Source organism: Nitrospira sp. Vd2 (assembly GCF_979581665.1).
The window spans coordinates 114,118-171,652 of record NZ_CEFZSK010000022.1; the positions used below are offsets into that span (position 1 = coordinate 114,118).

Annotated in this window: 52 protein-coding genes and 3 pseudogenes (2 of these 55 running past the window's edge); 33 read left to right on the forward strand and 22 right to left on the reverse strand. The window is 60.2% G+C overall.

Going from position 1 to position 57,535, the window contains the following annotated elements; translation table 11 throughout:
* The 6 genes from AC1U7K_RS10080 to AC1U7K_RS10105 form a co-directional block, all read left to right on the forward strand.
* Positions 1-334, forward strand: the 3' portion of a protein-coding gene (locus AC1U7K_RS10080; protein ID WP_480251093.1) for a DNA-3-methyladenine glycosylase I. 185 nt of this gene lie to the left of the window's left edge; 334 of the gene's 519 nt are visible here — the last part of the coding sequence; its start codon lies beyond the left edge, outside the window; its stop codon occupies positions 332-334.
* Positions 335-686: 352 nt separating this feature from the next.
* Positions 687-1,010 carry a hypothetical protein gene (locus AC1U7K_RS10085; RefSeq protein ID WP_480251094.1) on the forward strand — a complete coding sequence of 108 codons (324 nt, stop codon included), beginning with the start codon at positions 687-689 and terminating at the stop codon, positions 1,008-1,010.
* Between the two features lie 101 nt (positions 1,011-1,111).
* Positions 1,112-1,525 (forward strand): MamS/MamX family magnetosome protein, encoded by a 414-nt coding sequence (locus AC1U7K_RS10090; RefSeq protein WP_480251096.1) that lies wholly within the window; start codon positions 1,112-1,114, stop codon positions 1,523-1,525.
* Positions 1,526-1,564: 39 nt separating this feature from the next.
* Positions 1,565-1,810 carry a hypothetical protein gene (locus AC1U7K_RS10095; RefSeq protein ID WP_480251097.1) on the forward strand — a complete coding sequence of 82 codons (246 nt, stop codon included), beginning with the start codon at positions 1,565-1,567 and terminating at the stop codon, positions 1,808-1,810.
* A gap of 107 nt (positions 1,811-1,917) precedes the next feature.
* On the forward strand, positions 1,918-3,561 hold the full coding sequence (gene pgm / locus AC1U7K_RS10100; protein WP_480251099.1) for a phosphoglucomutase (alpha-D-glucose-1,6-bisphosphate-dependent): 1,644 nt from the start codon (positions 1,918-1,920) through the stop codon (positions 3,559-3,561).
* 8 nt (positions 3,562-3,569) lie between these two features.
* A complete protein-coding gene (locus AC1U7K_RS10105) occupies positions 3,570-3,857 on the forward strand; it encodes a cupin domain-containing protein (RefSeq protein ID WP_480251100.1) in 288 nt (95 codons plus the stop codon).
* A 44-nt stretch (positions 3,858-3,901) separates the two neighbouring features.
* Here AC1U7K_RS10105 and AC1U7K_RS10110 read toward each other — a convergent pair whose 3' ends face one another.
* Positions 3,902-4,282 (reverse strand): hypothetical protein, encoded by a 381-nt coding sequence (locus tag AC1U7K_RS10110; RefSeq protein ID WP_480251102.1) that lies wholly within the window; start codon positions 4,280-4,282, stop codon positions 3,902-3,904.
* A 197-nt stretch (positions 4,283-4,479) separates the two neighbouring features.
* Complete coding sequence (locus tag AC1U7K_RS10115; RefSeq protein ID WP_480251103.1) at positions 4,480-5,475, reverse strand: S1C family serine protease; 996 nt, start codon at positions 5,473-5,475, stop codon at positions 4,480-4,482.
* A gap of 147 nt (positions 5,476-5,622) precedes the next feature.
* Here AC1U7K_RS10115 and AC1U7K_RS10120 point away from each other — a divergent pair, with 147 nt between their 5' ends.
* Positions 5,623-6,165: an LPP20 family lipoprotein gene (locus tag AC1U7K_RS10120; RefSeq protein WP_480251105.1), complete on the forward strand. Its 543-nt coding sequence runs from the start codon at positions 5,623-5,625 to the stop codon at positions 6,163-6,165.
* Between the two features lie 120 nt (positions 6,166-6,285).
* On the opposite strand, the gene AC1U7K_RS10125 is transcribed toward AC1U7K_RS10120, so the two are convergent.
* From AC1U7K_RS10125 to AC1U7K_RS10140, 4 genes are all read right to left on the reverse strand, one after another.
* Positions 6,286-6,558 (reverse strand): hypothetical protein, encoded by a 273-nt coding sequence (locus AC1U7K_RS10125; protein WP_480251106.1) that lies wholly within the window; start codon positions 6,556-6,558, stop codon positions 6,286-6,288.
* A 290-nt stretch (positions 6,559-6,848) separates the two neighbouring features.
* Positions 6,849-7,388 (reverse strand): hypothetical protein, encoded by a 540-nt coding sequence (locus AC1U7K_RS10130; protein ID WP_480251107.1) that lies wholly within the window; start codon positions 7,386-7,388, stop codon positions 6,849-6,851.
* Between the two features lie 38 nt (positions 7,389-7,426).
* A complete protein-coding gene (locus tag AC1U7K_RS10135) occupies positions 7,427-7,768 on the reverse strand; it encodes a hypothetical protein (protein WP_480251109.1) in 342 nt (113 codons plus the stop codon).
* 207 nt (positions 7,769-7,975) lie between these two features.
* Complete coding sequence (locus tag AC1U7K_RS10140) at positions 7,976-10,270, reverse strand: PBP1A family penicillin-binding protein (RefSeq protein WP_480251110.1); 2,295 nt, start codon at positions 10,268-10,270, stop codon at positions 7,976-7,978.
* Positions 10,271-10,397: 127 nt separating this feature from the next.
* Between AC1U7K_RS10140 and AC1U7K_RS10145 the strand changes: the two genes are divergently transcribed.
* From AC1U7K_RS10145 to AC1U7K_RS10155, 3 genes are all read left to right on the forward strand, one after another.
* Positions 10,398-10,823, forward strand: coding sequence for an ACT domain-containing protein (locus AC1U7K_RS10145; RefSeq protein WP_480251111.1), 426 nt, complete (start codon positions 10,398-10,400; stop codon positions 10,821-10,823).
* 88 nt (positions 10,824-10,911) lie between these two features.
* Entirely contained in the window at positions 10,912-11,568 is a 657-nt protein-coding gene (locus AC1U7K_RS10150) for a septal ring lytic transglycosylase RlpA family protein (protein WP_480251112.1), read from the forward strand.
* 215 nt (positions 11,569-11,783) lie between these two features.
* On the forward strand, positions 11,784-13,046 hold the full coding sequence (locus tag AC1U7K_RS10155; protein ID WP_480251113.1) for a hemolysin family protein: 1,263 nt from the start codon (positions 11,784-11,786) through the stop codon (positions 13,044-13,046).
* On the opposite strand, the gene AC1U7K_RS10160 is transcribed toward AC1U7K_RS10155, so the two are convergent.
* The 4 genes from AC1U7K_RS10160 to AC1U7K_RS10175 form a co-directional block, all read right to left on the reverse strand.
* Entirely contained in the window at positions 13,020-14,630 is a 1,611-nt protein-coding gene (locus tag AC1U7K_RS10160; RefSeq protein ID WP_480251114.1) for a sensor domain-containing diguanylate cyclase, read from the reverse strand. The two genes, AC1U7K_RS10155 and AC1U7K_RS10160, sit on opposite strands and share 27 nt — an antisense overlap.
* Before the next feature lie 65 nt (positions 14,631-14,695).
* Positions 14,696-16,753 (reverse strand): NAD-dependent DNA ligase LigA, encoded by a 2,058-nt coding sequence (ligA, locus tag AC1U7K_RS10165; protein ID WP_480251115.1) that lies wholly within the window; start codon positions 16,751-16,753, stop codon positions 14,696-14,698.
* Between the two features lie 48 nt (positions 16,754-16,801).
* Entirely contained in the window at positions 16,802-18,715 is a 1,914-nt protein-coding gene (locus AC1U7K_RS10170; RefSeq protein ID WP_480251116.1) for a hypothetical protein, read from the reverse strand.
* A 10-nt stretch (positions 18,716-18,725) separates the two neighbouring features.
* A complete protein-coding gene (locus tag AC1U7K_RS10175; protein ID WP_480251118.1) occupies positions 18,726-19,703 on the reverse strand; it encodes an AAA family ATPase in 978 nt (325 codons plus the stop codon).
* A 126-nt stretch (positions 19,704-19,829) separates the two neighbouring features.
* On the opposite strand from AC1U7K_RS10175, the gene AC1U7K_RS10180 reads away from it, so the two are divergent.
* The 3 genes from AC1U7K_RS10180 (at position 19,830) to pabA (ending at position 22,645) form a co-directional block, all read left to right on the forward strand.
* Complete coding sequence (locus AC1U7K_RS10180) at positions 19,830-20,453, forward strand: LysM peptidoglycan-binding domain-containing protein (RefSeq protein ID WP_480251119.1); 624 nt, start codon at positions 19,830-19,832, stop codon at positions 20,451-20,453.
* A complete protein-coding gene (gene trpE, locus AC1U7K_RS10185; protein ID WP_480251120.1) occupies positions 20,453-21,961 on the forward strand; it encodes an anthranilate synthase component I in 1,509 nt (502 codons plus the stop codon). The genes AC1U7K_RS10180 and trpE overlap by 1 nt, the downstream gene beginning before the upstream one ends.
* 120 nt (positions 21,962-22,081) lie before the next feature.
* A complete protein-coding gene (gene pabA / locus AC1U7K_RS10190; protein ID WP_480251121.1) occupies positions 22,082-22,645 on the forward strand; it encodes an aminodeoxychorismate/anthranilate synthase component II in 564 nt (187 codons plus the stop codon).
* A gap of 110 nt (positions 22,646-22,755) precedes the next feature.
* On the opposite strand, the gene AC1U7K_RS10195 is transcribed toward pabA, so the two are convergent.
* Positions 22,756-25,071, reverse strand: a complete 2,316-nt coding sequence (locus tag AC1U7K_RS10195) for an ATPase, T2SS/T4P/T4SS family (protein WP_480251122.1) — start codon at positions 25,069-25,071, stop codon at positions 22,756-22,758.
* Positions 25,072-25,192: 121 nt separating this feature from the next.
* On the opposite strand from AC1U7K_RS10195, the gene AC1U7K_RS10200 reads away from it, so the two are divergent.
* Positions 25,193-25,726, forward strand: a complete 534-nt coding sequence (locus tag AC1U7K_RS10200) for a DUF423 domain-containing protein (RefSeq protein ID WP_480251124.1) — start codon at positions 25,193-25,195, stop codon at positions 25,724-25,726.
* A gap of 1 nt (position 25,727) precedes the next feature.
* Here the strand turns inward: AC1U7K_RS10200 and AC1U7K_RS10205 are convergent, their stop codons facing one another.
* Positions 25,728-26,846 carry a hypothetical protein gene (locus tag AC1U7K_RS10205; RefSeq protein WP_480251126.1) on the reverse strand — a complete coding sequence of 373 codons (1,119 nt, stop codon included), beginning with the start codon at positions 26,844-26,846 and terminating at the stop codon, positions 25,728-25,730.
* 63 nt (positions 26,847-26,909) lie between these two features.
* Complete coding sequence (locus AC1U7K_RS10210) at positions 26,910-27,704, reverse strand: dienelactone hydrolase family protein (protein WP_480251127.1); 795 nt, start codon at positions 27,702-27,704, stop codon at positions 26,910-26,912.
* 133 nt (positions 27,705-27,837) lie between these two features.
* On the opposite strand from AC1U7K_RS10210, the gene AC1U7K_RS10215 reads away from it, so the two are divergent.
* Positions 27,838-28,791: a Gfo/Idh/MocA family protein gene (locus tag AC1U7K_RS10215; protein WP_480251128.1), complete on the forward strand. Its 954-nt coding sequence runs from the start codon at positions 27,838-27,840 to the stop codon at positions 28,789-28,791.
* 23 nt (positions 28,792-28,814) lie between these two features.
* Here AC1U7K_RS10215 and AC1U7K_RS10220 read toward each other — a convergent pair whose 3' ends face one another.
* Both AC1U7K_RS10220 and AC1U7K_RS10225 read right to left on the reverse strand, forming a co-directional pair.
* Positions 28,815-29,054, reverse strand: coding sequence for an Lrp/AsnC family transcriptional regulator (locus AC1U7K_RS10220; RefSeq protein ID WP_480251129.1), 240 nt, complete (start codon positions 29,052-29,054; stop codon positions 28,815-28,817).
* Positions 29,055-29,094: 40 nt separating this feature from the next.
* Positions 29,095-30,606: a Kelch repeat-containing protein gene (locus AC1U7K_RS10225; RefSeq protein WP_480251131.1), complete on the reverse strand. Its 1,512-nt coding sequence runs from the start codon at positions 30,604-30,606 to the stop codon at positions 29,095-29,097.
* A gap of 168 nt (positions 30,607-30,774) precedes the next feature.
* Here AC1U7K_RS10225 and AC1U7K_RS10230 point away from each other — a divergent pair, with 168 nt between their 5' ends.
* The 3 genes from AC1U7K_RS10230 to AC1U7K_RS10240 are packed head-to-tail and all read left to right on the forward strand — an operon-like array spanning position 30,775 to position 32,977.
* Entirely contained in the window at positions 30,775-32,301 is a 1,527-nt protein-coding gene (locus AC1U7K_RS10230; RefSeq protein ID WP_480251132.1) for a YifB family Mg chelatase-like AAA ATPase, read from the forward strand.
* A gap of 1 nt (position 32,302) precedes the next feature.
* A complete protein-coding gene (locus AC1U7K_RS10235; protein ID WP_480251133.1) occupies positions 32,303-32,515 on the forward strand; it encodes a hypothetical protein in 213 nt (70 codons plus the stop codon).
* A 36-nt stretch (positions 32,516-32,551) separates the two neighbouring features.
* Complete coding sequence (locus AC1U7K_RS10240; RefSeq protein ID WP_480251135.1) at positions 32,552-32,977, forward strand: hypothetical protein; 426 nt, start codon at positions 32,552-32,554, stop codon at positions 32,975-32,977.
* A 45-nt stretch (positions 32,978-33,022) separates the two neighbouring features.
* Here the strand turns inward: AC1U7K_RS10240 and AC1U7K_RS10245 are convergent, their stop codons facing one another.
* The 3 genes from AC1U7K_RS10245 to AC1U7K_RS10255 form a co-directional block, all read right to left on the reverse strand.
* The gene (locus AC1U7K_RS10245) at positions 33,023-33,418 is read right to left on the reverse strand and encodes an Hsp20/alpha crystallin family protein (RefSeq protein ID WP_480251136.1); all 396 of its coding nucleotides are present in this window, start codon (positions 33,416-33,418) and stop codon (positions 33,023-33,025) included.
* A gap of 80 nt (positions 33,419-33,498) precedes the next feature.
* Positions 33,499-36,099 carry an ATP-dependent chaperone ClpB gene (gene clpB / locus AC1U7K_RS10250; protein ID WP_480251138.1) on the reverse strand — a complete coding sequence of 867 codons (2,601 nt, stop codon included), beginning with the start codon at positions 36,097-36,099 and terminating at the stop codon, positions 33,499-33,501.
* A 90-nt stretch (positions 36,100-36,189) separates the two neighbouring features.
* Positions 36,190-36,378: a hypothetical protein gene (locus AC1U7K_RS10255; protein WP_480251140.1), complete on the reverse strand. Its 189-nt coding sequence runs from the start codon at positions 36,376-36,378 to the stop codon at positions 36,190-36,192.
* A gap of 115 nt (positions 36,379-36,493) precedes the next feature.
* Here AC1U7K_RS10255 and AC1U7K_RS10260 point away from each other — a divergent pair, with 115 nt between their 5' ends.
* Together AC1U7K_RS10260 and AC1U7K_RS10265 are read left to right on the forward strand one after the other, a co-directional pair.
* Complete coding sequence (locus AC1U7K_RS10260; RefSeq protein WP_480251142.1) at positions 36,494-37,285, forward strand: SDR family NAD(P)-dependent oxidoreductase; 792 nt, start codon at positions 36,494-36,496, stop codon at positions 37,283-37,285.
* A gap of 34 nt (positions 37,286-37,319) precedes the next feature.
* Positions 37,320-38,132, forward strand: coding sequence for a hypothetical protein (locus tag AC1U7K_RS10265; protein WP_480251144.1), 813 nt, complete (start codon positions 37,320-37,322; stop codon positions 38,130-38,132).
* A gap of 33 nt (positions 38,133-38,165) precedes the next feature.
* Here AC1U7K_RS10265 and AC1U7K_RS10270 read toward each other — a convergent pair whose 3' ends face one another.
* The 4 genes from AC1U7K_RS10270 to AC1U7K_RS10285 all read right to left on the reverse strand — a co-directional run bounded on the left by AC1U7K_RS10270 (position 38,166) and on the right by AC1U7K_RS10285 (position 39,832).
* A complete protein-coding gene (locus AC1U7K_RS10270; RefSeq protein WP_480251146.1) occupies positions 38,166-38,372 on the reverse strand; it encodes a hypothetical protein in 207 nt (68 codons plus the stop codon).
* 57 nt (positions 38,373-38,429) lie between these two features.
* Entirely contained in the window at positions 38,430-39,104 is a 675-nt protein-coding gene (locus AC1U7K_RS10275; RefSeq protein ID WP_480251148.1) for an FHA domain-containing protein, read from the reverse strand.
* 154 nt (positions 39,105-39,258) lie between these two features.
* The gene (locus AC1U7K_RS10280; RefSeq protein WP_480251150.1) at positions 39,259-39,678 is read right to left on the reverse strand and encodes an RNA recognition motif domain-containing protein; all 420 of its coding nucleotides are present in this window, start codon (positions 39,676-39,678) and stop codon (positions 39,259-39,261) included.
* 7 nt (positions 39,679-39,685) lie between these two features.
* Complete coding sequence (locus AC1U7K_RS10285; RefSeq protein WP_480251151.1) at positions 39,686-39,832, reverse strand: hypothetical protein; 147 nt, start codon at positions 39,830-39,832, stop codon at positions 39,686-39,688.
* Between the two features lie 218 nt (positions 39,833-40,050).
* Between AC1U7K_RS10285 and AC1U7K_RS10290 the strand changes: the two genes are divergently transcribed.
* From AC1U7K_RS10290 to AC1U7K_RS10350, 13 genes and pseudogenes are all read left to right on the forward strand, one after another.
* A complete protein-coding gene (locus tag AC1U7K_RS10290; RefSeq protein ID WP_480251152.1) occupies positions 40,051-40,542 on the forward strand; it encodes a hypothetical protein in 492 nt (163 codons plus the stop codon).
* Positions 40,543-40,842: 300 nt separating this feature from the next.
* Positions 40,843-41,226, forward strand: coding sequence for a hypothetical protein (locus AC1U7K_RS10295; protein ID WP_480251154.1), 384 nt, complete (start codon positions 40,843-40,845; stop codon positions 41,224-41,226).
* 65 nt (positions 41,227-41,291) lie between these two features.
* A pseudogene (locus tag AC1U7K_RS10300) lies at positions 41,292-43,278 on the forward strand (ATP-binding cassette domain-containing protein).
* 2 nt (positions 43,279-43,280) lie between these two features.
* Positions 43,281-44,459: an HlyD family type I secretion periplasmic adaptor subunit gene (locus AC1U7K_RS10305; protein ID WP_480251156.1), complete on the forward strand. Its 1,179-nt coding sequence runs from the start codon at positions 43,281-43,283 to the stop codon at positions 44,457-44,459.
* Positions 44,369-44,719, forward strand: coding sequence for a beta-barrel domain-containing protein (locus AC1U7K_RS10310; protein WP_480251157.1), 351 nt, complete (start codon positions 44,369-44,371; stop codon positions 44,717-44,719). The genes AC1U7K_RS10305 and AC1U7K_RS10310 overlap by 91 nt, the downstream gene beginning before the upstream one ends.
* A gap of 270 nt (positions 44,720-44,989) precedes the next feature.
* Entirely contained in the window at positions 44,990-46,345 is a 1,356-nt protein-coding gene (locus AC1U7K_RS10315) for a TolC family protein (protein ID WP_480251158.1), read from the forward strand.
* 51 nt (positions 46,346-46,396) lie between these two features.
* Positions 46,397-46,561 carry a hypothetical protein gene (locus AC1U7K_RS10320; protein ID WP_480251159.1) on the forward strand — a complete coding sequence of 55 codons (165 nt, stop codon included), beginning with the start codon at positions 46,397-46,399 and terminating at the stop codon, positions 46,559-46,561.
* A gap of 153 nt (positions 46,562-46,714) precedes the next feature.
* Entirely contained in the window at positions 46,715-47,506 is a 792-nt protein-coding gene (locus AC1U7K_RS10325; RefSeq protein WP_480251160.1) for a hypothetical protein, read from the forward strand.
* A 185-nt stretch (positions 47,507-47,691) separates the two neighbouring features.
* Positions 47,692-48,939, forward strand: coding sequence for a hypothetical protein (locus tag AC1U7K_RS10330; RefSeq protein WP_480251162.1), 1,248 nt, complete (start codon positions 47,692-47,694; stop codon positions 48,937-48,939).
* Between the two features lie 94 nt (positions 48,940-49,033).
* A pseudogene (locus AC1U7K_RS10335) lies at positions 49,034-53,794 on the forward strand (calcium-binding protein); the annotation flags it as partial.
* Positions 53,795-53,988: 194 nt separating this feature from the next.
* Positions 53,989-54,213: pseudogene (locus AC1U7K_RS10340) on the forward strand (hypothetical protein); the annotation flags it as partial.
* Between the two features lie 54 nt (positions 54,214-54,267).
* Positions 54,268-56,853, forward strand: coding sequence for a beta strand repeat-containing protein (locus tag AC1U7K_RS10345; protein ID WP_480251295.1), 2,586 nt, complete (start codon positions 54,268-54,270; stop codon positions 56,851-56,853).
* Positions 56,828-57,535, forward strand: the 5' portion of a protein-coding gene (locus AC1U7K_RS10350; protein ID WP_480251163.1) for a calcium-binding protein. Its footprint extends 51 nt past the window's final position; only the first 708 of its 759 coding nucleotides appear in the window; it begins with the start codon at positions 56,828-56,830; the stop codon falls past the right edge of the window. The genes AC1U7K_RS10345 and AC1U7K_RS10350 overlap by 26 nt, the downstream gene beginning before the upstream one ends.

Sequence of the window (57,535 nt, forward strand, 5' to 3'; positions counted from 1 at the left end):
AAATCGCATGAAAATCGAGGCGGCCCTCCGGAATGCGAAGGCGTTCCTCTCCGTGCAGGAGGAATGGGGAAGTTTCGATGCGTATGTGTGGCGATTCGTCGGCGGCCGGCCCTTGGTAAACCGTCGGCGCAGCCTCCGAACGATTCCCACCCGGACCGCCGAGTCGGATGCGCTCAGCAAGGACTTGAAGCGCCGTGGCTTTACCTTCGTGGGCACGACCATTTGCTATGCGTTCATGCAGGCGGTCGGAATGGTGAACGATCACGTGATCGACTGCTTTCGATATCGAGAGTTGACCGAAGAGGTCACTGATCGTCGCGCGCGCCACGTCTAGCGGTTGTACCATTCCCCCCCTTCACTTCCGTACATTCTCTACATCCTTCTCGCCATACATCCTTCTCGGCAGCGAGCACGTCTAAATCTGACGCCATATCGGCATGGGCACGCGGTATCGCGCGTCCCGTATCAAGCACGTCCATGTTGTGCTCATCGTCGACACGATGTCCCGTGCTGTAGACGCGCGAGCGTCGCGACTATCGAGTCAGCGTGGCGAATGCACGTTCTAAAGCGGGCTTCGACGGGTCTCCAATGGGAAGAGGATTTGCACCCGTTGTCAAACGAACAAGGCGAGTGCCAGGTTCGCAGCAAGCACGGGAAGATTGGTGACAGCAAGCAACAAAGGAGTCATGAACGTGTCAGTACAACATGACGACAAACAGCGAACGGGTATCACTCATTTCCCGCTTGAGTCGGAACAAGACAACCAGGAGAGAGTGCCGCCGCGTGGTCATGCGAAGGACGGGACGCAGCCGGAATTGACTCCAGGAACGGGTCCCGTCAAAGGACAGCGACTCTCGCGACAACACGATGCCGCCGAAGAGCCTCCGGAGCCCCCCGAACCCGGTGAAGCCGACGCAAGCCTGACCCCGAAGAGCGCGAAAGGCGGAAAGACCAGCGGGTCTCGCGCGGGAATGCTCGCGAGCCGTAAGATGCCGAAGGGAACAAGGTAGAGCCAAGGTCTCCACCGTTCACGACACAGGGAGAGCGATGATGGTCAACAACGGCGCAATTCTCTCCGTACTCTTCATCATGGCGCTCGTGCTGAGTAATCATGTCCGTGCGGAGGTCTTGGCGGCCCGGGGCGTCCGATGCGCGGCCGTACGAATCGGTCACGGAGTCCAAGCGGCTTTTCGACCCCGACGCCCTTCGCACCGTCAGAGGGGTGGTGACGGACATCGATACCGTGAAGATGGAGCATGGGACGTCATTCATGGAGTTGACGCTCAAGGCGAACAATGATCTCGTACGTGTCCACGTGGCGCCGCAGTGGTTCATGCAGGAGCAAATTCAGCGCGTGGAATTGGACGTGGGGCGCGAAGTGGAGGTCAAAGGCTCCCCTCAGATTATCGAAGGCAAGCCGGTCTTGATTGCGGCGGAGATCACGAACGACCGCCGCGATCAGCGGTTGCGACTCCGTCATCAAGATGGGACGCCGGTATGGGCCGGAAGTGAGCAGGCGAGGTGAGCGATCAGAAGCGCCGATGTGGTGGCAGCAGGAGAGATCATGAGCAATGAACGCGATCCATCACGCGTGCAGTTGGACCTGACCGTCGAGCAAGCCGAGCTGTTGAAGGACTGCCTGTTTGTGCAGGCCGAACAGAACGTCGGGCAACGGAGCAAGATTTTGGCACTTCATGAGCAAGTCATGGGGGCGTTGAGTGAGATCAGAGCGAATCAGCCCGCTAGTCTCGGTGAGAGCCGCCGGCGTTCGGACAACCGGCTCCGAACTATGCGAAGCCGTCGCCCATAGGACTCAGTTCTACATTACCCTCCAAAACCCGATCGTCCGGCCAGTCCTACTGACGGACGAGGCGAAAGCGTGCTACGCTGCAGCCGCAGGTTTTCAAAAAACCGTCCATGGCCGTCCACCCATCAGCAGGTCAGCGCCCCAGCCCCGAGCTGCTCATCGACCCGGGAACGCTCGAGCGCGCGTATTATGAGCGCGCGCCGAATGTCGACGATCCGAACCAGCTCGTGAGCTTCGGCACGAGCGGTCATCGCGGTACGCCGCTCGATGGCACATTTACCGAGCGTCACGTGTTGGCGATGACCCAGGCGATGTGCGACTACCGACGCGCGAAGGGCATCGACGGACCGCTGTATCTCGGCAAGGACACCCACGCAGTGTCGAGACCGGCCGAGCGCACGGCGCTGGAAGTACTGGCGGCGAACGACGTCCAAACGTATGTCGCGCGAAGCGACGGCTTTACGCCGACCCCCGTCATCTCGCACGCGATCTTGGTCCACAACCGGGGACGCACCCATCACTGCGCGGACGGCATCGTCGTGACGCCGTCGCACAATCCGCCGGCCGACGGAGGATTCAAGTACAACCCGCCGCACGGCGGCCCGGCCGATACCGACGTGACCGGATGGATTCAGGATCGGGCGAATGACTTGTTGCGGGAGCGCAACAAGAGCGTCAAGCGCGTGAGCTACGAAGCCGCGACGAAGGCCGCCACGACGCACGTGTACGACTTCATCGAGGCGTATGTCGATGATCTGGGATCGGTCCTTGACATGGAGGCGATCGCAGCTGCGCGGCTCACGATCGGCATCGATCCGTTGGGCGGCTCGGCGGTGGCCTACTGGTCACGCGTGAACGAGCGATACGGGACAGAGATGACTGTGGTCAACGAGGCCGTCGATCCAACATTCGGCTTCATGCCGCTCGACCATGACGGCAAGATTCGAATGGACTGCTCGAGTCCGTACGCGATGACCGGGCTCGTGAAACTGAAAGATCGCTTCGATGTCGCCTTCGGCAATGACCCTGATGCCGACCGCCACGGGATCGTGACGAGGTCGGCCGGCCTCATGAATCCCAACCATTACCTCGCTGTTGCGATTTCTTACTTGCTGATGAGCCGGCCCCACTGGCCGACGGCCGCCGTCGTCGGGAAGACGCTCGTCAGCAGCGGCTTGATCGATCGCGCCGTGCTGGACCGCGGCCGTCAGCTGTCGGAAGTTCCCGTCGGATTCAAATGGTTCGCGCCAGGTCTCTTCAACGGCACGTACTGCTTCGGGTGCGAGGAGAGTGCGGGCGCGAGTTTTCTTCGTCGTGACGGTACGGTATGGACCACTGACAAGGACGGATTGCTCCTGGGACTGCTCGCCGCCGAGATCACGGCAAAGACCGGCAAGGATCCCGGCGTCCACTATCGCGAACTCACGGGAAAGCTGGGAACGCCATATTACGTCCGCATCGATGCCCCTGCCTCTCCGGAGGAGAAGAAGCGACTGAGCCGTCTGTCCGCCGATGCGGTGAAGGCCGACAAGCTCGCAGGGGAGGCGATCGTGGCGAAACTGACGAACGCGCCGGGTAACGGCGCCGCGATTGGCGGCCTCAAAGTCGTGACGGCACACGGCTGGTTCGCCGCGCGGCCGTCGGGGACCGAGCACATCTATAAGCTCTACGCCGAAAGCTTCAAGAGCCAGACGCACGTGGATGCGATCGTCGAGGAAGCGCAGCAGATCGTGCGCGCGGCGTTGAAGGGCTGATCAGCACGATGGCGTCACCGGATATTGAAAGGACACAGATCAGCGCCGCTTGGCACGCGCGCGGTTTCTCCTGCGACCTCTGGATCGATCCGCCCGGGCAAGAATGGATCGACTATGTCCATTCCGTGGATGAGTTGGTGATGCTCATGGACGGGGAGATCGAGCTTACGATGCAGGGACGGCGATTCCGACCGGCCGTCGGCGATGAGGTGTTCATTCCGGCCCGCGTGGCCCACACGGTGCGAAACGTCGGTGGGACGACCGCCCGATGGTTCTACGGCTACAAGCGAGACTGAGGCGTTACCGTCGGCCGCGGTAACGCCCCGGTCCCTCTTCAGCCTCACGATGCCGGACCTCCGCACGTCAATTTGAAGGAGTCGATGGCGTTTGCCATGTCGAGGGACCCAAGGTCCTTGACGCGTTGCTTCGGCACGAACGCCACCTCGTTGCCTTTGAAGTCTTTCCGGTCGTACGCCTTCATGTAGGCGTTCGGCCCCATGATAAGGCTCTCGATGTCGTTCCCCCAATCTGCGCCGTTGAAATTATCCAGCGTGGCGAATTGAGCCGGACCTTGGATCCGCACGTGCGGGTCGTCCATGTCGAAATCATCGTCCTCGTACAGTTCGACCCAGCAATCTTTATCGATCACCTGCGTCTCCAACGCGGCGAAACCGGGAAACGGCATCAATGCGAAGGCGGCAGCGAGTATCCATATGCGCATATTCCACTCCTTTCCTTTGAGTCACGGTGATCCCCGGCGATACTGAAAGATTCTGTCGATATTATGCCGCGGCTGGCCGGGTGGAATGGTCAGCGTCTGTGGCGGTGTGTCGTCCACAGTCGTCTGAAGGCACGGCGGCGAGAAGCGTACGTATGTCGTGTAAAGCTACTCGTCGCCGTGGCGGTGTGAGGGGAGCGCTAACGAGAGCGCTTCAACTTCTCGCGCATTTCGCCGATCATGTCTTCCATTTCCTTCATCTGCCGCTGCTTCATGTCCTTGAGTAAGCGGTCCATGTCATACGGGTGCGGCTCGGTGTTGCCTTGAGGACCGACAACCGTCGCCGGCTTCGGTGGAGGACTGGCCGGTGCTGCGGGAGAGGCCGCGACGGCAGGCGGCTTGGTCGATGTCACAGGAGGATCGACCGACGCGACTGGCATCCGCCCAAGTTGAAGACCCTGGTCCTGCAACCAGCGCTGTGCGACCATGGAGTCGATCGCAAAGCTGATGCTCGTGATGGGCGTGCCATCGGGAGCGAGCCGGGCGACGGCCGTATTGATGCCGATCATCTGTCCCTGGCTGTCGAGGAGCGGACCGCCGGAGTTCCCGCGATTGAGGCCCGTATCGGTTTGAAAGACGTGTTTGCCGGGCGTATGTTCGAAATTCTCGAACTCAGCGCTGATCACGCCGGACGTCAATGTCCAGAGCCCACCCTGCTCCGGATGGCCGATCGCCAGGACCCGGTCGCCGATTCTCACCGCTCGTGGATCACCAAACGGAACAACCGGCAGGGGAGCGGCTCCCTCCACTCGCAGTACGGCGAGATCAAGCGTAGCACTGACGGCGACAACGTGAGCTGCAAACCGACGTGCGAGATCGCTCTTGTGATCTCCGGTGACGCGCTCGGGACGAAGGAAGACGGATATGTGCGGATAGGGACGCTTGGTTGCCTTATCCATGACGACATGCGCGTTGGTGAGGATGAGGCCATCACTTCGGACAATCGAGCCCGTTCCACCCATTCCCGTTCCCTGCTCCGGACTCGCTATAATGAACACGACGGCCGGGGCGGTCCGTTCGTAGATCTGCTGCGGTGTCAGCTCCGTCGTCTGTACCGCAAGCACGGATGTGGCGAGGCCGACTGATGCGGCGCAGAGCAGGGAGGAGAGAAGGCGACGTACAGGGCCGATAGCCATAAGGACGACCTCCTGTCTTCAGGCAAGAAGTGTAATAGCGGTTCTTGGGTTCGTCCAGGTGTCAACGCATGGGAGCGGCAGGCGTTGACATAAGTAAGGCGGAATGCCCATGATCCGGGTCTCGACGGGCGAATGAGGAGGATGACGATGAAACGAACGATGCTGTTCACGATGGCCGGGCTGGTCGGTCTCATGCTGATGGCGGGCTGTTCGAGTGGGCCACCAAAGTGGGTGAAGAAGGGCGGCTATCCAGATAAGGACAAGGCGTTCTACGGGGTAGGCTCGGTGCAAGGAGTTCGAAACGAACCGCTCGCGTGGGAGGCGGCTGAAAACCGTGCGCGAGCCGATGTGGCACGAGGCTTTGAAACGTATACCGCGTACTTGATGCGAGACTATGAGGCCAGCACCACCGCCGGCGATTTCAAGCGCTCCACCGAAGAGCAGAATATCGAGCGCGCCATCAAGACGTTTGCGGCCGTCACGTTGAACGGCGTGCGTCAGGTGGATCGGTACTACGATGAGAAGAAGGGTACGTACTATGTATTGGCCAAGCTGGACCTGGAGCAGGTGAAGGATCAGTTGGACCAGGCCAAAGAGTTGAACAGCCAGGTGCGGGATTTCGTGCGCAAGAATGCGGATCGGCTATTCGAGCGATTGGAAAAGGAAGAAGCGAAACGCGCGCCGCAATGACATCGGTGCGGCCAGGCCCGTTCTCGTTCACTCCTCAATCGGCACGGCGCGGCGGGACAACGCCGCCGCACCGCCCTTCACCTGACAACGTCTTACTACTGAAGCGGAATGACGGGGTCGTTATGACACCCTTTTCTTGTCTTGCTGCTTGATCCTGAGCAGATATTCTCCTCGTCCACTCGACCACAACGTAATCGCGCCACATCGACTGAGACGGTCTACGGCGAGGAAGAGCTGTGCCCAGTTGGCCGACGGCAAGGCCATTCCGAGTTGATCGAGGGTTTGCATGCCATTCTTTTCGAGCACACCGAGAACCCATTCTTCCACTGTCGGACACATCTTGTCGGAACCAACCGACGGATTCGTCGTTCGAACCTCTGTCATCGACTCCATCGCGCGTCTCCTTCTCATTCGGGCGGTGAAACATGCCGAACATTGACCTCTGTGATCGCTGCGACGGTGAGGGCTGCCACAAAAACAAACGGCGCCCTCAACCCATCCGGCTGAAGACGCCATTGTCCGTTGCCTGCGACTCATATCTGGGCCTCGAAGACATCTTCGTCTTCGAGAAGTCGCCGAAACACTATCCTATCTCGATGCCGATGTCTATCGTACAAACGATGACAGAGATCTATCGAGCGAGGAAGGCAAGGGAGCGAGGTGTGTGGTCGTTTTCGCCGCTGTCAGAATCGAACGCCGAACGTGAGGCCGGGCATCGTATGAGCGCCTGCTCCGTTTCCCGTGTCGATGTCTGTAAAGTTCAGGAGGAATGTCGCCGTCAATGCGACGCGAGGCGTGATGGCGTAATCCAGCCCCGCCCCCAGTGGAATCAACCACGAGGTATCGGAATTGAAGCGATCGGAGTGAAGAAATCCGATCCCGGCCTGAAAGACGGCTTTCAATCGATTACCGGTATCGGGAATATCGATCCAATACTTGCCTTGGCCTGACAAGCCGAATTGCGACAAGTCGCCGACCACCGCAATTTGTGCCAATGGCCCGACGGAGAAATATCGGTTGAGAAAATAATCGGCATTGAAGTTGAGCGCGAACGCGGTCCCGCTCGGCGTGCTGCTCAAGAAACCGAGTGCGCCCCCGCCTGACCATTGGCCCGGGACCGGTGTGGTAATCGACTGCGACCATGCCGGTGTGACAGAGGTCCCGGCGACAGCGACGACCAAAAGCAGCAGCACTCGCATCAACGGCACTTTCAACGACCGCATATCATTCCTCCCTGCCCGGCGTTCGACCAGCGTGACCTTCAGATCGTCATCCTCGTCCGATGGCCAGGGATGGCGATGACCCGTACGGCACGGTGGCCGTGATCAGTGAACAGCTCGACGTCAATTCGCTCTCCCTCGTGGAGCCGGTTCAAAATGGCCGATTCCTCAACGGGGAGCGACACCGTCCGTCCGCCATCCGTCCGCACTGTCAGCCGGTGCGCCTTGCCGTCGATTCGGTACACCGTGCCCGTAATCGTATTCTGCCTCGCGAGGAGCGGCAGCGTTGCCTCGCCCTGCGGCAATGGTTCGGGGTCCGGGCTCAAGGACCCGAGCATCCCGAGTACGATCAATGCGACAAAGGCCGGCCAAGAAGACTTCACCGCGTCACCCGTGCGCGATCACCCAAGCAAGGACGAGACCTAGCGGGGGCGCAGCAGATCGTTCAACAATCCTGGGATAGTGTCTTCAACCGCTCGTTGTCACGTGAGTCTCGCGCCCGAGGCCGATGGTGGTGGCAGTGACCCGGTCCCCCGACCGGAACAGGTTGTCCTACATCGAGACAACCCGTCCGATCAGGTACCTACATTCTAGAGGCCGAACATATCCTTCAACCGTTGGATCATGCCAGGACTATGACGTTCACAGAACTCCATCGGTTCCGTTCCTTCGATGAACCACTCTTCGGCGGATTGGGGGCACGCCGACGTGGCCAGCTGACCCGTCTGCGGATCGATCGTACGCGAGACCATCCCGGCCGGAATCGGAAAGGCCTCGGGTGGCAGTGGTGCGGCCTTCCGGAAAAACTCGGCCCAGATTGGTACGGCCGCTTGAGCCCCGGTCAGTGTGAGCGTCGTTCCTTCATCGAACCCGACCCATACGCCGACCACGATGTCCGGCGTGTAGCCGATAAACCATGCATCGCGGTGATCGTCGGTTGTTCCGGTCTTTCCGGCGACGGCACCCGTAATCCCGAGCGCTCGGGCCGCCGCCGCCGTGCCGCGCTGTAGCACGCCTTGCAGAATGGAAGTGATGAGATACGTGGCCTGTGGAGACGCAATCGTCACCGGCGTAGGCGTGTGTGGCGCGATCGCCGGCCGACTGCTGCGGTCGCTCCCCTGCTCCACGAGCGCATGAAGGCCGGTCGGGGCCACATATTCGCCGCCCCGAGCCAGCGCAGCGAAGGCAGCCGTGATCTCGAGGAGCGAGACCTCGGAGGTGCCCAGCGCCAATGAGAGATGCTCGTCGAGCGGTCCTTGAATCCCCACGCTGCGCAAGAGGCGCGTAATCTCGGCCACGCCGACGGTCTGGGCCACTCGCACGGCCGGTACGTTGAAGGATTGCTCGATGGCAGTGCGGACTGAGACCTGACCGTGAAATTGGCGATCGTAGTTCTGTGGTGACCACGACCCGTTGTCCTGAGGAAAGGTCAGCGGTCTGTCGTCCAGGAGCGTCGCGGCGGTGAGTGCTCCGTCTCGTTCCTGCAGACTTCGCTCGAATGCCGCGAGATAGACGAACGGTTTGAACAGCGATCCCGCCTGTCGGCGTGCCTGAACCGCATGATTGAACTGAGAGGCTCGATAGTCGCGGCCACCGACCATCGCCAGAATGCCGCCGGTTCTCGGATCGATTGCGACGAGGGCGGCTTGGAGATGGTCCTCATCGGTTCGCAAGGCCTTGTAGCGGCGCTGAAGGCGAGCGAGACCGCCGGTGACGGCTTGCTCCGCGACTCGCTGCATTTCGAGATCGAGTGTCGTGAAGAGTCGCAAGCCTCCGGTGCTTTCCGTCTCCTCATCGACGGCGGACAGAATGTAGTCCATGAAATAGGGCGCGTCCGCCAGACCGTGCTGAAGTGACGCGGTCCGGATCGGGGAAGCGACTGCCGCCTGATACTGCTTGTCCGTGAGCTTGCCTTCTTGCTTCATCCGGAGCAGCACGAGATCACGGCGCTGCTTGGCGCCCTTGGGATTCCGAACCGGGGCATAGGTATTCGGGCCTTTGATCATGCCGGCGAGAAGTGCCGCCTCGGAGGCTGCAAGTTGCGCGAGCGACTTGCCGAAATAGTAATGCGCAGCCTCGCCGACGCCGTAGATGGCCACAGAACCGGACTGTCCCAGATAAATCTCGTTCAAGTAGCTCTCGAGAATCTGCGGCTTGGAGTACTTCATCTCGAGGATCAGCGCGGCCAGCGCTTCCTTGAGTTTGCGGACCATCGTGCGGTGCTGCGTGTAGTAGAGATTCTTGGCGAGCTGTTGAGTGATGGTGCTGCCGCCTTGGACGACGCCCCCACCTTTCAGATTCTGCCAGGCCGCTCGCGCGATCCCGACGGGATCGAGGCCGATGTGTTGGTAGAACCGATGGTCCTCAATCGCCAGGACCGCATCGATCACCGGGGCGGGGATCGAGGCCAAGGGAATCCACTCTCGGACCTGCCGTGACGCTTCGACAACGCCGCCGATGAGCTGTGGTTCCAACGAAACAGGTCCTGCGTCTTGTTCGTCGGGAAGACTGACGACTTTCGCGATCCGATGCTCCTCGAGCATCAGCCGGACGGGCCGACCGGGGACGAAGCCGTCCGGATACGCGAAGTCGCGGAGGTAGATATCGACGGCGCTCGCGAGGAGGCGATATTCCCCCGGCGCTTGGAGTTTGCGATAGACCGGCCGATAGCCGAGATGGTTCAACCGATCGACCAGCGCCTGCTTTTCAAGGATCGATCCCGGCATCAAGGCATACGCGGCGCTATAGATCTTCAGCGCATGCCGGTCCTCACCGCGGGGGAGGGTCAAGATCACGTAGAGGATCAACGTGTAGAGGATCGCCGTGGTCAGGATCGGCAGGAGAACCCACAACCACAACCGCCGCCGACGTCGTGCTCGGCTCACGCTAGCGTCTCTTCGTCAAATTGGACGCGATACCGTCGTGTCAGTATACTAGCCGTCGTCATTGTGGTAGGAAGGACCTGCGAACGACCATGTAGGTGGACCGTCTATAACACAAGGAGACCGATCTATGCCAACGACCACGCAACTCGTCATCACCGAGCAGAGTAAGCCCGGAGTGCTTGCACGTGTTGCCTCGGTCCTAGGAGCGGCTGGCGTGAATATCAAGGCGTTTTCGGCAGCCGAAGGACTCGGCACGGCCAAGATTCGGAGAGGCACCATCCGATTCGTCGTCGCCGATCTGGAACGGGCGAGGGCGGCACTCAAGTCGGAAAAGATCAAATTCAAGGAAGAGCCGGCACTGATCCTGAGCCTGGACAATCGCCCGGGCGCACTCAGCGAGGTTGCCAGGCATCTGAAGGAAGCCAGGATCAATATTACGAGCGGGTACTATACGCCGTCGCGCGAGGGGGGCAAAGCGATCGTCATTCTTACCGTCTCGAACCCGAAGAAAGCGGTGGAGATCCTCCGCGAAGAATCGCTCGATCAGTTCTAGCATGCACGTCTGCGGTGTAAGGCTTCATCACGTCGACGCCATGACCACGCCGGTGGCCCTTCGATACGCGCTCGAATCGACCCCCTGAATGCGATTCTCGCGATCCTGCACGGTCTGGCTCCTTGTGGCGTCCCTCGCCGGTTGCAGCAGTCTTCCGTCACGTTCGAGCGCCAATCTGATTCGCTATCGCATCGGGTATTCCGAACGCGGGATGGCGTCGTGGTATGGGCCGGGGTTTCACGGCAACAGAACGGCCAGCGGAGAAGTCTTCAACATGTACCAGTTCACGGCAGCCCATCGGACACTTCCGTTCGGTTCGCTGATCCGTGTGCGATCGCTTGTCTCGGGCCGTGAAGTTCAGGTGCGGGTCAACGATCGTGGGCCGTTCGCGCGAGGGCGGATTCTCGATCTGTCATGGGCGGCCGGGCGGGCGATTGGGTTGACCGCCGATGGCACACAGCCGGTCGAGGTGGTCGTCGTCGGAATGCCGAGCGACGGGGAGACGGATGAGCCGTTGCGCGTGCAGGTCGCCTCGTTCATTGAGGAGGCCAAGGCGCGGGCGCTGGCCATTCAGCTCAAGGGGCGCTACCAAAACGTCCGGATGGTCGTGGTCGATCTTCCGCAAGGGCGCCGCTATCGCGTCCAGGTGGGACGATTCGATTCAGAGTCGATGGCCCAAGCGGTCGCCGGGGACATCGATCGCACGTATCATTTGGAATGCGTCGTGATCCGTGACGGCTCGTGAGGCAAGGCAGTGCTGAAAACCCTTGTCACTTCTGGCGTCTTCTTGCCTTGCTCTGCCCTGTATGGTAGCGTAGTGGCGCCATGGATGATGGGCCTACAGGTTCGAAGGCCGTTTCGATCGTCCCGATTGCGCCTCTTCCGATTCGATCGCTTCCGGTTGCTGAGTACTGGGATCCCGTTCGCCTGCCGCGGTTGGTTCACAGACTCCTCTCATAAATGGATGCACTGATCCTGCTGAGCCTGATCGTACTGTCCGCTGTTATTTCCGCGGCAGAGATCGGGTTCTTTTCGGTCAACGAGATGCGGCTGCGGGCACTTGCGGAAGCCGGGGGGAAGCGCGCCGCCATGGTCCTGCACCTGCGCGCGCACCCCCAGCGCCTCCTCTCGATCATCATGATCGGCGATCGGCTCGTCGATACGGGCGCGGCTTCGTTCGCGACGATCCTCGTGCTACGTCTGTTCGGCTCCGAAGCGCTCGCGGTCGTCATCGGCATCCTGACGTTTGCGCTCCTGATCTTCGGCGACATCGTGCCGAAGACGTTGGCGGCCAAGCACGCGCTGTCCGTCGTCTTGGCCTTGGCCTATCCCATGTATGCGATCCAACAGATCATGAAGCCGGTGCTGTTTATCCTGGAGCCGATCATCAATACGCTGACCGGGGGCAAAGGCGTGGCGGTGCCGTTCGTGTCCGAAGAAGAAGTGAAGATCATGCTCGATGAAGGCGGCAAAGCCGGGATGATCGAGACGGAAGAAGTGAAAATGATCAAGAACGTCTTCCAGCTCAACGACATCACCGCGGAAGACGCGATGACGCCGCGCATCTACGTGTTCGCGCTGGACGGGAATTTCCGTCTAAAAGAGGTGCAGGAGCAGCTCTTCCGCTCGAAGTATTCACGGATTCCGGTCTACGAGGGGACGCTCGATAACATCACCGGAATTTTGTATCGCGACAAAGCGCTGATCGAGCTCGCCAAGGGCCGGTGCGACACCCGGCTCAAAGAACTGGCAACCCCCGCGCTGTTCGTACCCGGGACCAAACCGGCTGACGACCTTATGAAGCAGTTTCAGCGTGAGAAGCGGCACATGGCGATCGTCGTCAACGAATTTGGCGGCGTCATGGGGCTCGTGACGTTGGAAGACCTGCTGGAGGAAGTCGTCGGGGAGATCATGGATGAAACGGACATCTCGGAGGAATTGATCAAGCGGATCGGGAAAAACCACATCCTCGTGCACGGTCGCACCGAGGTCCGGCGCATCAACGATTTTCTCAAGGTCGACCTCGGCGATGAGCCGTTGACGATCAGCGGGTTGATTCAGGAGCAGTTGGGTCGCATTCCGGCCGTGGGCGAGGAGCTTCGTCTCGGCAACTGTCGACTGGTCGTGCATGAGGCCGACCACAAATCGATCAAGAGCGTACAGATCTTCAAGGAAGAGAAAGCCACGGCGCCCGATTCAGCCGGCGTCGGCTCGCCGAATTGACGCCAACCGCTTCGCCTCATACATCCGCTTATCCGCCACCCGCAGCAGTTCGGCTGCGGAGGAGACCGGCGGGAAGCCGGGCACGGTCGCCGCGCCGAGACTCAAGGACATCGGGATGTCACCGCTCGCCGTAGAAAGCGCGAGCGTCCGCAAGATGCCGCTCAGCTTCTCGGCCACCTGCTGGCTTTGATCCGCGTCGGTCCGCGGCAACAAGGCCGCAAATTCATCCCCGCCCACGCGCGCGATCAGGTCACTCTCGCGCAAATTTGCCTTGAGCGTCGCCGCGACCTGCTGCAGACCTCGATCACCGGCCTCGTGGCCGAAGTCGTCGTTGATGGCCTTGAACGCATCCACATCCATGATGATCACGGTGAAGGCTTCCCCGCTCCGCTGGAACTGCTGCCATTCGCGGGTGAGCGCTTCATCAAAGAAGCGCCGGTTGTAGAGTCCGGTCAACGGGTCGCGGATGGCCATCTGGTCCAGCTCCCGGTTCTTGGCCATCAATTCCTTCAAGTCGCGCTCGCGTTCCTGAAGCGCTTGTTTCTCGGCGGTGATATCGAGCGTCACGATATGAATCCCGTGGACGGTCCCATCGGGCGCGACGTCAGGATAGTAACCGGACAGCAGGCAACGCATCCGATCGGGAGCCTGTGGATCGGGAATCATCTCCTCAACCCCCTGCGCAGCTTTACGGGTATTGACAACCTGCTCGATGATCGGCCGCAGTTTGGCCCACCGCTCGGAAGGCAATACCGACGGTAGCGCTTTGCCGACGTGCTCTTCGACGGACCGCCCGTGGAGGAGCGCCAGGGATTGGCTCACACGCTCGATCGTGAAATCGGAGGCGATGTACATCAGGCCGATCGGAATCGAGGCGTAGACCTGATCGAGGCGCGCGCGGATCGTACGTGTGGACCCATTCGCGGTGGCAGACACTGGATCGGGCTGCATGGAAAAGGAATGGATCAAACCGCGTTGGATGACCAGCCAGCCGAGGAGGAGCAGACCCGTGAAGATGCTCATATTCACGAGAGCGAGGTGAACCAGCTGGGAGCGCATGATGGCATCAAGGGCTCCGAGATCGAAGCCAACGAGGACGGCGCCTTGCGGTGGATGCTCCAGTCCGGGGCCTACACCGTTCGGCGTGATAACGCTCAAAAGGAACCGGATGCAGGCGCCTTCATGGGTTTCGACCCAGGTAATGTCTCGGCGATCGCGATCGAGTGCTTGCCGCAAGCGATCCAGATGGAGATCAACGTGGGCGCCGACGCCTTGATTGTTCGAATCAGCGACGATGATGCCCTGTGCATTCACGATCGTAACCGATTTCACTGCCTGTGCCGCCGCGACGCGTGCAATGACCCGGTTGAGCGCCGACCGGTCTTTCCCATCGAGGAACGGCTGAACCGCGATCGATATCAACCGCCCGGACTCGACGGCCTTCTGCTCCCATTCGGCGGTCAACGTGCGACTCGTGATTCGATATTCGGCGAAAGTCAGCAGGGCGAGGCAGGCTACGAGGACGACCGCGGTGACAAGGGATGTCCCGCCCAGGGGTAGCTGTCGAGGCGGTCGTGCTGTCATTCGGCAGCCTTAGGGTAGGCAAAACTACAGAGTCGCGGACACTGTCCCACCCTCGGGCGGCGTTGTCAAGCCTGGTCGAGGAGTGAGAGAAATTCGGGTTCGGTGAGCGTGCGGACACCGAGGCGTTTCGCGTCGTCGAACTTCGAGCCTGGATCGGCGCCAACGACGACGAAGTCCGTCTGCTTACTCACACTGGACGTCACACGGGCTCCGCGCGCCTCGACACGGCGCTTGGCTTCGTCGCGAGTCAGCTGCGTCAAGCTCCCGGTGAAGACAAAGGTCTTGCCTTCCAACGTTCGTTGGGAGGAGTCCCCGGGCTGATCGGTCACGAGCGTCAGACCCAAGGCGCGCATGCGCTCGATCACCTGGCGATTGTGTGGTTCGCCGAAGAAGGATTCCAGACTGAAGGCGATTTCAGGGCCGATCTCATGCACGCTGTCGAAGGTCTCGCGGTCGGCCGCCATGACAGCCTCGAGCGTCCCGAACCGTCGCGCGAGGATTCGGGCCACGTGTTCACCGACCTGGCGAATGCCGAGTCCATAGAGAAAGCGGTCCAGCGACACGTGTTTGCTGCGTTCGATGGCCTCCATGAAGAGTGTCGCCGAGCGATCGGCGAATCCTTCCAACTCCAGCACGTCCTTTTTCTTCAATGCGAAGACATCGGCCAACGTTTTGACAAGCCCGGTCTCGACTAATTGCGCGGCGGTCTTCTTGCCCAGCCCGACGATGTTGAGGGCGTTTTTGGAGGCGAAGTGCTCCAGCGCACCTTTCAGTTGTGCAGGACACGCCGCTTGGCCGGTGCAGTAATGGTACGCCCCTTCGCGCGCCACCGCGGAGCCGCAGACGGGGCAGTGATCGGGCATCTGAAATGGGTCAGCACGGTGCTGGCCAGGGACAGAAATCCGCTCGGTCACCGCCGGGATGACATCACCCGCTCGTTCGATACGTACGGTGTCGCCGACCCGCACGTCTTTACGAGCCACCTCATCGGCGTTGTGGAGCGTGGCGCGGCTGATGGTCACGCCCCCGACGTCGACCGGTTTCAGAAGCGCGATCGGCGTGAGCGTCCCCGTGCGCCCCACGGACACGACGATATCTTGAACCTGCGTCACTTCCCGGCGTGCCGGGAATTTGTACGCAATGGCCCAGCGGGGGCTGCGAGACCGCTCACCCAATGTCCCTTGCCAGTCGCGGCGGTCCAATTTCACGACCACGCCGTCGATCTCGAACGGCAACTGCTCGCGCTGCGCCGCCAGTTCTGCATGGAACGCGATGACTTCGTCGATGGAATCGCATCGCCGGCGCTGAGTCGGGACAGGCAATCCGAATCCGGCGAGCAAGTCCAGCTCTTCCCAGTGCGTGGCCGGCAGCGATCCACTGCCTCCCATGATTTCATAGCACGTGATGACAAGGGGACGCTCGGCGGTGATGCGGGAGTCCAACTGGCGGAGCGACCCGGACGACGCGTTGCGGGGATTGGCGAATGGCTCCTCGCCGCGTTCGGTGATCCGCCGGTTGAGTGCCTGGAAGTCGTCCAGCCTCATGTACACCTCGCCGCGCACCACAAGGTGCCGGGGCGGAGTCCGGCCGGCGTGCAACTGGAGAGGCAGCGAACGGAGCGTACGCAGATTCGCCGTCACCTCCTCACCCATGACGCCGTCACCGCGCGTCGCCCCGCGCACGAATCGGCCTTCGTCATACACGAGCTCGACGGAGAGGCCATCGAATTTCGGCTCGGCCGTGTACTGGATCTTCACCTCGTCCATCGGCCGATCCAGCTCGCGGCTCAACTCACGCCGGACACGGGCATCGAATGCACGCACGTCCTCGGCCTTCATGATCGAATCCAAGCTGAGCATGGGCCGCTCATGGGTCACCTTCTTGAGTTCTGAGAGCGGCACACCGCCGACGCGCTGCGTTGGGGAGTCCGGCGTGATCAGCTCGGGGTGGGCGGCTTCAAGCTCGGTGAGCTCGTGGAAGAGCTTGTCGTACTCCTCGTCCGAGATCTCCGGCCGGCTTTTCACATAGTAGAGGTAGTCGTGGCGGCGAATCTGCTCGCGGAGTGCCTGAATGCGCTGTTCGGCGTTAGCTTGGCTCAATGGAGGCGCGGGTCCGTCTGTCATCGCTCAAGACCCGTGGCCGGCTTCGTCGCACCTGGCACGCGGCGGGTGTTATTCGTGGATGAAGTGCGCCGCATAACTTCTGATCTCATGGCCGTTGAGGACGTGAAACCGCCGAAGCCGGTCGATCGTCTGGCCGGAAAACCGGCTCAACGGAATGACAATGAGCTGACGATCGAAGTCCCGCGCGATTCGACGCCACCGCGCTCGTGCCGGAATGGGCGAGACGAGGACGATGTGGCGCTCGAGCGACGCCCGAGCGGCTCCCGCAATAAGACGTTCTTCGAGCGTTTCGGTGAAGGCCAGCGTCTGATCTTCCCAGATATTGGGAATCCGTCGTGGTGGAAAGAGAAACGAGGCCCCGCCGTAGCGTGACTGACCGATACCCGGCCCTACCATCCCCTGCTGGAACGGCGTGGCGTAAAAGCAAAGCGTCGATTCTTCCTCGTGCTCGGCATACCACGTCGCCTGCCACGAGTACACCAATGGATCAGCCGGCGTGTCGAAGAGAAATACGACCGTGTCGACCTTCCCACGCGTCGGTGGGATTTCTTTGACATAGATCTCGGGCTTCGCGGGCCCGCGGGCCGCCAGGGTTGATTTGCTTGAACCGGCCCGAGGTAGGCGATGCCAATGGCGCAAGCTTTCACGTAGATCGATGCCGTCCTTCACGGACGTCGTGAACTTTTCGACGCGGGCCAGGTCCGCCCCGAGCAGCGCTTTGGCCTGCTCCCTCACATGGCGGGTGAAGCTCTCGATCCGCTGGTCTTCGGGCGGCCAGGAGCACTGGCGAAAGGGGTTCCACTGGAGCGCCCAGCGGCGGCTCTTTGCCGGCGCCGGCTTCGGCCGTAGCGATAACGAGCGCCAGGTGAGCGGCGGGCCCTGCAGCCGGTTCTTGGCGTTGATGACTTCGCCGCCGGGCAACTGCAGCTTGCCGACACCAGCAGACACCACGCCCTCGATGTCGGCGTCTCCGTCCTGTTGAAACGTGTAGCGCTTGGCCGTTTCCAGCAATTGGATCGCGAACTCGTCGCCCGCCATCTGCTTGGCTGCCAGGACGAGACTGTACAGATCCGGCGTCAAGCGACGCTGAATCAACGCGAGATTGCGGACATATTGCAAGTACAGCTTGAGCAAATGGGGCGTGACCCAATTCGGGACCGAATCAGGCTTGGCGTCGTAGCGGGCGAGCCATTGTGCCCGGGTCTCCAACAGCAGGAGCTTGATGCCGTCGATCGCGGCATGGCGGTCTGATCGCAATTCGGCCCGGAGCCGTTCGTATTGCTCGGTGATGAACGGAAGCTCGCCGAGCACGAAATACAACGTGTCGGGCTGGACCGCGTACCGGCCAGGCCGAGCATAGGGTACCGCGGGCGGAGCGTAAGGGGTGCGTTGTCGGTAGGCTACTCGCATCCAGGGCCAATCGGCGATCGGGCACAGGCATAAGATGCGCTCGTACTCCAGTTCCAATTCGTGAAGACGAAACGCCATCCATGCGATGCGCTTGCGCTGCTGCTCCGACTCAGGTGGCGGTATCGAAGGAATCAACGCCGAGGCGAAGGCCGGCAGCGATAATTGCTTGAGCGCGTACGGGTCCGGCGGCGTGAACGGTGTCGGCTCGAAGCGAACGACCTCTCGATCCACGTAGGCCCGCGCAATTCCCTCACCCATCGCCGCCCGAATCCCCATGATGACCGGTTGGCAGGGGTCTATGGGGACAAAGTTCACGAACGGAGAGCCGTCGTCAGGCTCCGACGAGATGACGACACTCACGCGCGGCAGCTCGTCGACGGCGGCTTCAACGGACGCTTCAAGCGAGGGCGGTAACGGGACGGCGAGACAGTCGTAGGGGCGGGCGATGAGACGCTCACGGACTTCCTGCGCCACGTCGCCGCTGCCATGCAAGATCGGCAAAAGATCGATCCGCGAGGAGAGGCGAAGGACGGCGTCGTCGATCGAGGTCATGCCCTCTCTATTATTTATCGGGGTGGAGCGGGTCGTCGTCCTCGAAGAAGAAATCGCCGAGACCCTGGGGCAGTCGTTGATTGCCGAGTGCGCGGCTCCGCCGCCGTGAGAGCGCGTTCAGATCCAGTGCTTCGTCGCCTAAGACCTTGGTGACCGCCTCTCGCCACGCGGTGTCGGTGGAGAGGGGATGGCGCGCGTTTTGCGACAACCGTTTCAACGCGTACCGAAGCACGTGCAAGCCATCTCGTACCGAGAAGTCCAGGTTGAGCTGGTGCGCTTGCTGCAAAAACTCGACGGTCATCGCCAGCATCTCGGCCGGCGCAAACGGCAAATGGTACCGGAGAATGGCCAACTCGTCCTCCCGATTGGGATACCCGACGGCCAACGTCGGTTGCAGGCGGGAGAGGATGTAGTCGGGCACTTCGTACGTCGATGCATCTTCGTTCATCGTGACGCAGGACCTGAAGTCGGGATGGGCACTCACCAATATGCCGGCGACGATCGATTCGATGCAGCGTCGGTGGTCGAGCAGGGAGGCCAGGGATGCCCAGCTCTTCTCGTTCATCCGGTTGCCCTCGTCCAGCACACAGACGCCGCCGGTCAGCATGGCGGACACCAGCGGCGACGCGTGATATGCGATCGTGCCCGATTCGGCAAGAACCGGTGTGATCAGCAGATCTTCCGGACGCGTATCGGCCGTACATTGAAAGATGTAGAGGTCCTGTTTTCGCTCGCGAGCGCCGGACATGGCGAGCGTCGTCTTGCCGATCCCCGGCGGTCCGGTAATCCGAGGAGACAGCGGAAGGTCTTTATCATCGACGACGAGCCAGCAGGCCAACAGTTGGGTGAGGATCTCCTTCGCGCCGATCCATTCCTGCTCGAGCGTGATCGGCTGCGCCAGGCGTAGCGAGATCCCCTGGATGTTCATCGTGCGGGTGGGCCCGTCTGCCGCCGGTTCCTGCGGCCGTTTGTCGCGTGACGGCATCATGAGCGAAACGTAACACAGGGGTCGGGAGGGGGTCAAACGCGCGTGGGGCTTTGACTTTCTTTCTATCCTCGCACTATCCTGAACGACTCCCTCTTCTCATAGTGAGAAGGGTGGAGGTCGGGGCTGATGACTGGTGAGATGATGACGGTGATGGTCCGTACGGTCGGGATCCTCGGATGCATGATGGTGTTGTTGTCCGGGTGCGTCATGCGTGAGCAGTACGAGGCGGAGAAGAGCCGCGCCCTCAATTTTCAACGCTTGCTGGCCCAAGAGGAGAAGCGCACCGGAGAGTTGGATGCGGAAGTCAAACGATTGAAGCGCGACGTGCCGGAATTGGACGCGCGCAATCGCGAGCTCACCGCCCAACTGCAAGCCGTACGCGAGCAGCTCGGCCGCGTCCAAGAAGAAAATGCGGGCCTGCGGGAAGCCGCCGCGCTGAAGGCACGGGAAGAACTGGACCGGACGGAGTCGAGAAAAGAATCAAAGAAAGCCGCACGGCCGAAACCGGCCGTGAAAGCGGCGCCGCCCAAGATCGATATCGAGCAGCCGGTCGATCAGGGATTGATGGAAGCGGCGCCCGAGACGAAAACGGACATGGGCGAGGCCCTCTACCATCAAGTGCGACCGGGCGATACCCTCTTCAAGCTCGCTCGCCAGTACAACGTCCCCGTCGAGCAGATCAAAGACTGGAACCGGCTGCGGGACAGCACGATCGAAGTCGGACAGAGGCTGATCGTCGGATACCGCTAATGGCCCGCGCGACCTATTCACTGACCTTCGATGAGTTTAAGCGGCTCGCGGGAGCCGGCAACCTCATCCCGCTGTACCAGGAAATTCTGGCCGATTACGAGACCCCGGTCTCCGCGTTGGCGAAAATTGACCATGGCCCGTCGGCCTATTTGCTGGAGAGCGTGGAGGGTGGTGAGAATTGGGCCCGCTACTCCTTCCTCGGAAGCGGCTCGCCGATCGTGATTCACGAAGATCGCAATGCCATCGTCATCACAAACGGGTTCCGACATGAGCGGCTGCCCGTCAGCCACGAGTCAGGACCAACGCCCCTGGATCGAATGCGGGAGCTGATGGCCGGTTACCGGCCTGTCTCGGTTCCCGGACTGCCCCGGTTCGTCGGAGGCGCTGTCGGCTATTTGGGATACGATACGGTCCGTTACTTCGAGGACATCGGGTCACGGCGAAAAGATGATGCCGGACTGCCTTTGATGGCGTTCTTGCTCACCGATACGCTCCTGATTTTCGATAATGTCGCCCAGAAGATCAAAGTCGTGGCGAATGCGCATGTCGAGTCGGACAAACCCTCGCACATCCGGCGCGCGTATACCGATGCGATTGCGCGGATTGATGGAATGATCGAACGGCTCCGACGGCCGTTGCGGCGACCTACCGTGCCACGCCGGCGGCGCCCGATGACCTTCACGTCGAACATGAGTCGCGCGGATTTTGAAAAGATGGTGCTGCACACGAAGGACTACATTCGCGCGGGCGATGTCTTTCAGACCGTGGTGTCGCAACGATGGGAGACGCGGATCGCCACCCGGCCGTTTGAAATTTACCGGGCGCTGCGCGTCATCAATCCCTCACCGTACATGTACTACCTGCGTGTCGGCGGCGTCGAACTCGTCGGGTCCTCGCCGGAAACGCTCGTGCGGTGCGAAGATGGTCGCGTGTCGCTCCGTCCGATCGCGGGGACGAGGCGCCGGGGCGAGACCGAAGAGCAGGATCAGGCGTTGGAGCGAGAGCTGCTGGCTGACGAGAAGGAGCGTGCGGAGCACGTGATGCTCGTCGATTTGGGTCGGAATGATGTCGGGCGCGTGTCGAAGCCTGGCTCCGTGCGCGTCGATCGCTTTATGACGGTCGAGCGCTATTCCCACGTCATGCATCTCGTCTCGGAAGTGAACGGCCAATTGGAAGACGGCAAGACGGCCTATGACGTGCTCCAGGCCTCGTTTCCGGCCGGCACCGTATCCGGTGCGCCGAAGATCCGCGCGATGCAAATCATCGAGGAGCTGGAGCCGACACGCCGTGGGCCCTACGCCGGGGCGGTCGGTTACTTCAGCTTTTCGGGAAACATGGACATGTGCATCAATATCCGGACGATCGTGATCAAAGGCCGCAAGGCCTACATTCAAGCCGGCGCCGGGATCGTCGCAGATTCACAACCGGATCGCGAGTACGACGAAACGTGCAACAAGGCGCGCGCCATGATGAAAGCCATTGAGTCGGCGGAACGGGGATTGGCGTGAGGGTGCGGACCTTCATCGTTGTTGGTGATTCGTGAGACGCCCGCTGAACGGGTCACGGTTCCCAATAACGAGTTCAGCCTTTCCGGTTTACGAATAACGATTCACGATTAACGAAATCACATGCTCCTGATGATCGACAATTACGATTCGTTCACCTACAACCTCGTCCAGTATTTGGGCGAGTTGGGGGAGGACATTCAGGTGGCGCGGAACGACAAGATCACGATTGACGAGATCGAGGCGCTTCGGCCGCACCGAATCGTCATTTCACCGGGTCCCTGTACGCCGAAAGAAGCCGGTGTTTCGGTGGACACGATCCGTCATTTCGCGGGCCGCCTCCCGATGCTCGGAGTCTGTTTGGGGCACCAATCGTTGGCGGTTGCCTTCGGCGGGGATGTGGTTCGAGCAGGTCGCCTCATGCACGGCAAGACCTCGATGATCCTCCATGATGGGAAAACGATTTTTCGCGATCTCCCGAATCCCTTCGAGGCGACCCGCTACCATTCGTTGATCGTGAAGCGCGAGACGCTACCAGATTGTCTGGAAGTGTCCGCGGAGACCGAGGAAGGCGAGATCATGGGCCTTCGCCATCGCACCCTTGGCGTAGAAGGCGTTCAATTCCATCCGGAATCGATTCTCACCTCGGCGGGAAAGGACCTGCTGCGGAATTTCTTGAAGCTGTAGGCTTAGAAGCGTTCGAAGTTCGAGGTGCGATGTTCGAGGTTCCGGCTTTCTGAATGGGGTTTAACTTCGAACCTCTAACCTCGAACGCACGAGGCCGCAACGGTGTCCTGTTACTTGATCGCGACCGCTTTGACCTGCTTGTACGTCGTTAAACCTTTCAGCACCTTCTCTACGCCGTCCTGAACGAGCGTCGTCATCCCTTCCTCGACCGCGGTGTGCAGCATCTCTTCGGTCTTGGCCTTGTTCTGGATCAGCCGCTTCATCTTGTCCGTGCCGATGAGCAACTCGTGAAGTGCCAGGCGCCCTTTGAAGCCGGTCCGGTTGCACGCGTCGCATCCCTTGCCGCGATGCAGTTTGAAGCTGCCGTCATGCTTGACGCCGAGGCGCGGCCAGTACTCCTCACCGTAGCCGACGACGAGTTCGTCGTACTCTTCCTTGCTCGGCCGGTATTCCTCCTTGCACTCGCTGCAGATACGTTTGCAGAGCCGCTGGGCGAGCACGCCGAGCATCGCGTCCGCAAAGCTGAACGAGTCGCAGCCCATATCCAAAAGACGAGTGATCGTCTCGACGGCGCTGTTGGTGTGCAGCGTACTGAAGACGAGGTGGCCGGTGAGTGATGCCTCAATACCCGTGTCGGCCGTTTCTTTATCCCGCATTTCGCCGACCATGATGACGTCCGGATCGGCGCGCAAGAAGGCGCGCATGGCTATGGCAAAGGTAAAGCCGATCTTCGGCTGCACCTGGACCTGACGAAGACCATACTGCGTGATTTCGACCGGGTCTTCGGCGGTCCAGATCTTCCGCTCCGGCGTATTGATGTAGCCGAGCACGGCATGCAAGGTCGTTGTCTTACCGGATCCGGTGGGACCGACGCAGAGAATGATGCCGTACGGCTTTTCTGCGATTTTTTTCAGCTCGCGGAGATTGCGATCGGAAAAGCCCATCTTGTCCAGCGGCAACGGTTCGCTTGCCGCCAGAATACGCATCACGACGTCTTCGTTGTAGCCGGCCGTCGGCACTGTCGCTACACGAAGCTCGATTTCTTTCCCGCCCCCGACCTTGAACTTGATCTTGCCGTCCTGCGGTTTGCGGCGCTCCGCGATATCGAGGCTCGCCATGATCTTGATGCGGGAGACGATCGCGCGCCGGTAGATCGAGGGGATTTTCATGTATTCGGAGCAACTCCCATCAACGCGGAACCGTACGACCGTCTCTCGCTTGTCACCATAGGGTTCGATGTGGATGTCCGACACGCCCATCCGATACGCATCGGCGATCACCTTGTTCGCCAGTCGGACGATCACGTTGTCGTTCTCATCGACGCCGATGTTGGCGTCTTCCTGCTGCTCCTGCTGGGCCTCGTTGACCAACTCGCCCAGGATGTCGCTGATCGATCCGCTATCGGAGGGAAGCGCCGGATCGACCTGCCCCGTCGCCACGCGGAAGAATTGCGTAATGTCGCGTTTGAGACAGACGGCGAAGCGAATCGTTTGACCGGGGAACATCCGCTGGATGTCCTGCACACGGTCCAGATCATTCGGATCGTCGATCAAAATCTCGATGACGTTCTTGTTGCGCTTGAACGGGATCCAGGAATTTTTCTTCAGATAGTCGACGTTGAGGTTTCGGAGCAACTCGGGATCGATCACGGTGCGATCGTCGAACTCGACGTACGGGACCTGATAGAACTGGCTCAGTGATTTGCCGATGTCCGACTTGGGGATCTTATATTTTTCGATCAGCAGCGAATCGATATCGCTCACGCCCTTTCGGGATTCCGCGATGGCCGCGTCCAATTCCTGCTGTGTGATCTTCCCGGCCGACAGCAGATAATCGAATTTGGTGACCGGTTTCTTGGCCAGTTTCCTGAGGTTGAAGAAGGCGATACCCAGGCTCTTGGCGATCTCGGCCACCGATTCTTCATCCCGTTTCGTGAAACGCCCGCCACCCTTTTTGTTGAGCAACTGGACCACGCCCATCAGATACTTGTTTTCGGCTACGATGGGATAGGTCAGCACTTGTTTGGTCCGGAATCCGGTCTTCTTGTCCCATGACGCGTCATGAGCGAGCAGGGGGTGGATGCGAGAGAGCTCGGTCTTGTTGTACGCGTCTTCGATGTTCACCGGGCGAAGATATTTGGCTGAAAAGCCGGGCAGGCTTTGCTCGCTGATCGGTAGGCGCAGTTCTTCCACCCCGTCGAGATGGGGCACCTTCGAGAAGATTTCCTTCTTTTCAGGATCCATTGCAAAAAGGCTCAGTTCCTCGGCATCGAACAGTCCGAGAATTTCTCGGTTCAGGTCCAGGAGGATTTGATCAAGGTCCTTCGCGGCGTGGATTTGATTGGAGATCCGCTTGACCTCTTCGTCCCGCGCGATCTTTTGGTGCAGTTCTTTGACGCTATCGGGAAGCACCTTGGCGGTATCCATTAACCCTCCGAAGCGAGCTACGCGTGATCTCTTTCCAAGTACAAAACCATAGCAGAAAGGCACGAGAAATCAAGGAAGTGCAAGGGTTTTTTCGCACGCCGGCCGTAAACCGGCGGCCGTGGTGAAAACCGGCGAGGTCGTTTGCCGCGAAGGAGAAGAGGCGGCGAGAAATTATTCAGCAAAACCAAATGGAACGCCGCCCGTAGCCGGCATCATCCTCTTGCTCCTGGCCGTTATTGCGCGTAGAGTCGCGCGACAACGACGCGGTGTGAGAATGGGGACGTTTGGGGCGATGGGCGCGGTATTTGCGGCCTTAGCGGTCGCCGGCGGGGCGTTCGGCGCGCATTCGTTAAAAGCGATCCTCACAGCCGATATGCTGGCCGTATTCGAGACCGCCGTCCGCTACCAGATGTATCATGCGCTCGGACTGCTGCTCGTCGGGCTGATCATCGACCGCTCTCCTCACTCAACCGTCCGATATGCCGGTTGGGCCTTCGCTTCCGGGATTGCCCTCTTTTCAGGCAGCCTGTATCTGCTGTCGTTGTCGGGTGTGCGTTGGGTGGGAGCGGTGACGCCCCTTGGCGGACTGTGCTTTCTCATTGGCTGGGGCCTGCTGGGTTGGAGCGTGTGGAAGGGCGAGGGACAGCGGCGCTGACTTAACGCGGGCAAGGCGCGACGCGTTTCCCGGTAATGGATCCCCAGGCGCCGCTCGAATTGACAAAACTTCCTTCTAAGCGCTGCCCTTCTCCGGTGAACAAGAGGCTGTCCTCCTGCACGCCGCCCGAAAATTCCCATCTAAGATACACCACGTCGCCCAGCACGATCATTTTTGCCGGCCCACCGGCGACCGATTGGCCATTGGCGGGAGGGAAGACCATCACACTCTTATGGTCGAGATGGTTTTGATGGTTGTGGATCGTCCAATTCCATGTACCGCACAGCCGAGCGGCGGCGCGTGCCTCCCGGAGTCGCTCAGGCCAGCTTCTTAACGATGTCCACAACTCTCGCGCACGCTGCTGCGCCTGCACTTCGGCAGTTGTCGCCATCGCATACGTCTGCGCGAGAAAGACGGGCTTCAGGCGTGAGTAGAAATAGGCCGAAGCCGTGGTCGTTTTGTCCGCATCAGATGTGGCGTCCGACGACTCCCAATAGGCCATCAATTGTCGCTGTATCCCTGCCGCCCCTTCATTTCGACCGATCTCCAACCAGGAACGTTCGCCGGCAAGTCGCGGGACCGCGGTCTCGAGATACCTGACGTAATCCGCCGGCACCGACGCTTGCTCTTCGTTGCCCTCAGAGAAGAGGGTGACGGCTTCGGCGACACGCGAAGCGTCGGTCAATGCGCGCCGGTGGCCATCGGCCGTCAGCCACGCCCGCTGCTTCGCGCTGTTTTCAAGGAGAGACGTGATGGCTCTTTCGTCGGCCGCATTTGCTGCGTCCTTGAGGGAACGTGCAAGCCTCCATGCCGCAAGTTCCGTGGTGAGTTGCCGACCGGCGTCGAGGAACTCTGGGGGCGGCGCGGAGGGAGGTGGTGGCGCGGCGCGCTGACCATGCGTTCTGGTTCCCTCGCCTGGGGGCAACACGAGGCCCAGCGTCTGGCGCAGTTGCCGCTCGAACAGTTGTGCAGCCCTCTCATCGGAATCAACCTGACTAAGGGCGGAATCGGACGTTTCGAGGACCTTGTCGAGATCGAGCGCACTGCTCTGCGCACCCAACGCACTCGTCCTCGAAAGAAGAAGCAGAAGCAGGGCGAGAATCGTTCGCGAGAAGTTCATGGTTCATTGTGCGATAGCGATGGAGACAATCGCAAGGTGACGGAGGAGCGCGAACAAGAAAGCTCAAGCGGAGAGATGACGGGAGAGAAACGCGAGCATCCGTTCCCAGGCCATCTTGGCCGCGTCCGGGCGGTACATGTCCTTGCGCATGTCATCACAGAACCCATGAGGCGCGCCCGCATACGAATGGATCTCGATCGTCTTGCCGGTTTCTTGCCCGGCACGGCGAAGGCGTTCCAATTGCTCCGGGGTCACGCCGGCATCTGACTCGCCGGTATGGAGCTGCACCGGACAGACCAAACCCTTTAACACCGTATCCGGGGCAGTGATGGCGCCGTAGAAATCGACGGCCGCCCGTAGCCGCTTCCGCTGGCAGGCAAACCGGAGGGCAAGCGTGCCGCCAATCCCGAAGCCAACAGCCGCATGGAGATTCTTTTTCGCCTGGTCGCGCGTGTTCAAAAATTCACAACAGGAATTGATGTCCTGCAAGAGGTCGGGCTCTTTCATGCGAGCCGCCAACGCATCGGCCACTTCGGCATTCGCGGTCACCATGCCGCCCTGTCGCGCGTACAAATTCGGCACGATCACCATGTACCCCTCGCAGGCCAGGCGAGCGGCCGTGTCCTTAATCTGGGCATTCAATCCCCACCGCTCATGGAGCAGTACGATGCCGGGGAACGTCGCTTTGTCCTGTGGCCAGAACAGGATTGCCTCGACTTGTACCTCCTTGGGCACGCGCGTACGGAAGTACGGATCGACGGATGCGTCACTCAAGGAGGGGATCGGCGCGCCGCTGGGAAAGCGAACAGCGCCTGTCCCGATCTGCTGCAGCGAAAACGGTTGTTGTCCTTCGGACATGATCGTCGTCAGCGTCGCACAATTTAGAAACGAGAGTCGTACTATAACGACGCGTAAAACTTGTTGTCAATTTGCGCATTGCGCGGTGCCGGCATGACCTTTAGAATTCGCCCACCCGGGAGCGCGTCGACGAATGACCCTCAATATCGGCCTCATCGGTCTAGGGCGCCACGGCCTCCGGTATGCCACGCATTTGTTGGAACCGTTGCCGGCGATGAGGCTCGTCGCGGTTTGCCGCCGGGATGCCGTGGCGGGGCGCGTCTTTGCCACGCAACATGGCCTGCGTTTCTATGAGGACTATCAAGACCTGGTGGCCGATCCCGATGTCCACGCCGTCGTGGTCGTGACACCCGCTTCCGAAACGGAGGCGATCGGACAAGCCGCCATTAGGGCAAGAAAGCCACTGTTGATCGAAAAGCCCTTAGCCGATTCGGCTCATGCCGCGCACCGGATCGCGGATGCCGCTGAAGCGGCCCGAGTCCCTCTGATGACCGCCCACACACTCCGCTTCGATTCGGCGATCGCTGCCCTCAAATCTGAGCTTCACCGGGTTGGCCCATTGCGGTATGGGGTACTGACCCTTCGGCTGGAGGCACGGGATGTGGCGATGGCAGGTGGTCTGGGTGTGCTGATGGAAATCGGCGTCCACTGCTTCGACTTGATCCGCTACCTCACAGGTGAAGAAGTGGCCGACGTTCAGTGCAACTTAGACAGCCACGACGATGGCCCGGAATCGATGGCCTTTGCGAGAATGGCGACAGCCGCGACGGCGCGTCCGTTTCTCGTCGATGTGTCCCGTGTATCAGCGACGCGAATAGGGCGGATCGAGTGGATCGGTGAAAAGGGGCAACTCATGGCGGACTGGTCACGCGGTACGTTCACGCGCTTGATTGCCGGTGAGCCGATTGAGACCTCACCGATCCAACCGAGGCCAACACTGGTGGCAGCCCTGAGTGCCTTCGCCGAGGCGATCACAACCGGCCGGCCCGTACCGATTACCGGTCGGGACGGCCAGAGGGCGGTCGAACTCGCACAGGCATGCGCTCGTGCCGCGGCGACCGGTATGAGCGTCCGGGTGCACGCATGACGGCGAAACAGTGAAGATCGTCACTACTGCGTATCGGCGACAATGTGGGTGTCCGTTTCCTCCACGCCGTCGATCGTGTGGACTTTTGTAATCACGACATCCGACAGGGCCTTTTCATCCGGAACGCTGACGAAGCTGAAAATATCGGGTTGCCCGAAGCATGGGTGAACCTGCTCCACGCCGGCGACCTTCTTCAGCGACTTGACCACGTCCTTCGTCTTTCCCGCTTTCACCTTGATCAAGATGTACGCCCGTGTCGGCATGGTGACCTCCTTGGTTGACCTCGTGCCTCGATCGCCCCAATTACGACCCACCCGGCATCTCTCGCCTGCGCGCCGCATATCGCGCATGGACATCCTCGCCCGCCGCACTGAGCGCGCGTTTCGCACGCTGAAAAGTCTGGGCCAGTAGCCGGAAGTCTTCCTCACCCACGTTGTACGCCCCAAATGCCTCGCGCAGATCTTGTTGGTCCCAGATGTGCTCACGTTCGGCGTAGTCGACGACCGCCTCCATCGATTGAGATGTCCAGCCTTCTGTCGTGAATCGCTCTAGAGCCGCCGGTGCCTGCTCTCCGAGCTTTGCCCATAATGACTCTTCGAGGAAATGCCGAATGGCCGGGTGGCGGCTCTTCATCAACGCGGCTTGAAACTGAATGAGCGCCTTGATGAGTTGATTGGCCTGTGGGGTCGACTGAGGAGGCAGCACGGCCGCATCCTGAAACGTCGCGAGCAGGGCCATGATCGTCCCGACCTGTTGACGCGTCGCCCGTTTCGGCGATTCGGATTCTGTCTGGGCAGTCGGCGGAGCAAAGACTTCGTTGGCGTCGCTGAACGAACCGCCCGGTTTGGGGCCACCGCCGATCACGTACCATCGATCCTGAACGACCGCCGACCCAAGGCCGTGGCGGGCGGTCGGCATCGATGCGACCCGCTCCCATCGGTTGTGCCCAGGATCGAAGGCTTCGTTCACCGCAAAGGTGCCTTCCGGCGATTCGCCACCAGTCACATAGATGGTGCCCCGGATCACGCCGGCCGTGATCCCGCTCCGCGGTGTGGGAAGATCGGCCACCGGGCTCCATCGATTCGTGATCGGGTCGAACGCTTCGACGATGCTCAGATTCTTTCCGTAGTCCCGATTGAGCCGACCTGCGATCGCGTAGATCTTCCCGTTGACCGTGGCCGCCGCCAAATGGTCCCGCGGAGTGGGAAGCGGAGCGCGAGCGATCCAGGAATTCTTGTCGGGATCGTACTCGTCCACCGCCGCGGTATTGCCATCGCCGTCGTAACCACCGATGGCATAGAGTTTCCCGTCGTAGATCCCAACGGCAAGCGCGCCTCTCGCACTAGGCATTGGCGGACCTTCCGTCCACCGGTCCTCCTTTGTGTCGTAAATATAGAGCGACTGGACCGGCTTCCACACCGAGAGCAACGATTGTTTGAATCCGCCGACAATATAGATATGGCTGCCGATGGCCGCACTCCCTACATGATGCAACCCAGTCGGAAGCGAGGCTTTGGTAGTCCAGCGGTCGGCCTGCGTATCGTAGGCTTCAACCTTGTCGCTGATCGCGAGGTCCTTGATGTTGCTCAGTGCCGGTTTCTCGAATCCACCGACCACATAGATGATGTCGCCGACGGCCGCCGCGGCCACCTCCGTTCTTGGCGTCGGCGCGGGAGTCAGCGTCGTCCACGTGCCGGGGAGTACCGAGTCCGCTGTGTGCGCGATCGACACAGGCGACAGGAGCGCAAGGGTGAGAAGCGCGAGGGCCGCGGCACGACGGAGCGGCACTGTGCCTAAGAGCGGCGCTTGAGGCATGGCGGGATTATACGCCCGTCAGCAAAGACGATCCATGGCGGCGGTTGATGAAGTAGAAGTCCCACGAACGTGAATGGTCGTCCTAGCCATTTGGTTGAAAAGCTCTAGAAGGCCCGCCTATAATCGCCGCTCGATTTCCAAGGTTTTCGAGGCTTCTGACAAGGATTCATGCTGTCCAAGGTTTTCAGTGCCGCGTTGGTCGGACTCGACGCGCATCTCGTGGAGGTCGAGGTCGATATCGGCGCCGGGCTGCCGCAATTCTCCGTTGTCGGTCTTCCGGATGCGACCGTGCGGGAAAGCCGCGATCGGGTCCGCTCGGCCTTGAAGAACAGCGGCTTCACATTTCCGATCAAGAAAATTACGGTGAATCTCGCGCCGGCCGATCTGAAAAAGGAAGGCTCGGGCCTGGATCTCGCGATGGCCATTGGCATCCTGCTCGCGGAAGAGGTCATCCCGCCGTCGGCCGTCGAGAACCGCGTGTTCATCGGCGAGCTGTCTCTTGACGGCCGCATCAAACCCGTGCCGGGCGCTCTGTCGATCGGGCTTGGGTTCCGAAAAGGGTATGATCTTCTGCTCGCGGCTGACAACGCGGCGGAAGCGGCGATCGTGGAAGGCGTTCAGGTGTACCCGGTCCGCACCCTTCCCGAAGTCGTCGAGTTCCTCACCGGCGCGCGTCCGATTCTTCCTGTGCCGACCGATGGGACACAGTTGCTGATGGACTCGCCGGCGGACGATGACTTCGCCGACGTGAAGGGACAAGAGCATGCGAAACGGGCGCTCGAAGTGGCCGCAGCAGGCGGGCACAACATTCTCATGGTAGGGCCGCCTGGATCAGGCAAAACGATGCTCGCGCGCCGCCTCCCGGGAATTCTGCCGCCGCTCGAACGCGAAGAAGCCATCGAAGCGACGCGCGTGCACAGCGTGGCGGGCTTCCTACCGGCTGGGAAGCCAATCCTCACGGCGCGACCGTTTCGGGCACCGCACCACAGCATTTCAGATGCGGGGCTGATCGGCGGCGGCGCCGTTCCGAAGCCCGGCGAAGTCTCGTTGGCCCACCACGGCGTGTTGTTTTTGGATGAGGTGCTCGAATTCAAGCGGCATGTGCTCGATGGTCTTCGTCAGCCGCTGGAGGACGGCATGGTGACCCTCACTCGCGTGCACGCGTCGCTCCGCTACCCGGCGCGCGTGATGCTCGTGGCGGCGATGAATCCATGTCCCTGCGGCTACTACGGCGACCGGACGCGGGAGTGCCAGTGCAGCCCGCATCAGGTGCGCCGGTATCGGGGACGGCTCTCGGGGCCCTTGCTCGACCGTCTCGACATCCAGATCGAAGTGCCGCCGGTGCCCGTGCACGAGCTTCGAGGCGAGGACCGGCACGAGTCCTCGGCCGCGATCCGGGCTCGAGTGACCGCGGCACGTCTGCGGCAGGCCAGTCGATACCGCGCCGACGGCATCTTCAGCAATGCGCAACTCAAACCGCGACAGCTCAAAAAGTACTGCGCGTTGAACGAGGACGGCCAGCAATTGATCGAGCAGGCCATGACGAAGCTCGGCCTCACCGCGCGCGCCTATGGCCGGATCCTTCGCGTGGCGCGCACGATCGCCGACCTTGCCGGCTCGGAATCTATTCTGCCGTCCCATCTCGCCGAGGCCATCCAATACCGCAGCTTGGATCGGCGCCACGACCTCGCGTAGTATGTCCTCCATCCGCATCTTCTTTTGGTGGTTTGCCGTCGGCGCGCTGATGGCGTTGTCGGTGATCATGCTGCAAGGCGGCATCAGGGAAGTGATGCAGGCCCAAGGGTCGTTATGGGAAGTGAAGCTCGTCGAGCTGTTGACGGCGATCTTCGGCGGAGGCCTGCTGGGCGGCTGTATCGCCCTCATCCTTGATCGCATTCGTAAACCGTAACGACTGGCAGAATGTTCTCAGCACAGCGGAGTAGTCATGGATGTAGAAATCGGATCGAATCTGTATCGAAACACGGATGGAACGGTTGAAATCGAGGGCGTGCCGCAGATGACGCTCGGCTTAAAGAAGCCCGAAGGTCCGCCGGTGGTGAGCTTCGTCACCTTTGACGATGCCGGTCGAGTGACGCTGAAGATCGTCGACAGCACGATGGCCTTCAACGAGCGACGGGCGCACGAGCTGAACAAGACACAGAACCGGTTGGTCGTCAAACACACCGAATCCGGCAAGGTGGTGTTACATCTCGAGGTGAAGCAGCCGGGACGGCTGACGATCAGTCAGGGAGATTTCCTGACGGTGAAAGGCCATCGCATGGAGATTCTTCCCCACGAGTGGCGAATCGACAAATTAAAACAGGCCAATACCGAAACGGATGCAAAGGGTGGGGCGGTCGTCGTGGGCTAGCACGGCGGGCGGCTCAGCCGCCCGCCCGTGTGACTCTGATGAGAATTAGGCGATCTCGATGCGGCGCGGCTTCGTCTCTTCGCGCTTCGGCAGCTCGATCGTCAGCACGCCATCTTTATAGGTGGCGCTGACTCGGCTCTGATCCACCGTCGTCGGCAGCTTAAAAGACCGCGAGAACGGACCCGGTTGTACTTCCTGAACGAAGTACGTGCGTTTCTCGGCTCCGTCTTCCTTGCGCTCCCCCTTCAACCAGAGGACATCGTTCTCGACCACGATCTCGACGTCCTTGCGATCAATTCCGGGCAACGCGGCCTGAATCCAGAAGCCCCGCTCGTCTTCATACGTGTTGCAGGCCGGAGCCCAGGTCGAGTGCCCGTTCATCGCCCGCAGCGCGTCGTTCAAAAACCGATCGACATCCAACGCATAGGTCGGCAGTGCCATTGGCCCCTCCTTTCTAGGAGGGTTTACGCGTTCTGGCGTACCCCCCGTTGGTTCCGTAGATAATTTCGGCCGGCGGAAAGTCAAGGGGCGGTCTCCACCGTCGGGATGACCGTCAACTGACCGTCCTTCTCATCGACGGTCGCGGTTTCTCCGTCCCGCAACTCGCCCTTGACGAGGAGGCGCGCCATCGGCGTCTCCACGTCTTGCTGGATCAGCCGCTTGAGGGGCCGTGCGCCGTAGACCGGATCGTAGCCGCGTTGAGCCAGATTCCGTAAGGCGCTCGGGGTGAGGGTGAGCTTGATCCGCCGCTCGCCCAGCCGCTCGCGCAGCCGGCCCAGCTGAATGTCGACGATCTTGATGAGGTCGTCGGCCGTCAGCGGATGGAAGACGACCGTCTCGTCCACCCGATTGAGGAATTCCGGCCGGAAGTGCCGTCGCAGTTCGCCCATCACGGCGCTGCGAATCTCGTCATAGGACCGACCGCGTTGCTGCATCTCTAAGATCTCCTGACTGCCGATGTTCGACGTCATGATCAGGACCGTGTTCTTGAAATCGACGGTCCGGCCTTGCGAATCGGTCAGCCGGCCGTCGTCCAAGACCTGCAGCAACACGTTGAACACGTCGTGGTGCGCCTTCTCGATCTCATCAAACAGGATCACCGAGAAGGGGTGCCGGCGGACAGCTTCCGTCAACTGGCCGCCCTCCTCATAGCCGACATAGCCGGGTGGGGCGCCGATGAGTCGGGCCACCGTGTGCTTTTCCATGTACTCGGACATGTCGATGCGAATGAGGTTGTTCTCGTCGTCGAACAACGTCGCGGCCAGGGCCCGGGCCAGCTCCGTCTTGCCGACTCCGGTCGGGCCCAAAAATAGGAACGAGCCGATCGGCCGGTTGGGGTCCTTGATGCCGGACCGCGCGCGTAACACCGCGTCGGCGACCGCGCGCACCGCTTCGTCTTGGCCGACGACCCGTTTGTGGAGCAGCTCTTCGAGGCGGAGGAGTTTTTCGAGTTCGCCTTCCATCAACCGCGTCACGGGGATGCCGGTCCAGCGGCTGACGACCAGCGCGATGTCTTCGTCGTCGACTTCCTCCTTCAGCAAGCGGCTCTCACCCTGCTTCTTCGTGAGATGTTGCTCCTCGGAGGCGAGTTCACGTTCCAGTCGCGGCAGCTCACCATAGCGCAGCTCGGCGACGCGGTTCAGATCGTAATTGCGTTCCGCCCGCTCGATCTCATGCTTGACCGTTTCGATCTGCTGGCGGAGCTTGCGCAGACGACCGACCGATACCTTTTCAGCATCCCAATGGGCCTTCAACGCTTCCAGATCGCGGCGCTTCTCCGCAAGCTCTTTTTCCAGTGCCTCAAGCCGCGCCCGGCTGCCCGGATCGGTTTCCTTGCGCAGCGCCTCGCGTTCGATCTCGAGTTGCAAGACCTTGCGCGATACCTCGTCCAACGCCACCGGCATGCTGTCGATCTCGGTCCGTAGACGAGCGGCAGCTTCGTCGACGAGGTCGATCGCCTTGTCGGGTAAGAATCGGTCACCGATATAGCGATGCGAGAGTTTCGCGGCGGCCACGAGCGCCGAATCCTTGATCCGCACGCCGTGGTGCACTTCGTAGCGTTCCTTCAGTCCGCGGAGAATGGAAATCGTGTCCTCCACCGACGGCTGATCGACCAAGACCGGCTGGAACCGCCGCTCGAGCGCGGCATCTTTCTCGATGTGCTTGCGGTATTCGTCGAGCGTCGTCGCGCCGATCATATGGAGTTCGCCGCGGGCGAGCATCGGTTTGAGCAGGTTCGCCGCATCCATCGCGCCCTCCGCCGCACCGGCCCCCACGACCGTATGCAGCTCATCCACGAACAGGAGGATCTGTCCCTGGGACGCTTGGATCTCTTTCAAGACCGCTTTCAGGCGTTCTTCGAACTCGCCGCGATACTTAGCCCCGGCGACGAGCGCGCCCATGTCGAGCCCGATCAAGCGCTTTTGCTTCAACCCGTCCGGCACATCGCCTTTGACGATCCGTTGCGCGAGCCCTTCGACGATCGCGGTTTTCCCGACGCCCGGCTCGCCGATCAGCACGGGGTTGTTCTTGGTGCGGCGTGAGAGAATTTGAATGACGCGGCGGATCTCGTCGTCGCGCCCGATCACCGGATCCAACTTCCCCTGCGATGCGAGCTTCGTGAGGTCGCGCCCATACTTTTCGAGCGCTTGATACGTGCCTTCTGGGTCCTGACTGGTCACCCGTTGGTTGCCGCGGACCTGTTGCAGCGCGGCCAACAAGCGGTCGCGGGTGACGCCGAGCCGACGAAAGACGCCACCTTCCTCCACCATGGCGAGCAGGACGTGTTCCACGCTCATGTACTCATCGTGCAGCGTGTGCATTTCCTGCTCGGCACAGGTCAAGACCTGGGAGAGCCGCGACGTAATGTGAAGTTGACCGGGACCGCCGGCCGCCCCCTGTACTTGCGGAAGCTTTGCGATCGCCTGCTCGGCCGCTTGCTTCACCGCGGACGGCGAGACGCCGGTTGCCTCGAGCAGCGCGGGCGTCATGCCGTTCTGTTGCTCGATGAGCGCGAGCAGCAGATGTTCGACGTCAATACCTTGATGGTTGTGCCGCATCGCGAGGGCCGAGGCGGCCTGTAAGGCTTCCTGGAGTTTGACTGTCATCCGGTTCAAGTCCATAGAGGCTCCTTCGATGAGGGTCTAGCTCAAGGAATAAGCACTCGCCGTGCCAAGTCAACGCAAAGAGTAAGAACGAAGAGATAGGGTCGGCTAGGGCAGCTTGCGGAGGTGCCGCTCGATGGAGACGAGCAGCTTGATAATGACGAGGCCAATGATCACGAGCGCGATGCCGAGCCCGGCGAGGAGGCTCAAGGCGCCGAGAATTTCATGCGGCATCGCGGGAACGACGCCCGATTCACCGGCATGCCCTGCCCAGGCATTCGTCACACTGAGGATCACGGCAGCAGCGTAACTGGCGCGTGACGTGCGGTCAAGTACAGCCTCCACCTCTATCTTGACCAGAGGCCAAGGGGAGGCTATTGTCGCGCGCCAGCTAAACGGAACAGACGGAGCCATGGAACAGCAACGCCCCTTTGCCGTCGTGACGGGCGCCTCTCGTGGGATTGGAGCCGCCTATGCGGCGGCCCTCGCCGCCGATGGCTATGATGTGTTGCTCACGGCACGTGACGGTTTTCGGCTTGGAGCGCTGGCGGATACATTGAAACGGCAGCATGGCGGGCAGGTGCGCGTTGAGATACTGGACCTTGCGGAGCCTGATGCCGCGCACCGGCTGTTCGTTGCCACCCGGCAACGTGCACCGCACGTCGACGTACTGGTGAACAACGCCGGGTTCGGGCTGTTCGGCCCGTTTCTGGATCATTCGATCCCACGTATTCGCGAGATGGTGCGTGTCCATGTGGAATCCGTCGTGGAATCGATCCGGCTGTTCTTGCCCGGTATGGTCGAGCGCCGGTCGGGGGCGATTGTCACGGTCGCGTCCGTCGCCGGCTTCTTTCCGTTGCCATACATGGCCGAGTATGCGGCGACCAAGGCGTTTCTCATTTCGTTCACGCAGGCGGTGGCGGAGGAGGTGCGGCCGTTTGGTGTGCGGCTTCAAGTGTGTTGCCCGGGCAGCACGGAGACGGACTTCCATACCACGGCGGGCTTTCGACCGAGGAACCCGCTGGGACGGCATACGGCCGAGGCCGTCGTCGCCGCCTCGCTACGAGGACTAAGACGGCGCCGTGTGGTCGTGACAGTTGGGGCCGGTGGGGCGCTCCTCCGGGTTCTCAGCCATTGTGTGCCGGCCTCGTTGATCGCGAAAGCGGCCGCGCTGTGGTTGCGAGAGGCAGGACGGAGGACGTAATGTCGGACCAACAACCCGGGGAATCGTTCAGGTCATGACCGAAATGATTGTGTCGACCATTCGACTGTATGGCGAAGCGGTGCGTGCGACCGGCCGCTCTTTTCTCCGAGGTTGGATCAGTGCGATCGCGGTGACGGTCTTTGCCGCCCTCATGGTGATTGCGACGCAAATCGCCGGCCCGCTCGGCATCGCGGGAGGCTTTATCCTGGGTGCCGTCAACGCGCTCCTGATCGGTGCCACGCTCAGTTTGATCGAACAGACCGTCCTCGGGTCCAGGCGGCTCGGCTTTCAAGATATCTGGGACAGCTTCGGCCACTATTTCTGGGATGTGATCGGGGTCGGCTTCGTACTCTGGATTCCGATGCTGGTCCTCGAGAAGGGGATGGCGGCGAACCCGAACGCGCAACTCCTTGGATACGCCATCCTTTTGCTGCTCTTCATTCTGCTCAATCCGGCGCCGGAAGTGATCTACCAAGTCCGGCATGATTCTCCACTGGACGTCTTGCGGGAAAGCTATGAATTCGTCGTGAACAATTGGATCGAGTGGTTCTTGCCGCTCGCCCTGGTGCTGGCGCCTTTCGGGCTCTCGTTCTTCTTCGACCTGTCCCGCCGGCTGGGACGCGGCGCGGGTTTGGATTTCTTTCAGGTCCTGATCCTGCCGTTCACCTTGTTGAAGGCATGGCTTGCATATCTTGGCTTACCGACGGAAGCAAGCTGGCTCCTCATGGTGCTGACGCCTCCGCTGGCCGTGCTCATGCTCATGTTCCGCGGGCATTTATTCGCGGCACTGCATGGCTCATCACGACGGCAACGAATGTTTCGCGAGCGCTTTTCAGGTCGAGACTGAGGACAGCGGAAACCTGCGTGCGGGAAGGCCGCCTTAAATTTCAGCGGCCACGGATGAATAACGGCCTTCACAGGAGGCACACGTGCGTGCGGGGACGCCGGGCGTGGGAATCGCGGGTCCCAAGGCGAGGCTGGGATCGAGCACGACCATCTCGGTCGCTTGCAGCGTCCAGAGCCGGCGGCAACTGGGGCAGCAATGCCATTGGGTATAGCCCGGCCAGTTCGCATCACGTGTCGCCATGGGGTGCTTGACGATACTCTAGGTGCGATGCGACTGCAAGTGGCGCCGAAGGCCGACTCAGGCTTTGTCTTTCCAGTAAAAGCAGAGGCGGACTCCGGCAACGTCGATGAGATCGCCGTCGTTCAGCGGCGTGGGGCCGATCAGCGGGACGTTATTGCGGAGAATCTGTTTTGCATCTGGCCCAGGATAGAGCGAGTACCCTCCACGGTCGCGACGGAAGAGCGCGGCGCGTTTCGGGGCGAACCAGCCGGTTAACTTGACCGTCGCATCTTCGTCTGATCCGACAATGACCACCGAATCGCTCAGTTGATACTTGCCCTGATCCGTCTTCCCCGACATGACGAGGATGATCGCCGATTTCTGAGGTGCTGGCGGCACCTCCGTCCGGGCGCGGCTCATCACGACGGTCTTTTCCATTTCGTCGGTCGCCGTCGCTCCGCCCCCCTCATCAAAGACAAACCGGTGACCAGCGATCACGATGATGTCTTTATCGCGCAAGGCCTGCTCATCGATCTTGACGTCGTTGACGAACGTGCCGTTGGTGCTGCCAAGGTCTTCAAGAAAAAATTCCGACTGAATCTTGGCAATGCGTGCGTGGTGGGCCGAGACGGCCAGATCGTCGATCACCAGATCATTGTCCGGCGCCCGTCCGATGGTCAACTCCGAGCGTTCGAGCGCGACCTCGCCACGAATGGCATCGTTGTACTTCATCAACAGCTTCGGCGTCGGCATCGCCCCTCCCTCGCGTTATCAGCACGTCGGCTTCGGCATTCCAGAAGTATAGCCGAAGGGGTATACACGCCGGAGATGTTTGGGTTGCTTTCGGTCTAGCCTTGGTATCGGAACTTGTTGATTCTTCGAACAGGCTCTTCCGGCTCCGATCCAACTATATAAATGGTGTGCCGATGCCAGTCGTGAGAGGGGTATCTGCCACGTTGACCGGGTGGGTGGGCGACCAGGCGGGCGGCCGTGGCCGTGATGCCACCCAGCCAAAGGGCGGTGAAAGGGCCGAGTCGAGTCGAAGCGCGTGGTCGCCGTGCCGGATGCCGTTTAGGGCCGACCGCGCCGCATCGGCAGCGCCGGGGTCTTCCATGACGACGAAGGCGAACGGGAGGAAGCCCGAGTGCGGCCGTCTCGCAATGACGACGGTGAGCACGGTTCCGTACGGCGTGAAGAGTGACTGGAGCTGCTCGTGAGTCGTATCGTCAGGGAGGCCGTCGATGAAGAGAAAGCTATTCATGGGGAATACAACGTGAATGACGGAGATGATCGGCTTCGTGAGCGGATCGGCAGGGCTGTCATGCAATCGGCACTTATTTTCCCACCAGCCGGTCCTGGCTTGCTTTCCACGTGGCATAGATGGCCGCGCCGAGCGTCGCCAAGAAGAGCGGCACCAAGAGAAAGATGACGACGTCACGCCACGCGTAGAGCTTGAGCAGCGTCCATTCGATCCAATCCATCCTGCACCTCGCCTCAGCCTCGTTTGTTTACCTACGGTGTTTTAGGCTATGCCGTCTTTCGTAGTCTGTAGGCGCTACGAGAACCATTGTGTGGGAATTCGTGGCCGTGAAAGTCCAGCCCGACGCTCCTACAGCACAGAGAGAACTTGCCGGACATCAGCGCCAACGCAAAAAGTGTAAGATCAATACCCTAGAAAATAGGGTGAGGAGGAAAAGCCATGAGATTGGTCGCGCACCCAGGGACGTTCTCTCGAACACGATGTCGATATGGATACTGGTTGGCAACGCTCGGTCTTATCGCGTTGACGTTCGCCGCGCTGGGCGGCTGCGTCGATCCCACACCGTTCCGCCTGAAGCTCGATGATGGGCCTCTGCCGACCACGGTGAGGGCGTTGGTCACTGGGAATCGCAACATCATCGGTAAGGACAAGATGGTGACATACGGCACGTGGCAAGTCACTTTCCACAAGGATCTGCCAACCGCCGACTCCGTCTGCTACCCATCGCTCGACTGCGAAGTCGTCATCGATGCGCTCATGTGCGCGCGTGGCGAAGAAGGCGCCTCACTCTGCTCGTTGCATTTCGATCGCGTGGTGGAAACGTGTGCGCTCGTTCTGAAGAGCACCGACGAGCGTCTGGACATTGCCTGCCCCGTCGACATTGTCCTCGATAAACCCAAAGCCCCGACTGAAGAGATTGTGCTGCGGTAACCTGGCCTGAATAGCGTCACCGGCGCCGTCGCTGACCGCGTCAAGAGAGACAACGAGACCCCGAAGGAATCATTGGATGTGCCAACCAGTTCCTGTGCCCCGCTCTAAGTCCTGCTTCTGCTCTTGACATCCCACAGCGCCCTCCGTTAGGGTGCGCTCCTTTTATCATACGTATTGCTAATTACCAGTATTCTGGTTTCGTTGCACCCATGACTTAAGTCCTATTGCATTCATAGTACTCCTCATCAAGAATGACGCCCTTGTCCGATTCCAACGACGCCAAAAGAAAAGGAGGTAGCAATGGCAGAGCAAATGAATACGGCCCCGACTGCAGATGGTGGTGCAACGTCTCCCCCACAGCAAGCGGCCCCGCACTCGACCGTGGGGTTGACACTCACCGCCGGGGATCATGGCTCTGAGCCGATCGTCTCGAACTGCACCGCAGTCCACGTCTCCCCGGGGTTCGCCTTCCTCGACTTCGGATTCATCGAACCGGCCTTACTCGACGCCTTGGCGCGGACTGCGCGTGCCGGGAAACGAGTGCCGTCGACCGTTGAAGGCAAGCTCGCGGCAAGAATTGCGGTGGGGTACGACGCGTTACGAAATCTGCATGTTCAGATCGAATCCGTCCTGAGGCCCACAGGACGGAAGGCGAACGCAAGCAATCGCAATCAAAAAGCGTAATCCGGAATCGCCTTGTCCCCTTGGCTCTCGGCTGTTCTAGACCGCACACGGTCTCACACGGTGCCATGATCTCCTCGGAAAACCCCTCAGCGCGACAGGCAGGCAACGAAGCATCGGGCCGTTCTGAAAGCGATACCGGGTTAGTCTGCCTCCTTCTGCTCGCACGATTTTTCGGGTTGCCGGCAGACGGGCAACAACTGGTTCATCAATTCGGTCAGCACGGCAGCGTGTTCGGAGACGCCGAAATTCTGCGCGCGGCGCGGTCTCTCGGTCTTAAGGCAGGTCTCCGAACGGTAAGGATGCATCGCCTTGCCGACATGCCATGCCCGGCGATCGCCAAGCGTGTGGATGGAACCTATTGCGTCGTCGCCAAGGTCGAGGGAGAGAAGGTCTTGGTGCATGACCCGCGCGAAGGGAGACCGGTCTCCATCCCCCAGCGTGAATTCGTCCGGACTGCGGCTAAAGATTTCATCTTCGTCACCAAGCGCGCCCACGTTCGTCCGGAAGATCTGAGCTTCGACTTCACCTGGTTCATCCCGGCCGTCGTGAAGTATCGGCGGATGCTCGGTGAAGTGGCTGTGCGCCTCGTTCTTCCTCCAGGTCTTCGGGTTGCTCACGCCGCTGTTTACCCAGATCGTCATAGACAAGGTGCTCGTCCACAAGGGGTTCACGACCCTGCACGTGCTGGCCATCGGGATGGTGGCGCTGGCGCTGTTCGATGTCGTCCTTGGCGGCTTGCGCAGCTATCTCTTCGCGCACACGAGCAACCGGATTGATATCAGCCTGGGTGCGCAGTTGTTCCGCCATCTGCTCGCGTTACCTCTTGCCTATTTCGAGGCGCGTCGAGTGGGAGATACGGTCGCCCGTGTCCGGGAGCTGGAGAATATCCGGCAGTTTCTCACGAGCAACGCCGTCACGGTCGTCCTCGACGTCCTGTTCACGGTCGTCTTTCTCCTCGTGATGTGGTTCTACAGCACGACGCTCATGCTGGCGGCGTACGTGCGGGCGAGCTTTCGGGCTACGAGCTTGATCACCGTTGCGGGACAAATCGGTTCCTTCATCCAAAAGGTCACGACCATCGCCGTCTTGTGGATGGGGACGTATCTCGTCATCGGCGGCGAGTTGTCGATCGGGCAGTTGATTGCCTTTAACATGTTGAGCGCGCAGGTCACGGGACCGCTGCTGCGTCTTGTGAACCTGTGGCAAGAATTCCAGCAAGTCGGCATTTCAGTGCAACGGCTCGGCGACGTGCTGAACACCCGCCCCGAACCTACGTATAACCCGACTCGCACGACGTTGCCGCATCTCGCGGGACGAGTCGTCTTCGATCAGGTCACGTTTCGATATCGGCCCGATGCCCGACCGGCCTTGCGGGCTGTCTCATTCAACGTGAGTCCCGGCGAGATGATCGGCATCGTCGGTCGATCGGGTTCCGGCAAAAGTACCATCGCCAAACTCATTCAACGCCTGTACGTGCCTGAGCGAGGCCGCGTGCTCGTCGACGGTGTGGATCTCGCGCAAGTCGATCCGACGTGGCTCCGCCGCCAGGTCGGCGTGGTGCTGCAGGAGAACTTCCTCTTTAATCGCTCCGTGCGTGACAACATTGCGCTGGCGGACCCCGGCGTGCCGATGGAGCAGATCATCGGGGCCGCGAAGCTTGCCGCCGCCCACGACTTCATTCTCGACTTGCCGGAAGGGTACGACACGATCGTCGGCGAGCACGGCTGCTCGCTGTCCGGCGGACAACGACAGCGGATCGCGATCGCGCGTGCGCTCATTGCCAGCCCTCGCATCCTCATCTTCGATGAGGCCACCAGTGCATTGGACTATGAGTCCGAAGCGGTCATCCAGCAGAACATGGCGCAGATCTGTCAGGGTCGGACGGTCTTCATCATCTCCCATCGTTTGAGCACGGTCCGGCCCGCTCAACGAATTTACCTTCTTGATAAGGGGGAACTCGTCGAGGAAGGGTCGCACGAGGAGTTAATGAAGTTAAACGGCCTGTATGCCAGGCTCCATGCCCATCAAGACGGGCGGCTCGCGGTGGTGTAACGATGTGGCGCACGATTTCGCGACATCTTGCGATCTGGCGGGCGGCGTATGAGATGGACGGGCGGACGGCCCGTCGCTCGGTACCATCCAGGCGCGAGACCGAATTCCTGCCGGCGGTCCTGGAGATCCAACAGGCGCCGCCATCCCCGATCGGTCGTGCGATTCTCTGGACCATCATGGCCGCAGTCGCCACAGCCGTTCTGTGGGCGTGCCTCGGCTGGATCGATATCGTCGCGGTGGCTCAAGGGAAGATCATCCCCAGCGGCTATTCGAAGGTGATTCAACCGTATGAAACGGGCGTCATCGCCGCGATTCATGTGGTCGATGGACAGGTCGTCAAGCGCGGCGAGGTCCTGATCGAACTGGACCCCACGATCAATCAGGCCGATCACCTGCGCTCCACGAACGAATATCGAGCGGCGAACCTCGACGCGCTGCGGTTGCGCGCCTTGCTCGCGGGGGAGTTGACGTTCGAGGCGCCGGCCGAGGTCGATCCACAGTACGCGTTGCTCCAGCAAAAGTTGCTCCTCGATGAGATGGGGGAACATGAGGCCAAACGGGCGGCCGCGCGGCATCTGATCGAGCAACGGCGGGCGGCGCTCGCCGCCACCGAAGAGAATATTCGCCGCTTGGAAGACACGCTCCCGATGGAGCACGAGCGGGTCGACACGTACCGGCGCCTGCTTGAGCATGACGCGGCCTCCAAGCTCGACTATCTCCAGGCCGAAGAGCAGCGCATCGATCGGATGCAGGAGCTGGCCGGCCGGCGGCAACAACGGCAACAGGACGAGGCGGCCTTGGCTGAAGCCGAGAAGAACTATCGCGCCTTGGTCTCGGAATTCCAGCGAACGAAGCAAGCGGAACTCACGGCGGCGGAAACCAAAGCCGCCTCCCTCGCGCAGGATGTCGTCAAGGCCGGCCAACGGACGGGACTCCAGCGACTCGTCTCGCCGATCGACGGCGTCGTCCAGCAACTCGCCGTGCATACGGTGGGCGGGGTCGTCACGCCGGCCCAAACGTTGTTGATCGTCGTGCCTCAGGACCATCCCGTCGAAGTCGAGGCGCAGATCGACAATAAGGAAATAAGGATGTGGGGTTCGTCAAGGAAGGCCAGCCGGCGGAGATCAAAATCGAGACCTTTCCCTTCACCTTGTACGGCACGATCCCCGGGAGAGTCTTGACCGTGTCCGATGACGCCATCCTTCTTGACCGTGCTCCAAAGACGGCAGAGAAGCCGGCCCCGGACAAGGCGGCCGAGCAGTTGGTCTACGCGGCGCGGGTCGCGCTGGAGCGTTCCAGCATCCTCGTCAACGGTAAGTCGGTCCCGCTCTCTCCCGGGATGGTGGTCACCGTGGAAATTAAAACGGGCCAACGGCGGATTATCGAGTACCTGCTCAGTCCCGTCCTCAAAGCCTTGCGAGAAAGCATGCGGGAGCGCTGAGCGGGCGCCAGGAGGCTGTTGAAAAGCGGTTTCTAAATTCAAATCCACCGATGGTTCACATGAAACGTGGTCTCCAGGATAGCGCGCAGGATGTTCAAAAGGGCCGTCCAGCAAGGCCGCAGCAAGCGAGGAGGCGAGGCGTACTTCGGTTGTACGTTGAGTCTCCGAGCGACGCGAGAACGAAGCTGGCGGCCTTTTTCAACATCCTGAGAGGAGGCGGGCGTCAGCGGCGGAGATGATCGACGGACCGTACAGCATGCAGTGAGTGCGATGAAGGTGATGACTCATCGATGGTCAATTGGCATCGGGGCTCTCCTCGTCCTCTTGCTGACCGGAACCACGGCTGACGCACAGCCGCCCACCGACGCGCCGGCGTCGCGACCCGTTTCGCCCATCGCCCCGTTCGTGCTGACGCTGCGTGAGGCGTTGGATGCGGCCGCGGGGAAGAATCCGGCCGTCCAGTTGTACAAAGAACGAATCGACGCGGCCCGCGCGCAAGTATTCACGCAGTTGGGCGCGATGCTCCCCAACCTCTCGGGCACCGCGCAGCAGTACAGACAGACGAATTATTTGGGCACCTTTGGACTGGCGCCGGTGAGGACGGCTCCCTTCACGATCGCCGAGGCCCGTGTGACCGGCTCACAGAGCCTGTTCAGTCTAAGCCTGATCCAAAAGTGGCGGGCCTCGCGAGAGTCACTGCACGTGGCTGAGTACGAGGCGGAGGTCACCCTGTATGACACGATGGGCACGGTCGCCCTCCTGTACATGGATGCGCTGAAAGCCGAAGCGCTGCTCCAGGCGCGAGAGACCAACCAGGCGACCATGATGGAACTCTTGGAGGTGCTCAAGCAGCGCCAGCGCAACGGCGCGTCCGCGGGCCTGGAAGTCGTCCGGCTGGAATCGCAGCTCGCGCATGAACGCCAACAGATGGCGGCCGCGCGGTACGACCGCGCGCATGCGGTGTTCAATCTCCTCACACAATTGGCGTTACCGATTGAGACGCCGGTGTCGCTCCACGATACCTTTCGGACCGAGATCGAGGAGCCCGTGACGACGGAGTGGGCGGTGGAGGAAGCGTTGCGCGAGCGGCCCGAGGTGCAGGCGCAGATCAAGCGTGTACGGGCCATGGAGCTCACCTACGCCTCCGTCACCGGTGAGCGGGTGCCCTCCCTTGTCGCTCAAGGCAACTACGGGCAGATCGGGAATCGGTATGCCAATACGGTCGACACGTACAATATGACGCTGATGATGCAAATCCCGATCTTCGATGGCGGGCAGCGAGAAGGGCGCGTGTGGGAAGCACGCAGTCAGATGCGCCAGGAGATCTGGCGCCTGCAGGCGGTCCTGAACCAAGTCAAGTTCGAGGTGCACGACGCGGTGGCGGCGTTGACGGTGGCCCAGGACCAACTTGCTGTAGCCACCGCCGGGCTCCAGTCGGCGTTGCGCGAGCTGAGCCTGGCGCGAGAGCGGTTTGCCTCGATCTCTGGAGCCAACCAATTTGAAGTGACCAACGCCCTCAACAATGTGATCCGGGCACGCGAGGATCGGATCACGGCGCTGTACCAATTGAATGCGGCGCGCGTGAATTTCGCACGGGCGACGGGAACCCTAGGGTCGTTGCACTGAGGCGGCGGCGTCGGGTGGTAAACAACGAGCCATGTCATCGCATGGAGCTGTTTGAATCATGTACTTGGAGAAGAAGATGGCTGGGGTGACCTACTGACGATCAACGAGAATTTCGAGAGCGGGGAGTTGGGGATTGCGTTACGCGAAGCATCGCAGTATCCGACGGGAGATCAGCCGTTCGTGAACTATGACGCCGGCCTCGCCGTGGCCCCTTGAGGTGTCCCCTCCGAATCAACCCCTCGACCTTGGTCTAGGGCCGAAAAATCCGTTGACATCATAATGCAAGCAGCTTACAGTGCGCCACCTTCCTCATACGTAGTAGTCCGAAATACAAGTATTCAAGCAGTCATGATCACGCGAGGAGGTGTCATGCGTGAATGCCAAGAGTGGGCCAGATTGGTTCAGAGACGAAGGTCAGTTCTACTTGTTCTGAACGCTTTTCTGGCCGTGTTGTTCTTAATCCCCGGTGAGGCCTGGGCTGAGACCCCCGGAGAGCACTTTCGAAAGGCGATCGCCAAGATTGAAAAGGACTGTGCGAGTCGCAAGTTGGATCGCGGTGAAGTGTGCGGGGAAGTGGCGAAGCTGAAGCCCGCTGATCCATTGGCGACCGAAGAGGGCCGGTTTGCTCATTCGATCAAGATTCCCAATCCGGTTCCGGAAGATAGCGGCTACAGACCCGGCATGACGCCAGAGGAATACTTCGCGCATCTCTGCAAGACGGAGGCGGGAGAGTTCATCTACAAGACGGTGGAGAATGTGGAAGGCATCTACATGATGCGGCCACGGAAGCGGGCGACGGACACCGATCTCGAACATTTGTATGCGCTCGAAGATCCTTATGGACACACGACGGATGAATCCTATCTCGTACAAGATACATATGTTCAGCCGGCTACTGGGAAGTATCAGTTCTTAGAGATGCCGTTGCCTGAAGTGTCTCCTGGGACGGGAAAGTATCGACGGTACTACAGAGACGAACACGCTCATCCGGGAAGCCAATATCAAACGTCAATAAACGGACAAGGGGTTTTCGTTCCTTACATAGTGGCGGAAACAGAGACATCTGATCGCAAGAGCCGGTATGGCTATACATGGCGAGGAATCAGCCGCCCGCATGATAGAGAACTGGGGATAGCGGGTGGCGAGCTTATTTATTCTTAATCTCAATACGAATGAAGTTCTCGCTGTTCGGCGTGGCTACATGCGAACGGGCTTTGTTCGTAACAATCTTACGGGAGTGTGGTGGTTGACCGGTCCAAGTTGCCCAAATCGAGGAACCCACCTCACTTCCAAGTTCATACAGAAAGTTCTAAAACCCCTTGCATCTGATGTGAAGGAGAAGAAAGGTGCCAACTAATATCAAAACCTGGTTCGATTTTAGTGTTCAGCAGATGGCAGCGGAGTCCTATCTTGATCAGTTTGTGGTTCAAGGCGTTCAGCTTCAACAGGTCCTTATCGATGGTAACAACGATCGCCGTGTGATCCCGCTTGATCGGTTCACCGGCAAGACTCGGTTTCCAGACTTGTTAGCCCAGCAATTCGTTCAGCGCTACCAGATCATCGATCACCATGCCAACGATGCCACGGGGTTCTCCGCGACGCTGCTGTACGATACGCAAACGGGCGAGTACACCTTCTCGATGCGGAGTACAGAATATCGCGATGAGGTCGTGGGCGGAGACTGGCAGCGCGACGGAATACCGGGTGCGGATGGGGAGATTAGAGATCATGGGTTTGCCCTGGCCCAATTGGTCAGCATGGAGCGCTATTGGCGTGAGTTGACCGGGCCCGGCGGAAAACTGGCCCCCGGGACGAAGGTCAATGTGACAGGTTATTCGCTGAGCGGCCATCTCGCGACGGTGTTTACCGAAATGCATGCGGACCGGGTCCTGCAGACCTATACGTTTAATGGCGCCGGACGCGGCTTTGTCTCCGAGCAGGGACAAGACGGGCAACCGGTTGAGCAAACCCTTCGCCGGATGGTGGATGATCTTGAGGGGCGGCTGCTTGCGTTTGATCCGGACGGGACACGGTTCCGGAGTGGGGCGGCGGGGGACATCTATGCGGAGACGCAATATGCGGACGCCCGCGCGGCGACGCTCGCACAATTTCACACGATTGGCACCGGGGATTTGCAATTCTTTCCGATTCCCGGTGGCTTGGTCGGCGGCATTCCGACGCGCAGTGAGGCGCTGAATAAGATCACCCAACTGATCGGCCATGCCGTCACGGGCCGCGACGTCGAGTTTGTCGCCAACTCCGGCATCCACGCGCCGTCCACCAGTATCTTCATTGAGGGGCAGCCGATCCTCGAAGGGTTCGATCAGCAACGGGAGTTTCAGTACGGCAACACGCACAGCCTGACACTCTTGGTCGATTCCCTGGCTCTGCAAGACCTGTTTCTCAAAGTCGATCCGACGCTCACGCAACCGCAGATCGAAGGAATCTTTAAGGCCGTCTCCAACCAAACAGCGGATGCCATTGCCCAACCTGGGATGACGCCGCTGGCGGAAGGTGACACGCTGGAGAAAAGCCTGGATGCGCTCCGTAAGGTCTTTCTCGGTGGCGTCCCCGACACGCCGTTCGGTCGATAACATCGGGGATGTGGTGCGAGAGTATGCAAACAGCGGCATCGATAGTGTGCAGAGCTCAGTCAGCTTCGCGCTGGATGCCGAGATTGAAAACCTCATGTTGACCGGCACGGCGAAAATCGATGGCACGGGCAATAATCTCGATAACACGATCATCGGCAACAATGCCGACAATACGCTGGACGGCAAAGGCGGAAACGATCTCCTGGAAGGCGGGCTCGGGTTCGACACGTACATGTATCGTACCGGCGATGGGCAGGATCGAATTGAAGATGTCGACAGCCAAGGGCGGATTCTCTTCGATGGCCGGGTACTCGAAGGCGGCATACACCTACGTGGGGACGCGGCGAACATCTACCACAGCCTGGACGGTCGGGATACGTATGTCCTGAGCGGCGGGGACCTCCTCGTCAACGGGGTGCTGACGATCAACGAGAATTTCGAGAGCGGGGAGTTGGGGATTGCGTTACGCGACGCCTCGCAGTATCCGACCGGAGATCAGCCGTTCGTCAATTACGACAACGGCATTGGCTTTGTCACTTGGGACGGTGACAACGATGATAACACCCCGACATTTCATACGCCGCTCAATCATATCGTTCATGGATATGGAGGCAACGATCTGCTCGATCTTTCCACCAGCAGCCCTCTCTACAATCATCAGATTTACGGCGGAACGGGCAATGATTGGCTTGCCGCAGGTGCCGGAAAAGATCGACTGTACGGTGAAGATGGAGTCGATATTCTTCAAGGTGGTGGCGGCGATGATGCCCTATACGGAGGGGACGGGCAAGATCTTCTGGTCGGCGATCTCAGGGGACAGGTCGATGGCAATGACTATTTGGACGGCGGGATCGGAGATGATTTCATTCAGGGCAACGGCGGGGATGACCTTCTGGTCGGTGGTGACGGCAACGATTTGCTGTTGGCTGATGATGATCTGACGGTGGCAGAGCGACCATCCGGGAATGATTATTTGGCGGGCAATGCGGGCAATGATCTGCTGTGGGGTGGTCTCGGGGACGACTATCTTACCGGCGGAACTGGGGCGGATCGCTTGTACGGAGACAATGTTCCATCTCAGCCGGGTGTCGAGTTTCAATATCCCTCTGGGGCTGTTCTCATCCATCCCGACCGCCCTTTTTCCTTCTTCTCGAGTGCCGGTGGTGCCGATTTCCTGGACGGAGGCGAGGGCGATGATTTTCTGCAGGGAGATGGAGGCAATGATATTCTCGTCGGTGGGGCCGGTGATGACTCCCTCTATGGCGACGATCAGAGCGTGGGCAACGTCATTGAAGGGAACGATGCGCTCGACGGGGGCGAGGGCAACGATGAACTCTTTGGCGGAGGAGGGGCGGATTCCCTTGCGGGTGGCGATGGGGACGACCTCCTCGTCGGTGACTTTGCCAATGGGGCGGGGACCGATGACATTCTCGACGGCGGAGCCGGAGACGACGACCTTGAAGGTGGGGCAGGCAATGATGTGCTGACTGGTGGTGCCGGCGATGACCTTCTGTTGGGTCAGGAAGGTGATGATTTCTTAGACGGCGGCGATGGGCGGGACGAACTTCAGGGTGGCACGGGCAAAGATACGCTCTTGGGTGGGTCCGACGATGACCTCCTCTTGGGGGATGACGAAGCCGATGCGCTCTTCGGTGAAGACGGGCAGGATGAGTTGCAAGGCGGGGCGGGGGACGACTTCTTGGCAGGCGAGGCTGGCAATGACCGGCTGTTCGGAGGGGACGGCGGTGACTCGCTCATGGGGAACGACGGAGACGACGTGCTTCGGGGAGATCAGGGCGATGATGTGCTCGACGGCGGCGTCGGCAACGATGTGTATGTCTTCAACCGCGGTGATGGACGGGATATCGTGCGCGATACCGCGCGGCCGGGACAAGGCAATACCATCTTTTTCGGCTCGGGCATTGCGCCAACGGACCTGACGCTGACGCAAGAGCCGGGTGTGCTCACCATAGCGATTCGGGGCTCGTCGGATTCGATTCAACTCGACGGCTTCGACCTCAACGGCGTAAGCGGGACGCTGGTCGTCGAGACGCTCCTCTTCGCGACGGGCGCTCAAGTCAGACTGGCTGACCTCTTGCCATTGCCGAGCGGGTTGGTCCAAGGCTCCGATAGCGGCGAGGCGGTCATCACAGGCCCTCAGGATGATGTGGTCCTGGCAGGGAACGGAGACGACATCGTATTCACCGGAGGAGGCCAGGATACCCTGCTCGGTGAAGATGGGGCGGATCAGCTGTTCGGCGAAGCAGGCAACGATACGCTGATCGGCGGTCCAGGCGACGATAGACTGATCGGCGATGCCGGCGATGACACGTACGTGTACAGCGTCGGTGATGGGAATGATCGTATCGAGGATGAGGCGAGGCCCGGCGAAGGCAATCGTTTGGTGCTCGGGCCGGGCATGACCCCGCAGGTTCTGGACGGGCTTCTGCTCGGATTGGATCTGGGGGGCGATCGACTCCAACTGCAAGGATTTGATCCGTCGGCGCTGAGCGGTTCCGGTCCTCATGCAATCGATCAGTTTGAGTTTGCCGACGGCACCGTTCTGAGTTACTCCGCGCTGATTAGCCGGGGCTTCGATCTCATTGGGACAACCGGCGATGATGACGTGATGGGGACGAATGTGCAGGATCGCATCACCGGCGGGCACGGAGCCGATCGGCTGTTTGGCGGTGCAGGCGATGATGTCTATCTGTTTAACCTCGGTGACGGGCTGGATACGATCTTCGATGCCCCAATCGAAGGGGAAAACAATAGTGTGACGTTGGGTCCCGGCATCACGCAGGACATGGTCGGTCTTCGGCTGGTGAACGGCTCCCTCATGTTACGGATCGGAAGCGCCGGCGACGGAATGATCCTGAGCAGCGTCTCAACCGAGGACATTACCGGGCTGCATGATGTGAAGACGGTGCTGTTTAACGACGGCACTTCGCTGACCTATGAAGAGTTGGTCGCACGGGGCATCGATATCGTGGGGACGGATGGGGACGACTTCCTCGACGGGACCAATCGCGTCGATCGCTTTTATGGAGGCGCGGGCAACGATGTGCTGAGCGGACGAGGGGACAACGACACGTATTTCTTTAATCTCGGTGACGGGCTTGACGTGATCGACGATGTCGCGACGTCAAATGAGGGAAACCAAGTCGCCTTCGGCCCAGGGATCACTGCCCAATCGCTGCGGCTGACGCTGGAACCCAGTTCGCTCGGCTTTACGAAAGCTCTTGTGGTGGAAGTCAGTGATCAGGGCGACGGTCTCTACTTCGAGACCTTTGATGAAAACGACGTCTATGGACCCCATGCTGTTGACGCATTTGTCTTTGCCGATACGAGCAGTCTCAGCTATCGGCAGTTGGTCGAGAAAGGGTTCGACATCTCGGGCACCGATGGCGATGATGTTCTGACCGGCACCAATGGCGTCGATCGCTTTTCCCCTGGCCCTGGCAACGATCTGATGAAGGGGGGATCGGGCGACGATAGCTACGTGTTCCAACGAAACACAGGCCACGATCGCATCGTAGATTTTCAAGGTACTGGCGACCAGATTGACATGGGCGAGGACATCTTAGCGGTCGATGTTGCAGCGGAGCGAGCCGGTCGGGATCTGGTCTTGTCTCTCACAGGAACCGACGATCGCCTGACCGTGTCGAACTTCTTTCTGGCACCGACATTTCAGATTGAACAAGTCCGCTTCGCCGACGGCACCACGTGGGATGCAGCGCTTCTTCGTGCGATGACACAAAGCCTTATTACCGGAACTCCCGGCAATGATCGGCTGCAAGGCACCGCAGTGGATGATGAGATGCGCGGCCTTGCCGGCGACGATACGCTCTATGGATTTGCCGGCGACGATGTGCTGGATGGCGGGCCCGATGCCGATGTGCTTGTCGGCGGGACTGGGGACGACACGTATATCGTGGACGATGCCGGAGACACTGCCGTCGAGTACGCCGATGAAGGGATCGATAGCGTGAACAGCAGCGTCAGTTATGTGCTGGGGGCCAACGTCGAAAACCTCATGTTACGGGGCAATGCCGCGATCAACGGGACCGGCAATGATCTCGACAATCAATTAACCGGGAACGCCGGTATCAATATCTTAAGCGGGGGCATGGGCAACGACACGTATGTCATTGGTAGCGGCGACTTGGTCGTCGAAGGCGCGAACGCCGGTGTCGATACTGTCATTGCAGACTTTAGCTATGGATTAGGACCCCACGTCGAGAATTTGTTCCTCGCCGGCAGTCGGGGCATCACGGGAACCGGGAATGAGCTGGATAACGTCCTTTCCGGCAATGGAGGAACGGACTCGCTTCAGGGGGGAAGCGGTAACGATACGTACATCATTCATGGATTGGAAACGGTCATCGAACGGCCTGGGGAAGGCAACGATTCGGTGATCAGTTTCCATAGCTATCATCTCGACCCGAACGTGGAAAAGCTTTTCTTGGCCGACGTCCCCGATCCCTTGGCCGGAGGCCGCTCACTCGCCACGGCCGGCATCGGCAATGCGGCCGATAATGTCATCACGGGGAATCGAGCGGACAACACTTTGGATGGCGGACCTGGAAAGGATCTATTAATCGGCGGCCGCGGGTCCGACACATATCTCATTGACAACCCGGATGACGTGATCATCGAGCGGGACGGAGAGGGAATTGATCTCGCGATCAGCACCGTCACGTACACCCTGTCGCACAATGTCGAGCATCTACAGCTCGACGGCGACGCGGCGATAGACGGGTACGGGAATAATTTAGATAACGATATTATGGGAAATAATGCCGCGAACGTGTTGGATGGCGGGGCGGGCAACGACCGATTGCAGGGCGGCGACGGGGCCGATACGTATCTCTTCGGCCGGGATAGTGGGCTCGATGAAATCATCGACTTTTCCGCCGGCAACGTCATCCAAATGGGTCCGGGAGTACTGCCTGACGAGATAACGGTCCTATCTCATTCACCCGGCACTCGTCCTTGCCTGATGATCTTGTCCTATCGATCAACGGGACTGAAGATAAACTGCGTGTGGTGTCCTATTTTGATGTGGCGACGCCGCCGCTCATCCGCTTTGCCGATGGAACAACGTGGAACAAGGCCGGTGTGCTTACTGCATGGCAGACACAAGGGTTTAACAGCGATACGACGGATTGGGAACAGGCGTTCAACAGACCGCCCGCTGATCCGACCAACTTTATCAATGGAACGACGGGGAGCGATGTGTTGGTGGGGGCGGCAGGTCCCGATACGTTCCTTGGCGGTACCGGCAGCAACGTCTTTAGAGGAGGCCAAGGGGGCGACTCCTATTACGTGGGCGAGCATGACACCGTCGTCGAGGAGCAAGATGGCGGATTTGATACCGTCACAGCCGGTGGCGCACCGTACGTTCTGCCGGACAATGTGGAAGCGTTGGCATTTGCGGGGAGCGATCCCGCCATCGGTAATCGTGAAGACAATGTTATTTCAGCCTTGCCCTTCGGCAGGGATGACAATGATTTCGAGGGGGCACAAGGCAACGATATTCTCGTCGGCGGCTTTATCGAAGTAGCCGAGGGCGGTTTCTTTCTTTTTGATGTCACAGGAAGCGACCTTCTCATGGGCGGGCCCGGCGATGACATGCTTATACCGATCGGCGGCATTACGATCACCGGCGGTGGGCTTAATCCTCTTCAACAGCGAGCCCCCAGGGTCGCGAATGATGTTTTGCTTGGCGGGCCTGGTGACGATACTTACATTATTGTAAATCCGAACGAGCTGATTTTGGAGGAGCCGGAGGGTGGCACGGATACGGTGAAGTCGTCGAGTACTTACACCCTGTCGGGCAATCTTGAAAATTTGACGTTGTTTGATCTAGGCGGTTCAAACGAGGCGCTCAACGGAACTGGAAATGAGACGGACAACATTCTCATGGGGAGCCTGGTTGCGAATGTCTTGTCTGGTCTGGCAGGGAACGACACGCTAGTAGGCGCCGAACCGCCATTTGGACTTACGGAGGGCTTTGGGGATCCCGAGATGTGGGATGACGGCGTCGTGGACACTCTCATCGGCGGTTTGGGGGATGACACGTATCTCCAACTCAGCTCCATTCTCGACACCGTTGTTGAGCAACCGAATGAGGGCATCGATACGGTGCTGAGCAAGGTGAGTTACACGGTTGGCGACAATGTTGAAAACCTCACGCTGGTGGGAAATCTAGCGATCAACGGCACCGGAAATAATCTTGACAATACGTTGAGAGGTAACGGTGCTGCCAATGTCTTGGCCGGTGGTGCAGGGAATGATCTGTTGGAAGGCGGGGCTGGTGCGGATAGGTTGATTGGTGGCGCTGGTAACGATACGTACGTCTTCAATCTCGGAGACGGCACAGATACGATCGAGGATACCGCCGGACCAGGAGAAGGTAATTGGATTCAATTTGGGGCCGGTATTAGCAGGACTGAGCTCGCCATTGAACAAATCGGAAACGCACTAACCATTCATGTCGGTAATGCCGGCGCCGCGCTGACATTGCTGAATTTCGACCCGAGCAATGTAGCAGGCTCTCTTGTTGTGGAACGCTTGGCCTTTGCTGATCGCAGCAGCGTCGATCTTACAAGTCTGCTTCGCCCTGCCGCTACCGACGGCGACGATGTGATTACCACGGGAGCGGGCGACGACGTCATCGATGCCCTGGGCGGCAACGACGTGGTCGATAGCGGCGCGGCAAACGATACGCTCATCGGCGGGCGGGGCAATGATGTGCTGGCCGGCGGTACGGGCGACGACACGTACATCTTTAACATCGGCGATGGCGTGGACACGATTAATGATGCGGCGACGGATGCGGCGACGCCGGGGGAGGGTAATACCGTCAGCTTTGGGCCTGGCATTGCCCCATACGATTTGAGCTTGGGCCTGGGCTCGTTGCTCATTCACATTGGCAGCGCCGGGGATGCGATCGACGTGCCGAACTTCGATCCGGCCAACCCGTATGGTCCGCATGCCATCGACACCTTCCGCTTTGCCGACGGTACGGTGCTGACCTATAGCCAACTCATCGATCGTGGGTTCGATCTCACCGGCACAGCGGGCGATGACACGATCAGCGGCACGAATGCCGTGGATCGGATTACGGGTCTCGATGGAAATGATGCACTGCAGGCGTATGGCGGCAACGATGTGTTGGATGGGGGGACTGGGGCCGATACGATGAGCGGCGGAGCCGGGGATGACACGTACATCGTCGATGATCCTGGTGATGTCGTCATCGAAGCGCTCAACGAAGGCACCGATACCGTGCTCAGCTCGATCAGCTACATGCTCGGCGCCAACGTTGAGAATCTCACGTTGACCGGCTCGCTGCCATTCAATGGGACGGGTAATGCCGCTCCTAACGTTATCAACGGGAACAGCGGCGCCAATGTCCTCGACGGCGGCGGCGGAGGGGATACGCTGATCGGGCATGGCGGCGATGACCTCTATCTTATCGATGATGCGAGTGATGCCGTGCTGGAAGACGTCAACGAAGGCAAGGATACGGTGCTCAGCACGGTGAGCTTTACGTTGGGCGCCAACGTGGAGAATCTGACGCTCACCGGCTCCACGGCGGCTAACGGCTCCGGCAACGCGCTCGACAACATGCTCCTCGGCAATACGGCCGCCAACGTCTTGGACGGCGGTGACGGCGCCGATGTCCTGAGCGGAGATGCCGGGAGCGACACGCTGATCGGCGGGACGGGGAACGACACGTTGACCGGCGGCCTGGATGCCGATCTGCTGAGCGGCGGCGAGGGAGACGCTCCACTTCTCGATCGATGCCGTGTGGGGTACAGGGTTTGTTGCCAAAAACCTTGGGAGTCCTGGTCACGCCGGAACCAATCAAACGGTCAGCTTGAACAATCACGCGCGGTCGTATGATGTGTTCGATGGTAGAGCGGGAAATGATCTGCTGATCGGCACACCGGGCGATGATGCCATCGAACTGGATGACGTTTTTAGTGCCTTCCCCAACGCACCCGGACCTCGGCTGACGGCGATTGAATCCATTCAGGTTGGCGACGGCAACGATATCGTCGACTTGACGAGCACTTTGTATAGCTACGGTAATGTGACTCTTGATGGCGGCAATGGGGATGACGTGTTGTGGGCCAACGCAGGCAACGACGTGTTGCTCGGCGGCGGCGGCAACGACAATCTCTACGGCGGCACCGGCGCCGACCAATTGATCGGGAACGACGGGAACGACACGCTCGATGGTGGCGAGGGTGCGGACCAACTCGTGGGCGGGCTGGGCAACGACACGTACGTTATCGACGATTCGGCTGACATGGTCACCGAGAATGCGAACGAAGGCACCGATACGGTCAAGAGCAGTATCAGCTACATGCTCGGGTTAAACGTTGAGAAAGAACGTAATGTAGGGAAGGTGACCATCAAGAAGCGGGTTGAGCAGGAGCCGCAGGGCGGTCGCGCCGCAAACGGCGAGCGCCGCCAGCCCGTACCTTACGACTCGCGACTGCGGGGTCCAATGGAGAGCCTGCGGAACAGCGTACGCAGACGAGGACATGACCGCCTCCGTAGAGATACTCAAATGAGGAGC

What these genes read in the sequence shown, in the direction of transcription:
- AC1U7K_RS10105 (WP_480251100.1), top strand. Translation starts at nt 3,570, where the DNA reads ATGGCGTCACCGGATATTGAAAGGACACAGATCAGCGCCGCTTGGCAC.
- AC1U7K_RS10260 (WP_480251142.1), top strand. Translation starts at nt 36,494, where the DNA reads ATGGAACAGCAACGCCCCTTTGCCGTCGTGACGGGCGCCTCTCGTGGG.
- AC1U7K_RS10285 (WP_480251151.1), bottom strand. Translation starts at nt 39,832, where the DNA reads ATGGATTGGATCGAATGGACGCTGCTCAAGCTCTACGCGTGGCGTGAC.
- AC1U7K_RS10265 (WP_480251144.1), top strand. Translation starts at nt 37,320, where the DNA reads ATGACCGAAATGATTGTGTCGACCATTCGACTGTATGGCGAAGCGGTG.
- AC1U7K_RS10275 (WP_480251148.1), bottom strand. Translation starts at nt 39,104, where the DNA reads ATGCCGACGCCGAAGCTGTTGATGAAGTACAACGATGCCATTCGTGGC.
- AC1U7K_RS10220 (WP_480251129.1), bottom strand. Translation starts at nt 29,054, where the DNA reads ATGCCGACACGGGCGTACATCTTGATCAAGGTGAAAGCGGGAAAGACG.
- AC1U7K_RS10110 (WP_480251102.1), bottom strand. Translation starts at nt 4,282, where the DNA reads ATGCGCATATGGATACTCGCTGCCGCCTTCGCATTGATGCCGTTTCCC.
- AC1U7K_RS10130 (WP_480251107.1), bottom strand. Translation starts at nt 7,388, where the DNA reads ATGCGGTCGTTGAAAGTGCCGTTGATGCGAGTGCTGCTGCTTTTGGTC.
- AC1U7K_RS10230 (WP_480251132.1), top strand. Translation starts at nt 30,775, where the DNA reads ATGCTGTCCAAGGTTTTCAGTGCCGCGTTGGTCGGACTCGACGCGCAT.
- AC1U7K_RS10180 (WP_480251119.1), top strand. Translation starts at nt 19,830, where the DNA reads ATGACTGGTGAGATGATGACGGTGATGGTCCGTACGGTCGGGATCCTC.
- AC1U7K_RS10090 (WP_480251096.1), top strand. Translation starts at nt 1,112, where the DNA reads ATGTCCGTGCGGAGGTCTTGGCGGCCCGGGGCGTCCGATGCGCGGCCG.
- pgm (WP_480251099.1), top strand. Translation starts at nt 1,918, where the DNA reads ATGGCCGTCCACCCATCAGCAGGTCAGCGCCCCAGCCCCGAGCTGCTC.
- AC1U7K_RS10160 (WP_480251114.1), bottom strand. Translation starts at nt 14,630, where the DNA reads ATGACAGCACGACCGCCTCGACAGCTACCCCTGGGCGGGACATCCCTT.
- AC1U7K_RS10120 (WP_480251105.1), top strand. Translation starts at nt 5,623, where the DNA reads ATGAAACGAACGATGCTGTTCACGATGGCCGGGCTGGTCGGTCTCATG.
- AC1U7K_RS10115 (WP_480251103.1), bottom strand. Translation starts at nt 5,475, where the DNA reads ATGGCTATCGGCCCTGTACGTCGCCTTCTCTCCTCCCTGCTCTGCGCC.
- AC1U7K_RS10295 (WP_480251154.1), top strand. Translation starts at nt 40,843, where the DNA reads ATGGCAGAGCAAATGAATACGGCCCCGACTGCAGATGGTGGTGCAACG.
- AC1U7K_RS10325 (WP_480251160.1), top strand. Translation starts at nt 46,715, where the DNA reads ATGCGTGAATGCCAAGAGTGGGCCAGATTGGTTCAGAGACGAAGGTCA.
- AC1U7K_RS10145 (WP_480251111.1), top strand. Translation starts at nt 10,398, where the DNA reads ATGCCAACGACCACGCAACTCGTCATCACCGAGCAGAGTAAGCCCGGA.
- AC1U7K_RS10290 (WP_480251152.1), top strand. Translation starts at nt 40,051, where the DNA reads ATGAGATTGGTCGCGCACCCAGGGACGTTCTCTCGAACACGATGTCGA.
- AC1U7K_RS10305 (WP_480251156.1), top strand. Translation starts at nt 43,281, where the DNA reads ATGTGGCGCACGATTTCGCGACATCTTGCGATCTGGCGGGCGGCGTAT.
- AC1U7K_RS10225 (WP_480251131.1), bottom strand. Translation starts at nt 30,606, where the DNA reads ATGCCTCAAGCGCCGCTCTTAGGCACAGTGCCGCTCCGTCGTGCCGCG.
- AC1U7K_RS10095 (WP_480251097.1), top strand. Translation starts at nt 1,565, where the DNA reads ATGAGCAATGAACGCGATCCATCACGCGTGCAGTTGGACCTGACCGTC.
- AC1U7K_RS10235 (WP_480251133.1), top strand. Translation starts at nt 32,303, where the DNA reads ATGTCCTCCATCCGCATCTTCTTTTGGTGGTTTGCCGTCGGCGCGCTG.
- AC1U7K_RS10210 (WP_480251127.1), bottom strand. Translation starts at nt 27,704, where the DNA reads ATGTCCGAAGGACAACAACCGTTTTCGCTGCAGCAGATCGGGACAGGC.
- AC1U7K_RS10245 (WP_480251136.1), bottom strand. Translation starts at nt 33,418, where the DNA reads ATGGCACTGCCGACCTATGCGTTGGATGTCGATCGGTTTTTGAACGAC.
- pabA (WP_480251121.1), top strand. Translation starts at nt 22,082, where the DNA reads ATGCTCCTGATGATCGACAATTACGATTCGTTCACCTACAACCTCGTC.
- AC1U7K_RS10195 (WP_480251122.1), bottom strand. Translation starts at nt 25,071, where the DNA reads ATGGATACCGCCAAGGTGCTTCCCGATAGCGTCAAAGAACTGCACCAA.
- AC1U7K_RS10125 (WP_480251106.1), bottom strand. Translation starts at nt 6,558, where the DNA reads ATGGAGTCGATGACAGAGGTTCGAACGACGAATCCGTCGGTTGGTTCC.
- AC1U7K_RS10150 (WP_480251112.1), top strand. Translation starts at nt 10,912, where the DNA reads ATGCGATTCTCGCGATCCTGCACGGTCTGGCTCCTTGTGGCGTCCCTC.
- AC1U7K_RS10270 (WP_480251146.1), bottom strand. Translation starts at nt 38,372, where the DNA reads ATGGCGACACGTGATGCGAACTGGCCGGGCTATACCCAATGGCATTGC.
- AC1U7K_RS10155 (WP_480251113.1), top strand. Translation starts at nt 11,784, where the DNA reads ATGGATGCACTGATCCTGCTGAGCCTGATCGTACTGTCCGCTGTTATT.
- AC1U7K_RS10240 (WP_480251135.1), top strand. Translation starts at nt 32,552, where the DNA reads ATGGATGTAGAAATCGGATCGAATCTGTATCGAAACACGGATGGAACG.
- AC1U7K_RS10175 (WP_480251118.1), bottom strand. Translation starts at nt 19,703, where the DNA reads ATGATGCCGTCACGCGACAAACGGCCGCAGGAACCGGCGGCAGACGGG.
- trpE (WP_480251120.1), top strand. Translation starts at nt 20,453, where the DNA reads ATGGCCCGCGCGACCTATTCACTGACCTTCGATGAGTTTAAGCGGCTC.
- AC1U7K_RS10205 (WP_480251126.1), bottom strand. Translation starts at nt 26,846, where the DNA reads ATGAACTTCTCGCGAACGATTCTCGCCCTGCTTCTGCTTCTTCTTTCG.
- AC1U7K_RS10315 (WP_480251158.1), top strand. Translation starts at nt 44,990, where the DNA reads ATGAAGGTGATGACTCATCGATGGTCAATTGGCATCGGGGCTCTCCTC.
- AC1U7K_RS10085 (WP_480251094.1), top strand. Translation starts at nt 687, where the DNA reads ATGAACGTGTCAGTACAACATGACGACAAACAGCGAACGGGTATCACT.
- ligA (WP_480251115.1), bottom strand. Translation starts at nt 16,753, where the DNA reads ATGACAGACGGACCCGCGCCTCCATTGAGCCAAGCTAACGCCGAACAG.
- AC1U7K_RS10170 (WP_480251116.1), bottom strand. Translation starts at nt 18,715, where the DNA reads ATGACCTCGATCGACGACGCCGTCCTTCGCCTCTCCTCGCGGATCGAT.
- AC1U7K_RS10215 (WP_480251128.1), top strand. Translation starts at nt 27,838, where the DNA reads ATGACCCTCAATATCGGCCTCATCGGTCTAGGGCGCCACGGCCTCCGG.
- clpB (WP_480251138.1), bottom strand. Translation starts at nt 36,099, where the DNA reads ATGGACTTGAACCGGATGACAGTCAAACTCCAGGAAGCCTTACAGGCC.